General features: G+C 73.7%; 53 protein-coding genes (2 of these 53 only partly in view). 33 read left to right on the forward strand and 20 right to left on the reverse strand.

The features are described from left to right. A protein-coding gene (gene glmM, locus ACFYON_RS06915; protein WP_354870505.1) for a phosphoglucosamine mutase crosses the window boundary here: on the forward strand, positions 1-635 show its end. It extends 721 nt beyond the left edge of the window; 635 of the gene's 1,356 nt are visible here — the last part of the coding sequence; its start codon lies off the left edge, out of view; the stop codon is at positions 633-635. A 19-nt stretch (positions 636-654) separates the two neighbouring features. On the opposite strand, the gene ACFYON_RS06920 is transcribed toward glmM, so the two are convergent. Together ACFYON_RS06920 and ACFYON_RS06925 are read right to left on the reverse strand one after the other, a co-directional pair. Then, on the reverse strand, positions 655-1,401 hold the full coding sequence (locus ACFYON_RS06920) for an ABC transporter ATP-binding protein (protein ID WP_354870507.1): 747 nt from the start codon (positions 1,399-1,401) through the stop codon (positions 655-657). A gap of 2 nt (positions 1,402-1,403) precedes the next feature. Beyond that, positions 1,404-4,220 carry an ABC transporter permease gene (locus ACFYON_RS06925; protein ID WP_354870510.1) on the reverse strand — a complete coding sequence of 939 codons (2,817 nt, stop codon included), beginning with the start codon at positions 4,218-4,220 and terminating at the stop codon, positions 1,404-1,406. 95 nt (positions 4,221-4,315) lie between these two features. Between ACFYON_RS06925 and ACFYON_RS06930 the strand changes: the two genes are divergently transcribed. Beyond that, entirely contained in the window at positions 4,316-4,942 is a 627-nt protein-coding gene (locus ACFYON_RS06930) for a PadR family transcriptional regulator (protein WP_354870513.1), read from the forward strand. A 97-nt stretch (positions 4,943-5,039) separates the two neighbouring features. On the opposite strand, the gene ACFYON_RS06935 is transcribed toward ACFYON_RS06930, so the two are convergent. From ACFYON_RS06935 to ACFYON_RS06945, 3 genes are read right to left on the reverse strand one after another with little or no spacing between them, the layout of a single operon-like run. Further along, the gene (locus ACFYON_RS06935) at positions 5,040-5,555 is read right to left on the reverse strand and encodes a hypothetical protein (protein WP_354870516.1); all 516 of its coding nucleotides are present in this window, start codon (positions 5,553-5,555) and stop codon (positions 5,040-5,042) included. Continuing rightward, positions 5,552-6,739: a pyridoxal phosphate-dependent aminotransferase gene (locus ACFYON_RS06940; RefSeq protein ID WP_387320625.1), complete on the reverse strand. Its 1,188-nt coding sequence runs from the start codon at positions 6,737-6,739 to the stop codon at positions 5,552-5,554. Before ACFYON_RS06940 ends, ACFYON_RS06935 begins: the two co-directional genes overlap by 4 nt. Positions 6,740-6,788: 49 nt before the next feature. Next, the gene (locus ACFYON_RS06945; protein WP_355014809.1) at positions 6,789-7,799 is read right to left on the reverse strand and encodes an MmpS family transport accessory protein; all 1,011 of its coding nucleotides are present in this window, start codon (positions 7,797-7,799) and stop codon (positions 6,789-6,791) included. A gap of 274 nt (positions 7,800-8,073) precedes the next feature. On the opposite strand from ACFYON_RS06945, the gene glmS reads away from it, so the two are divergent. Next, positions 8,074-9,987: a glutamine--fructose-6-phosphate transaminase (isomerizing) gene (gene glmS, locus ACFYON_RS06950; RefSeq protein ID WP_354870524.1), complete on the forward strand. Its 1,914-nt coding sequence runs from the start codon at positions 8,074-8,076 to the stop codon at positions 9,985-9,987. Positions 9,988-10,104: 117 nt separating this feature from the next. Here the strand turns inward: glmS and ACFYON_RS06955 are convergent, their stop codons facing one another. After that, positions 10,105-11,718: an alpha/beta hydrolase gene (locus ACFYON_RS06955; protein ID WP_354870527.1), complete on the reverse strand. Its 1,614-nt coding sequence runs from the start codon at positions 11,716-11,718 to the stop codon at positions 10,105-10,107. Beyond that, the gene (locus tag ACFYON_RS06960; protein WP_354870529.1) at positions 11,715-12,017 is read right to left on the reverse strand and encodes a type VII secretion target; all 303 of its coding nucleotides are present in this window, start codon (positions 12,015-12,017) and stop codon (positions 11,715-11,717) included. Before ACFYON_RS06960 ends, ACFYON_RS06955 begins: the two co-directional genes overlap by 4 nt. A 216-nt stretch (positions 12,018-12,233) precedes the next feature. Between ACFYON_RS06960 and ACFYON_RS06965 the strand changes: the two genes are divergently transcribed. From ACFYON_RS06965 to tsaE, 4 genes are all read left to right on the forward strand, one after another. Then, positions 12,234-13,703: an NAD(P)H-hydrate dehydratase gene (locus tag ACFYON_RS06965; protein WP_354870532.1), complete on the forward strand. Its 1,470-nt coding sequence runs from the start codon at positions 12,234-12,236 to the stop codon at positions 13,701-13,703. An 83-nt stretch (positions 13,704-13,786) separates the two neighbouring features. Continuing rightward, positions 13,787-14,905, forward strand: a complete 1,119-nt coding sequence (alr, locus tag ACFYON_RS06970; protein WP_355094384.1) for an alanine racemase — start codon at positions 13,787-13,789, stop codon at positions 14,903-14,905. Beyond that, complete coding sequence (locus ACFYON_RS06975; protein WP_354870537.1) at positions 14,902-15,975, forward strand: alpha/beta hydrolase; 1,074 nt, start codon at positions 14,902-14,904, stop codon at positions 15,973-15,975. Before alr ends, ACFYON_RS06975 begins: the two co-directional genes overlap by 4 nt. Continuing rightward, positions 15,972-16,454 (forward strand): tRNA (adenosine(37)-N6)-threonylcarbamoyltransferase complex ATPase subunit type 1 TsaE, encoded by a 483-nt coding sequence (gene tsaE, locus ACFYON_RS06980; RefSeq protein ID WP_354870540.1) that lies wholly within the window; start codon positions 15,972-15,974, stop codon positions 16,452-16,454. The genes ACFYON_RS06975 and tsaE overlap by 4 nt, the downstream gene beginning before the upstream one ends. Here the strand turns inward: tsaE and ACFYON_RS06985 are convergent. Beyond that, positions 16,451-17,833, reverse strand: coding sequence for a lipase family protein (locus ACFYON_RS06985; protein ID WP_355094386.1), 1,383 nt, complete (start codon positions 17,831-17,833; stop codon positions 16,451-16,453). The genes tsaE and ACFYON_RS06985 overlap by 4 nt on opposite strands. A 179-nt stretch (positions 17,834-18,012) precedes the next feature. On the opposite strand from ACFYON_RS06985, the gene ung reads away from it, so the two are divergent. The 7 genes from ung (at position 18,013) to ACFYON_RS07020 (ending at position 24,929) form a co-directional block, all read left to right on the forward strand. Continuing rightward, entirely contained in the window at positions 18,013-18,711 is a 699-nt protein-coding gene (gene ung / locus ACFYON_RS06990; RefSeq protein ID WP_354870545.1) for a uracil-DNA glycosylase, read from the forward strand. 253 nt (positions 18,712-18,964) lie between these two features. Beyond that, positions 18,965-19,642, forward strand: a complete 678-nt coding sequence (gene tsaB, locus ACFYON_RS06995; RefSeq protein ID WP_354870548.1) for a tRNA (adenosine(37)-N6)-threonylcarbamoyltransferase complex dimerization subunit type 1 TsaB — start codon at positions 18,965-18,967, stop codon at positions 19,640-19,642. Further along, entirely contained in the window at positions 19,639-20,082 is a 444-nt protein-coding gene (rimI, locus tag ACFYON_RS07000) for a ribosomal protein S18-alanine N-acetyltransferase (RefSeq protein ID WP_354870551.1), read from the forward strand. Before tsaB ends, rimI begins: the two co-directional genes overlap by 4 nt. 5 nt (positions 20,083-20,087) lie before the next feature. Next, the gene (gene tsaD / locus ACFYON_RS07005; protein WP_354870554.1) at positions 20,088-21,134 is read left to right on the forward strand and encodes a tRNA (adenosine(37)-N6)-threonylcarbamoyltransferase complex transferase subunit TsaD; all 1,047 of its coding nucleotides are present in this window, start codon (positions 20,088-20,090) and stop codon (positions 21,132-21,134) included. 17 nt (positions 21,135-21,151) lie between these two features. Further along, positions 21,152-21,406, forward strand: coding sequence for a hypothetical protein (locus ACFYON_RS07010; protein WP_354870557.1), 255 nt, complete (start codon positions 21,152-21,154; stop codon positions 21,404-21,406). 71 nt (positions 21,407-21,477) lie between these two features. Next, positions 21,478-23,184 carry an ABC transporter ATP-binding protein gene (locus ACFYON_RS07015; RefSeq protein ID WP_354870560.1) on the forward strand — a complete coding sequence of 569 codons (1,707 nt, stop codon included), beginning with the start codon at positions 21,478-21,480 and terminating at the stop codon, positions 23,182-23,184. Beyond that, positions 23,181-24,929 carry an ABC transporter ATP-binding protein gene (locus tag ACFYON_RS07020; RefSeq protein ID WP_354870563.1) on the forward strand — a complete coding sequence of 583 codons (1,749 nt, stop codon included), beginning with the start codon at positions 23,181-23,183 and terminating at the stop codon, positions 24,927-24,929. The genes ACFYON_RS07015 and ACFYON_RS07020 overlap by 4 nt, the downstream gene beginning before the upstream one ends. Positions 24,930-25,002: 73 nt before the next feature. Here the strand turns inward: ACFYON_RS07020 and ACFYON_RS07025 are convergent, their stop codons facing one another. From ACFYON_RS07025 to ACFYON_RS07045, 5 genes are all read right to left on the reverse strand, one after another. Beyond that, positions 25,003-25,740, reverse strand: a complete 738-nt coding sequence (locus ACFYON_RS07025; protein ID WP_354870566.1) for a DUF4142 domain-containing protein — start codon at positions 25,738-25,740, stop codon at positions 25,003-25,005. 99 nt (positions 25,741-25,839) lie between these two features. After that, positions 25,840-27,015, reverse strand: a complete 1,176-nt coding sequence (locus ACFYON_RS07030; RefSeq protein WP_354870569.1) for an ROK family protein — start codon at positions 27,013-27,015, stop codon at positions 25,840-25,842. Positions 27,016-27,044: 29 nt separating this feature from the next. After that, positions 27,045-28,304, reverse strand: a complete 1,260-nt coding sequence (locus tag ACFYON_RS07035) for an ABC transporter permease (RefSeq protein ID WP_354870572.1) — start codon at positions 28,302-28,304, stop codon at positions 27,045-27,047. After that, positions 28,301-29,113: an ATP-binding cassette domain-containing protein gene (locus ACFYON_RS07040; RefSeq protein ID WP_354870575.1), complete on the reverse strand. Its 813-nt coding sequence runs from the start codon at positions 29,111-29,113 to the stop codon at positions 28,301-28,303. The genes ACFYON_RS07035 and ACFYON_RS07040 overlap by 4 nt, the downstream gene beginning before the upstream one ends. 104 nt (positions 29,114-29,217) lie before the next feature. Beyond that, positions 29,218-30,321 carry a sugar ABC transporter substrate-binding protein gene (locus ACFYON_RS07045; RefSeq protein WP_387320629.1) on the reverse strand — a complete coding sequence of 368 codons (1,104 nt, stop codon included), beginning with the start codon at positions 30,319-30,321 and terminating at the stop codon, positions 29,218-29,220. Positions 30,322-30,721: 400 nt separating this feature from the next. Here ACFYON_RS07045 and ACFYON_RS07050 point away from each other — a divergent pair, with 400 nt between their 5' ends. The 6 genes from ACFYON_RS07050 (at position 30,722) to ACFYON_RS07075 (ending at position 33,479) form a co-directional block, all read left to right on the forward strand. Further along, positions 30,722-31,279: a MauE/DoxX family redox-associated membrane protein gene (locus tag ACFYON_RS07050; protein ID WP_387320631.1), complete on the forward strand. Its 558-nt coding sequence runs from the start codon at positions 30,722-30,724 to the stop codon at positions 31,277-31,279. Then, positions 31,276-31,827, forward strand: coding sequence for a hypothetical protein (locus ACFYON_RS07055; protein ID WP_387320633.1), 552 nt, complete (start codon positions 31,276-31,278; stop codon positions 31,825-31,827). The genes ACFYON_RS07050 and ACFYON_RS07055 overlap by 4 nt, the downstream gene beginning before the upstream one ends. Before the next feature lie 7 nt (positions 31,828-31,834). Next, the gene (locus tag ACFYON_RS07060; RefSeq protein WP_387188772.1) at positions 31,835-32,134 is read left to right on the forward strand and encodes a hypothetical protein; all 300 of its coding nucleotides are present in this window, start codon (positions 31,835-31,837) and stop codon (positions 32,132-32,134) included. 77 nt (positions 32,135-32,211) lie between these two features. Beyond that, on the forward strand, positions 32,212-32,787 hold the full coding sequence (locus tag ACFYON_RS07065; RefSeq protein WP_387188771.1) for a hypothetical protein: 576 nt from the start codon (positions 32,212-32,214) through the stop codon (positions 32,785-32,787). Beyond that, positions 32,784-33,170 (forward strand): hypothetical protein, encoded by a 387-nt coding sequence (locus ACFYON_RS07070; RefSeq protein WP_262013044.1) that lies wholly within the window; start codon positions 32,784-32,786, stop codon positions 33,168-33,170. The genes ACFYON_RS07065 and ACFYON_RS07070 overlap by 4 nt, the downstream gene beginning before the upstream one ends. Positions 33,171-33,221: 51 nt before the next feature. Further along, positions 33,222-33,479, forward strand: a complete 258-nt coding sequence (locus ACFYON_RS07075; RefSeq protein WP_387188769.1) for a hypothetical protein — start codon at positions 33,222-33,224, stop codon at positions 33,477-33,479. 142 nt (positions 33,480-33,621) lie between these two features. Here ACFYON_RS07075 and ybaK read toward each other — a convergent pair whose 3' ends face one another. Beyond that, positions 33,622-34,101, reverse strand: a complete 480-nt coding sequence (gene ybaK, locus ACFYON_RS07080; protein WP_387188768.1) for a Cys-tRNA(Pro) deacylase — start codon at positions 34,099-34,101, stop codon at positions 33,622-33,624. 181 nt (positions 34,102-34,282) lie between these two features. After that, positions 34,283-35,506, reverse strand: coding sequence for a methyltransferase domain-containing protein (locus ACFYON_RS07085; RefSeq protein WP_387188767.1), 1,224 nt, complete (start codon positions 35,504-35,506; stop codon positions 34,283-34,285). A 254-nt stretch (positions 35,507-35,760) separates the two neighbouring features. Here ACFYON_RS07085 and groES point away from each other — a divergent pair, with 254 nt between their 5' ends. The 3 genes from groES to ACFYON_RS07100 all read left to right on the forward strand — a co-directional run bounded on the left by groES (position 35,761) and on the right by ACFYON_RS07100 (position 39,551). After that, positions 35,761-36,075 (forward strand): co-chaperone GroES, encoded by a 315-nt coding sequence (gene groES / locus ACFYON_RS07090; protein WP_018222648.1) that lies wholly within the window; start codon positions 35,761-35,763, stop codon positions 36,073-36,075. Between the two features lie 70 nt (positions 36,076-36,145). Then, entirely contained in the window at positions 36,146-37,789 is a 1,644-nt protein-coding gene (gene groL, locus ACFYON_RS07095; RefSeq protein WP_354870598.1) for a chaperonin GroEL, read from the forward strand. Positions 37,790-37,910: 121 nt separating this feature from the next. Then, positions 37,911-39,551 (forward strand): sulfite oxidase, encoded by a 1,641-nt coding sequence (locus ACFYON_RS07100; protein WP_387320637.1) that lies wholly within the window; start codon positions 37,911-37,913, stop codon positions 39,549-39,551. A gap of 145 nt (positions 39,552-39,696) precedes the next feature. Here ACFYON_RS07100 and ACFYON_RS07105 read toward each other — a convergent pair whose 3' ends face one another. Next, positions 39,697-40,080, reverse strand: a complete 384-nt coding sequence (locus ACFYON_RS07105) for a WhiB family transcriptional regulator (protein WP_354870604.1) — start codon at positions 40,078-40,080, stop codon at positions 39,697-39,699. A gap of 252 nt (positions 40,081-40,332) precedes the next feature. On the opposite strand from ACFYON_RS07105, the gene ACFYON_RS07110 reads away from it, so the two are divergent. Then, positions 40,333-41,151 (forward strand): response regulator transcription factor, encoded by an 819-nt coding sequence (locus ACFYON_RS07110; RefSeq protein WP_354870607.1) that lies wholly within the window; start codon positions 40,333-40,335, stop codon positions 41,149-41,151. 13 nt (positions 41,152-41,164) lie between these two features. Here ACFYON_RS07110 and ACFYON_RS07115 read toward each other — a convergent pair whose 3' ends face one another. Next, positions 41,165-41,569 (reverse strand): DUF5319 domain-containing protein, encoded by a 405-nt coding sequence (locus ACFYON_RS07115; RefSeq protein ID WP_354870610.1) that lies wholly within the window; start codon positions 41,567-41,569, stop codon positions 41,165-41,167. Positions 41,570-41,766: 197 nt separating this feature from the next. Between ACFYON_RS07115 and guaB the strand changes: the two genes are divergently transcribed. The 4 genes from guaB (at position 41,767) to ACFYON_RS07135 (ending at position 47,499) form a co-directional block, all read left to right on the forward strand. Continuing rightward, a complete protein-coding gene (gene guaB, locus ACFYON_RS07120) occupies positions 41,767-43,329 on the forward strand; it encodes an IMP dehydrogenase (protein WP_354870613.1) in 1,563 nt (520 codons plus the stop codon). Between the two features lie 31 nt (positions 43,330-43,360). Further along, complete coding sequence (locus tag ACFYON_RS07125) at positions 43,361-44,479, forward strand: GuaB3 family IMP dehydrogenase-related protein (RefSeq protein WP_354870616.1); 1,119 nt, start codon at positions 43,361-43,363, stop codon at positions 44,477-44,479. Positions 44,480-44,555: 76 nt separating this feature from the next. Then, positions 44,556-45,953, forward strand: a complete 1,398-nt coding sequence (locus tag ACFYON_RS07130; RefSeq protein WP_354870619.1) for a M1 family metallopeptidase — start codon at positions 44,556-44,558, stop codon at positions 45,951-45,953. A gap of 88 nt (positions 45,954-46,041) precedes the next feature. Continuing rightward, entirely contained in the window at positions 46,042-47,499 is a 1,458-nt protein-coding gene (locus ACFYON_RS07135) for a M1 family metallopeptidase (RefSeq protein ID WP_354870622.1), read from the forward strand. Between the two features lie 3 nt (positions 47,500-47,502). On the opposite strand, the gene ACFYON_RS07140 is transcribed toward ACFYON_RS07135, so the two are convergent. After that, positions 47,503-48,603 carry an LCP family protein gene (locus tag ACFYON_RS07140; protein WP_354870625.1) on the reverse strand — a complete coding sequence of 367 codons (1,101 nt, stop codon included), beginning with the start codon at positions 48,601-48,603 and terminating at the stop codon, positions 47,503-47,505. A 139-nt stretch (positions 48,604-48,742) separates the two neighbouring features. Between ACFYON_RS07140 and ACFYON_RS07145 the strand changes: the two genes are divergently transcribed. Further along, positions 48,743-50,425 carry a GMC family oxidoreductase gene (locus ACFYON_RS07145; RefSeq protein ID WP_354870628.1) on the forward strand — a complete coding sequence of 561 codons (1,683 nt, stop codon included), beginning with the start codon at positions 48,743-48,745 and terminating at the stop codon, positions 50,423-50,425. 80 nt (positions 50,426-50,505) lie between these two features. Further along, positions 50,506-52,062, forward strand: coding sequence for a glutamine-hydrolyzing GMP synthase (guaA, locus tag ACFYON_RS07150; protein ID WP_354870631.1), 1,557 nt, complete (start codon positions 50,506-50,508; stop codon positions 52,060-52,062). Positions 52,063-52,068: 6 nt separating this feature from the next. On the opposite strand, the gene ACFYON_RS07155 is transcribed toward guaA, so the two are convergent. Continuing rightward, complete coding sequence (locus ACFYON_RS07155) at positions 52,069-52,446, reverse strand: PspC domain-containing protein (protein ID WP_354870634.1); 378 nt, start codon at positions 52,444-52,446, stop codon at positions 52,069-52,071. Between the two features lie 144 nt (positions 52,447-52,590). Between ACFYON_RS07155 and ACFYON_RS07160 the strand changes: the two genes are divergently transcribed. The 3 genes from ACFYON_RS07160 (at position 52,591) to ACFYON_RS07170 (ending at position 55,839) form a co-directional block, all read left to right on the forward strand. Beyond that, entirely contained in the window at positions 52,591-53,538 is a 948-nt protein-coding gene (locus ACFYON_RS07160) for an NUDIX domain-containing protein (protein WP_354870637.1), read from the forward strand. A gap of 129 nt (positions 53,539-53,667) precedes the next feature. Beyond that, positions 53,668-54,579: an NUDIX domain-containing protein gene (locus tag ACFYON_RS07165; RefSeq protein WP_354870640.1), complete on the forward strand. Its 912-nt coding sequence runs from the start codon at positions 53,668-53,670 to the stop codon at positions 54,577-54,579. Positions 54,580-54,924: 345 nt separating this feature from the next. Then, entirely contained in the window at positions 54,925-55,839 is a 915-nt protein-coding gene (locus ACFYON_RS07170) for a CDP-alcohol phosphatidyltransferase family protein (protein ID WP_354870643.1), read from the forward strand. Between the two features lie 57 nt (positions 55,840-55,896). Here the strand turns inward: ACFYON_RS07170 and ACFYON_RS07175 are convergent, their stop codons facing one another. Next, a protein-coding gene (locus ACFYON_RS07175) for a phosphatidylserine decarboxylase (RefSeq protein ID WP_357711102.1) crosses the window boundary here: on the reverse strand, positions 55,897-56,152 show its final stretch. 992 nt of this gene lie beyond the right edge of the window; 256 of the gene's 1,248 nt are visible here — the last part of the coding sequence; its start codon lies off the right edge, out of view; its stop codon occupies positions 55,897-55,899.

The following is a 56,152-nucleotide window of genomic DNA, read 5'->3' on the forward strand; positions in this document are numbered from 1 at the left end:
CCCACGACGGCGACGCCGACCGCTGCGTCGCGGTCACCGCCGACGGGGACGAGGTCGACGGTGACCAGGTCATGGCGATCCTCGCGCTGGCCATGCGGGACGCCGGCGAGCTGACCCAGGACACCCTTGTGGCCACCGTGATGAGCAACCTCGGTCTCCGGCTGGCCATGTCCGAGCAGGGCATCCGGCTGGTCGAGACGAAGGTCGGCGACCGGTACGTGCTGGAGGAGCTGCGCGCCTCCGGCCTGGCGCTCGGCGGCGAGCAGAGCGGCCACATCGTGCTGCCCGCCTACGCCACCACCGGCGACGGCGTGCTGACCGGCCTGCACCTGATGGCACGGATGGCCGCCACCGGCACCTCGCTGGCCGAGTTGGCCGCCGTGATCACCAAGCTGCCCCAGGTGCTGATCAACGTGCCGGTCGGCGACCGTACCGTCGGCGCCGCCGCACCCGCGGTCCGGGCCGAGGTGGAGCGCGCCGAGGCGGAGCTGGGCGAGACCGGCCGGGTGCTGCTGCGCCCCTCCGGTACCGAGCCGCTGGTGCGGGTCATGGTCGAGGCGGCCACCGAGGACACCGCGCGCGAGGTCGCCGAGCGCATCGCCGAGCAGGTCCGCACCGCCAGCCCGGTCGCCTGACCGGGCGCGGAGCGCCGCTTCAGAGTCGCAGGCGGGAGGCCCGGTCGAACGTCTCGGCCGGGTCTTCGCCGTCGGTGAGGTCGATGTCCTCGACGAGCCGGCCGTCGCCGAGCCGGATCAGGCGGTCGCACCGGGCGGCGATGGCCCGCTCGTGCGTGGCCAGCAGGATCGTCATGCCGTGCCGCTCGCGCAGGTCGAGGAGCAGGTCCAGGATCTGCGCGCCGGTGGCGGAGTCCAGGTTGCCGGTGGGTTCGTCGGCAAGCAGCAGCCGTGGTCTGCCCATCAGCGCCCGGGCGATGGCGACCCGCTGCTGCTGACCGCCGGAGAGTTGCGCCGGCAGGGCCCGTTCCCGCCCCTGGAGGCCGACGGCCGCGAGCAGTTCCCGGGCGCGGGCGGCGTGGTCGGCCCGGCCCGGCAGCGGCAGCACCGGTGCGATCACGTTGTCGAGCACCGTCAGCGCCGGCAGCAGGTGGTACCGCTGGAACACGAACCCGACCCGCTGCCGGTAGCGGGCCAGCGCGCCCCGGCGCAGCGCGGTGACCTCCACGTCGTCGACGGTCAGGCTGCCCCGGTCGGCCCGCTCGATCGCGCCGATCAGGTGCAGAAGCGTCGACTTGCCCGAGCCGCTCGGCCCGGTCAGCGCCACCACCGAGCCGCCGGCGATCTCCAGGGAGACCTCGTCGACGGCGGTGAGCCGCGCGGTGCCGGTGCGGAACTCGCGGACCAGCCGGTCCGTGCGCACCGTGCTTCCGGAGGTCGGGTCCATTGTCACTCCTCTGCCAGTAGGCGTGCGGTGGGCAGGCGGTGCAGCAGCGCGGCGGGAACGAGCGCCGCGAGGCAGGTGACCGCCACCCCGGCCCCGGCCACCACAGCCGCGACGGTGACCAGGGCGGAGGGCACCTCACCCACCAGCCAGGCCGCTCCGCCGAGCCCGAGACCGGCCCCGGTGAGCGCGCCGATCCCACCGAGGAACAGGGCCTGGCAGCCGACGAGGCGGGCGAGGGCGCCGTCGGTCCAGCCGGTGGCGCGCAGCGTGGCCAACTCGGCGGCGCGATCCCGGATGTCCAGGTAGAGGACGTCGGCGACGGCGGCGGCACCCAGCAGCACGGTGGCCGCCGCGGCGAGGGTGTCGGCGCCGCGCACACTCAGCGACACGGTGTCGCCGAGCAGGCTGCCGACGACCGCGCCGCGGAAGGCGTAGGTGACCGCTGCGACCAGGGTGAGGGCGGCCACGCCGATGGCCAGCGCGGCGGCGCCCAGCAGGGTCCGCCCCGGGGTGCGGGCCAGGTTGACCAGGGCCATCCCGGCGACGGTCCGGGCCCGCCGGGCTCGGAAGACGCCGGCCACCTGGGGCCGCAGGGCCGCGACGGGGTGGGTGCGGGCGGCCCGCAGCGCCGGCGGCAGGCCCGCCGCCAGCGACAGCAGCAACGCCACCGGTACGGCGAGCAGCGCCTGCCGCCAGTCGACGCCAATGCCGAGGGCGCGGCCGAGGGGTGCCGCGAGACCGACGGCGAGGAGCCCGGCGACCAGGCCCAGAACGGCGACCTCACCGAGGACGAGCGCTCCGATGCGCCGGGCCGACCAGCCGAGACAGGCGAGGACGGCGAGCTCGGAACGGCGGTCCCGGACCGCCGCGGTGACCGCGTTGCCGAGGAACAGGGCGCAGACCACCAGCACCAGGGCGAACAGCACGGCGCTCTTGCGGTCGACCGCCCTGGTGATGACCGACGCGACACCGAGCGCCGACCAGTTCTCGGCCAGTCGCAGGCCGGGGCGGCCGAAGTCGCCCGCGGGCAGGTCGACTGTCTGCGGGGCGGGGGAGGAGCCGAGGGTGATGTCCACGTCGAGACCGGTGGCCACGGCGATCCGCTCGGCGGTCAGCCGGACCCGCTCGGCGGCGCGCTCGCTGTAGCCGTCCACGTCGTCCACCCGGACCCGGATCGCGCTGATCGGGGCGGCGCGTTGCGGGCTGTTGCCGGCCGCGAGCAGCCCGGGCAGGCTGGCCAGGTTGGTGAGCAGCAGTGGGGGCGCGGACAGGTAACCGGACGGGTTGCCGCTGGGCTCCAGCGGCCGTCCGCCGAGCGCGTCCCGGCTGCGCGCGTCCGCACCCTCGGCACGCGGCGGCTCGTACGTCTCCAGCGGCACCCTGCCCACGTCGCTGAAGCCGGTGAGCTTCTCCGGGTCGAACAGCCCGACGGCCTTCCACTGCCGGACGTCCTGTCTGCCGGTGCCGAGCCGCAACGAGGTCAACGGGCGGTGGCCGGTGTCCTCGCTGAGCCATGGGCGGGGCATGGTGACCAGGTCCCGCGAGCTGCCGTACACGGCGGGGTCGGCGGTGACCGGGCGGACCCGCAGGCTGCCGTCGGGCATCCGGTCGTACGTCGCCTGCCCCGGCTGCACGACGACCTGGAGCTGGCCGTGGCAGCAGGCGTCGGGTCCGAGCCCGGCGGCGAGCTGCGACCGGTACGCGCTCACCGCGTCGCGTTCCGCGCCGCCGGCCGCGGTGGACGGCAGACCGCGCAGCCGTTGTGCCAGTTCCCGTGGCGGGACGCCGGCGATGCTCGCGTCGAGCCGGGTGCGGGTGAACGTGGCCCGGACCGCGCCGTCGAGGAACGGCCGGCTGGTGGCGAGCACCGGCACGGTCCGGCTGGACAGCCCACCGCCCAACCTGGCCACCACGGTGGTCTCGGCGGCGGTGAGCGGCCGGCCGTCGACCACCGCGTCGTCCAGGCCCACCAGCTCCTGTTCGGCGGCCGGGTCGACGGCGGCGAGCAGGAACGGCACGGTGAGGCGCACGGTCACGGTCAGGCGGGACAGCGGCGCGAGCGCCTCGCCGGCGGTGGCGGGCGACCGCACGTCCGGCCGTTCGAAACGACCGCCGGGCAGCATCCGGAACGCCTCGACCTGCCAGATCCGCCGGTCGCTGAGGTCGTGCAGCAGTTCGCCCCGCAGGTCGCAGATGGGTGCGGTACGCCCACCGGGCAGCACCTCGCGGGGCAGCAGCCCGCAGTCGTTGGTGTCGTACGTCCGCCCGTCGGTGTACCGGACCGCGTCCGGGTAGTACTGGTCGCCGGTGACCGGGTAGGCCAGCGGGCGGGTGGTGACGTACACGTATGTCGGTTCGGCGGCGGCATGGCTGAGGCCGCGTTCGGCGAGGAACTCGCGGTCGATCCGGATGAGTTGCCGGTCGAGGGACGGATCCACCGTCGCGGTCACGTCCAGTGACATCGCGATGGAGGTGGTGGAGTAGCCGAGCATGGCGATCGGGGCCGCGACGTCGACTCCCTCGATGGCCCTGACCTGGTCGTACTGTGCGGTGGTGATTCCGCCGTAGGTGCCGGACAGGTAGTTGGGCCGGACGAGCCCGCGTTCGGACTCCAACGGGGTGCGGGTGCCCTTGGGCCGCACCAGGATGTCGTAGGCGGCGCGGGTCTGGCGTTCCACCGCGCCGGTGACGGCGAGGCGGGAGGTGGTCGTGGCGCCGGTGAGGACCACGAAGCCGGTGGTGGCCACCAGCACGCCGGCCAGCAGCGCGACCGACCGTCCGGCCCGGCCGCGAAGCTGACCCCAGATGAACCCGACCATCGCGCCTCCCCGTGTGCTGAGCACACTGTGCGCGATACATTGTGACAATGCAAGGCCCCGCCCGGGTGCCTGTCCGAACCGGATCGGAGACGACTGTGGCTATCCAGCACGCGGTCCTGGCCCTGCTGGCCCGGGGCCCCAGCCACGGCTACGAGCTGAAGGGCGCCTTCGAGGCGGCGGTCGGGCCGCAGTGGGGGCCGCTCAACATCGGGCACCTCTACCAGATCCTCGACCGTCTCTCCCGGGACGGACTGGTGGTGGCCGAGCGGCAGCCCCAGCCGGTCAAGCCCGACCGGGTGGTCTACGAGATCACCCTCGACGGCCGGGCCGAACTCGACCGCTGGCTGTCCGAGCCCAGCCCGCGCAGCGGCGGTTTCCGGGACGACTTCTTCCTCAAGGTGACCTCCGCCGCCCGCTCCGGCGCGGCAGAGACCGTCCGGCTCGTGCTGGCCAACCAACGCGGCCATCTCATGCGGGAGCTGCGCAACCTCGACGGATCGCGCCGGCACGCCGACGACCCCGTGGTCCGGCTGCTGCTCTCGGCCGCCATCCGGCACGTCGAGGCCGACCTGGCCTTCGTGGACGACGCGGAGGCGGCGCTGCTCGCCGACGACGGCGTCACCCTCGCCGGTCTCGCCGCGGCGGCGTCCAGCGGGAACGGCGTGCCTGGGCGGTCGGCCGCGGACCGGCCGGAACCCGGCGCCGCGCGGGCCGCGGGCTGAGCGACCGGCTCGACGCGCCCGCCGGCCCGGACGGTGGCATGGGAACGGCCGGCCGGTGCGTCGGTAGCCACGGCGGCAAGGTGGACAGGCGGCGCGATCAGGTCGTGCGTACCCGGCGCAGGAAGCGGGCGGCCAGGTCGGCCACCGCGTCGGCGTCCAGCTCCCGCGCCGGCCCCGCCACCGTCACTTCGGCCAGCGCCAGCCCGGACACGTCGGTGTCCCGCCAGCCGCCGACGAACCAGGCTCGCTCCTCCTCGGCCAGGGCGAGGTTGGCCGCGTCCAGCGCCGCCGCCGGATACGGCAGCCAGAACCGGAACTGGTGGGTGTGCGGCGGAGCCGGGTACACCCGGGCGCCGGGCAGGGCGGCCAGCGCCGCCGGCCACTGTTGGAACAGCGTGCCGCCGTAGCGGTGCCGCCAGGCCCGCGCATACCGCAACTCCAGCTCGGCCACGGGTCCGCCCTCGCCGTACAGGTCGGGCAGGTCGTCACCGGCCGTCGCGCCGAGCGCGGTGAGCTGCTCCCGTACCGATGCCGGGCGTACGCCCGAGAGCATCGTGTCGCTGCGGCGCTGGGCGGCGAGCCGTCGCAGCCGCGCGGTGTACCCGTCGCTCATCCGTCTTTCCGGACCCGCCGCAGCCGGGTCACCGCCTCGGCCAGCACCTCCGGCCGCTTGCAGAACGCGAACCGGATCAGGTGCCGGCCGGCCGCCACGTCGTCGTAGAACACCTGCGTCGGCACCGCCACCACGCCGCAGCGCTCCGGCAGCGCCCGGCAGAACTCCACCCCGTCCCGGCCGCCGAGCGGCGTGACGTCGGCGGTGACGAAGTAGGTCCCCTCCGGCGTGAGCACGCCGAACCCGGCGTCGGCGAGCCCGGCGACGAGCTGGTCCCGCCGACGTTGCATGTCGTCCCGGAACCCGGTGAAGTACGCGTCCGGCAGCCCGAGCGCCACCGCGACCGCGGGTTGCAGCGGCCCGGCGTTGACGAACGTCAGGAACTGCTTGACCCGCAGCACGGCGGCCACCAGCGGCGCCGGCCCGCTCACCCAGCCGACCTTCCAGCCGGTGCAGGAGAACGTCTTGCCGGCCGACGAGATGCGCAGCGTCCGCTCCCGCATGCCGGGCAGCGTGGCGAGCGGCACGTGCGGCTCGGCGGCGTCGGTGAAGACCAGGTGCTCGTAGACCTCGTCGGTGACCGCGTACACGTCGTGTTCCCGGCACAGCTCGGCGACCGTTGTCAGCTCGTCGGCGGTGAAGACCTTGCCGGTCGGGTTGTGCGGCGAGTTCAGCAGCACCAGCCGGGTACGAGGCCCGAACGCGGCGCGCAGCGCGTCCGGGTCGAAGGTGTACCGGCCGTCGGCACCGGGACGCAGCGTCACCGGGCGGCGCACCGCACCGGCGAGCGCGATCGAGGCGGCGTACGAGTCGTAGTACGGCTCGAAGCAGATCACCTCGTCGCCCGGCTCGCAGAGCGCGAGGATGCTCGCCGCGACCGCCTCGGTGGCGCCGGCCGTCACCACGATCTCGCCGTCCGGGTCGTACTCCAGGCCCCAGAACCGCCGCTGGTGGTCGGCAACGGCGGCGCGCAGCGCGGGGATCCCCGGGCCGGGCGGGTATTGGTTGTGGCCGGTACGCAGCGCCTCGGCGGCGGCGGCGAGCATCTCCGGCGGGCCGTCGGTGTCCGGGAAGCCCTGCCCCAGGTTGACCGCGCCGGTACGCACGGCCAGCGCGGACATCTCGGCGAACACGGTGGTGCCGAACGGCCGCATCCGGGCCACGAGCGGATCGGTGGTTGTCACGGCGCCCACCCTACGACCCGCCGCCGACGGCTCACGGGATGAAGACGGCTCACGGGATGAAGCAGTCCACGCCGTACCGGCCCGAGTGACTGACGACCACCTGGCCGTCAATGGTGATCTGGCAGGTCACGTTGCCCGAGCCGATCGAGGTGGCGACGAGCCGCACCTGGTCGCGGTTGTTGGTGGTGAACTTCAGCCGCCAGGGCATGGCCACGTTGTCGGGCTGGAGGAACTTGGCGTCGGCGTCGTGGAACAGCACCACCGCCTCACGGGCCGTGCCGGTGACCTCGTACAGCACTGTGAACCGGCCGGGACCGCCGGACGGTGTGGTCGCCGGCGTCGAGAACCGACGCTCCGGCGTGACGGCCCGCTCGCTGGACCGCACCGGCGTCGGGGCGTCGTAGCTCCCGCCCGGGGCTGTCCCGCCGTTGATGGGGCTGTTGATGTAGAACATCCAGATGCGGCCGACGGCGAGGATCGCCAGGACGGTGACGATGCCGAACGCCCAGCTACCGCCGCTGCGGCGGGTCGGCGGGGCGGGATGCGCGTACAGCGGCGGGAGGGAGCCGGGCACCCGGCCCGGCCGCGCCGACGAGCCGGGTACGCCCGAGGCGCCGGGCCGGAACGGCCAACCGGGTGCGCCCCGGACAACTGACGACTGCGGATTGCCGGAGCCCGCCGGGACGGCCGGACGCGACGGCTCGGCCGGTTTCGCCGGTTCCACCGCTTCCACCGGGGCGGCCGGTTTCGCTGCTTCGGCTGGCTTCGCCGGTTCCACCGGTCTGGCTGGTTTCGCCGGTTCGGCCGGTTTAGCTGGTTCGGCGGGGTCGGCGGGTTCGGCCACCGCGCCGCCCGGGGAGGTGGCGGGGTCGGTTCCGGGCGGGCTCTCCGGGCCCGGCTCCGGCCAGGGGGCCGGAGCCGGGGACGGCGACCAGGGCTCGGGCGGAGCCCAGGGTTGCGGAGCGGCCAGCGGGTCCGGCGGCGTCCACATGGAGGGCTGCGGGGCGGTCGGGTCGACCGGCCCGGCGGCCGGCTCGGGGGTGGGGGTCGTCTCGGACATCGGCTCAGCTCACAGGGGTAAGGCGCGGACGACTGCGGGACGGTGGGCCCGGGGGACGGGCACCCGGCCTCAATGTAGGCGGCGCGGGCCACGGTGCGGTCCCGGCCGACGGTCCGCGTGCCGCGTCCCGGACCGGTCCGGGAGGGTCCGAACGACCCGTATGGTGGCCTTGTCCGGCAATGGTCGTCCCGGCGTCCGGTTCGCTCAAATTCAGTGTTCGTTAACCCGCCTTCCGAGCACGCGCGATGAGCGAAACTCGGTTAGGCTGCGGACCATGTGTGGAATCGTGGGTTACGCCGGCGCCCGCCCGGCGCTCGGCATCGTGCTCGACGGACTGCGGCGGCTCGAATACCGCGGCTACGACTCGGCCGGTGTCGCCGTGGTCTGCGAGGACGAGCTGCTGATCGAGAAGAAGGCCGGCAAGCTCGCGAACCTGGAGAAGGTCCTCTCCGAGCGGGCGGCGGACAACCCCGAGGACTGCGCCGCCAGCCCGATCGGCATCGGCGACGGCACCACCGGCATCGGCCACACCCGCTGGGCCACGCACGGCGGCCCGACCGACCGCAACGCCCACCCGCACCTCTCCCCGGACGGCCGGGTCGCGGTGATCCACAACGGCATCATCGAGAACTTCGCGAAGCTCCGCGCCGAGCTGGAGGACGAGGGTGTCGAGTTCGCCAGCGACACCGACACCGAATGCGCCGCGCACCTGATCGCCCGCGCGCTGGCCGACCTGCGCGCGGTCGGTGAGACCGACAGCCCGCAGCTCCTCACCGCCGCCATGCGCGTGGTCTGCGGGCGCCTGGAGGGCGCGTTCACGCTGCTCGCCGTCGACGCCGGCATCCCCGGCGCGGTGGTCGGCGCCCGGCGCAACTCGCCGCTGGTGGTCGGCCGGGGCGACGGCGAGAACTACCTGGCCAGCGACGTCGCCGCGTTCATCGAGCACACCCGGGACGCGGTCGAGCTGGGGCAGGACCAGATCGTCCTGATCACGCCGGACAGCATCGACATCACCGACTTCGCCGGTCAGCCGGCGAGCGGCACGGACTTCCACATCGACTGGGACTCGTCAGCCGCCGAGAAGGGCGGCTACGACTGGTTCATGCTCAAGGAGATCGAGGAGCAGCCGCAGGCCATCGCCGACACGCTGCTGGGCCGGCTCACCGAGACCGGCGAGATCGCCCTCGACGAGGTCCGCCTCAGCGAGCAGGACCTGCGCGACGTCGACAAGATCTTCATCGTCGCCTGCGGCACCTCCTACCATGCCGGCCTGGTCGCCAAGTACGCCATCGAGCACTGGACCCGCATCCCCTGCGAGGTGGAGCTGGCCAGCGAGTTTCGCTACCGCGACCCGGTGCTGGACCGGTCCACGCTGATCGTGGTGATCTCGCAGTCCGGCGAGACGATGGACACGCTGATGGCGCTGCGCCACGCCAAGGAGCAGAAGGCCCGCGTGCTGGCGATCTGCAACACCAACGGCTCGACCATCCCGCGCGAGTCCGACGCGGTGCTCTACACCCACGGCGGGCCGGAGATCGCTGTCGCCTCCACCAAGGCGTTCCTCACCCAGGTCGTCGCCTGCTACCTGATCGGCCTGCACCTGGCCCAGGTGCGCGGCATCAAGTTCGCCGACGAGGTGGGCGCTGTGGTGGCCCAGCTCCAGGAGATGCCGGGCAAGCTGCGGGAGCTGCTGGACCGCATCGAGCCGGTCCGCGAGCTGGGCCGCGAGCTGAAGTCCGAGCCGACGGTGTTGTTCATCGGCCGGCACGTGGGCTACCCGGTGGCGCTGGAGGGCGCGCTGAAGCTGAAGGAGTTGGCGTACATGCACGCCGAGGGCTTCGCCGCCGGCGAGCTGAAGCACGGCCCGATCTCGCTGATCGACAAGGGCACCCCGGTGATCTGCATCGTGCCCTCCCCGGTCGGCCGGGGCATGCTGCACGACAAGGTCGTCTCCAACATCCAGGAGGTACGCGCCCGCGGCGCCCGCACCATCGTGATCGCCGAGGAGGGCGACCAGGCCGTGGTCCGCTACGCCGACCACCTGATCTACGTGCCGCGTACGCCGACGCTGCTGGCGCCGCTGGTGACCACCGTGCCGCTACAGGTGCTGGCCGCCGAGATCGCCGCCGCCCGCGGGCACGACGTCGACCAGCCCCGGAACCTGGCCAAGTCGGTCACCGTCGAGTAGCCCGGTCTCGTCCACGGTCCCTCCGCCCCTTCACCGGGCGGAGGGACCGCGCCGTTGCCGGCCTGCCTCGCGGGCGGTCGCCGGAAGGCTGCGGGCGGCTGCCGGAGGGGGCGCCGGTCACCGGCCCAGCACGATCCGGGCCATGCCGTCCAGCGCCGGGTTGTCCGGATCCCAGTAGCCGGTGTGGCCGTGCGGGGCGCTCGGGAAGCGCCGGCCGCCGAAGCCCGGCGCGCTCGGGTCGGCGCCGAACCAGAGGCGCTCGCCGTGCCCGTCCAGCGCGGCGAGCGCCGGACCGAGCGGCGTACCCGCCAGGAGCGCGCGGCGGGCCAGCTCGTCCGGCGGGCGCGCCAGCCGGATCACGTCGTCCGGCGCGGTCGACGACCAGACCTGGCCGGCGGGCATCCGCAGGTCGGCGGCGTGGTCCACGCCGACTCCCGGGGAGCCCACGAAGACCAGGGCGTCAGCGCTCAACCCGTGGTCGCGGGCGGCGGCGCCGACCACGAGCGAGCCGTAGCTGTGCCCGAGAACCGTCTGCCGGGCCGGCGGGCCCTCGTGCGCGGCCCGCAACCCCTCCTGGAACCGGTGCAGCGCCGGACCGGCCTCCTCGGCCTGCCGGGTGCCGGCCGCGTCGGTGAGGAAGTCCGGCGCGTCGTAGTCCAGCCAGAGCACCGCCGCCACCTCGTCGCCCGGCCCGAGCGCCGCGCACCGCCGCAGCACCCGGGCCGCCCGGCCCAGCTCGGCCGGGGCGTCGGCGAGATCCGAGGTCATGCCCGGGACGTAGGTGAGCACCGAGGCGGCGCGGTCCGGGTTCCCGAGCGCCACCACCGCGCGGCCGTCGCCGGCCGGGTCCAGCCCCAGCAGGTACGCCCGGGGCGTCCCGCCCGACGCCAGCCGCTCGCCGAGCCCGTCCAGCCCGCGTAACGCCGCCTCGACACCGGCCAGCCGGACCCGCCGGGACGCCTCCAACGGGCCGGCCGGAAGCGGGCGCAGCAGCGCGAGCCGCCGGACGCGCAGCTGCTCCCGCCGCTGGCCGAGCAGCAGCCGGTTGGCCTGGTCCCGCGCGGCGGCCGGCAACCCGTCGAGGCGGCCGATTCGATCCGGTTCCCGCCCCACCAGCCAGCGCCGCTCGGCCGCGCTCAGCGCCGCCCACCAGCGGCTCACCTCGGCCGGCCCGGCACCGGGGCCCGGCCGCCACGCGGACGGGACGCTGACCCAGCCGGTCACCGCCGCGGTGGTCAGTTCCGCCAGCCGGACGGCCGCCTCCCGGTCGGCGGCCCCGGCGAGCGTGAGCGCGCCCCGGATCCCGGCCCGCGCGTCGACCACCGCCGGCCCGGCCCGCGCCACCGGCCGGGCCGGATCGGGCCGGACCGCTCCGGTGCGGTCCACGAGCAGGCCACCGGACTCGGCGCGGGCCACCTCGGCGCCGAGCCGGGCCTTCGCCGCGCCCAGGCGCGCGCCGAACTCGGCGAGCACCTGGTCGACCTCGAACAACGCCGGCAGCACGTCGGTGAGCTCGGTGCGCAGGTCCCCGATCCGCCGTTGTGCCGCCGTCGAGGCCGTACCCGACCACCCGGGGCGGAGCGTGCCGATCCGGGTGGCCAGCGCGTCGGCGCGCCGCCGTACCGGCCCGGCGAGTCCCCGCCATGCCGTCGCGGCGGTGAGCCAGGAGGCCGGGTCGGCCCGCCAGAGCTGCGCGTAACCGGCCGGCACGTCGGCGGCGCCGCCGTTCACCGGAGCACCCCGGCGAGCCGACGGGCGGCGCGCTCGTCCGCCGCCTCGTAGCCGTCCGCCCCGCGACGCAACGCCTCGGCGGTGTCGGCCACCCGGGTGCCGAGCGCGCCGGACCAGCGCCGCACCGCCGCCTCCAGGTCGGCCAGCGCCGTCCCGGAGCGCCAGCCGTCCGGCGCCGCCACCAGCAACGACTCCGGCGCCGCACCCGGCCCGCTGGCCAGTCGGTACGCGTCGTCGGCCAGCTCGCGCGCCACCGTGCGCAGCAGCCCCGGGTCGACGTCGAACGGTTTCTCCACCACGTGCCCTCCCTCGCCCGGCACCACCGGCCGGCCCCGGACACCGGGAGGCTAGGCGGCACTGGACAGCGTCCGCCGACCCCTGTGGACAACGTTCCGGGTTATCCACAGGGGCGCTCCGTCAGCCGGTCCGGGCCGCGTACCGCCGGTAGGCTGAGGCCGTGATCGGGGGAGCCGCGGGCGGAAGCTGAGCCGGCGCGACGAACGGGGTGGGGTGGCATGAGACGGGTGTGGCGGGTCGCCGACGTTCGCGCGGCGGAAGCGGGCCTGATGGCCACCCTCCCGCCCGGCACGCTGATGCAGCGGGCCGCGGCCGGGCTGGCCCGCCGCTGCGCGTTGTCGCTCGGCGACCGGGGTGGCGTCTACGGAGCCCGGGTGCTGCTGCTCGTCGGGTCCGGCGACAACGGCGGTGACGCCCTCTACGCGGGCGCGCACCTGGCCCGCCGGGGCGCGGCGGTGACCGCGCTGCTCCTCACGCCGGGCCGGGCGCACGCCGAGGGCCTGACCGCCCTGCGCGCCGCCGGGGGGCGGGTGGCCGACCGGCCACCCGCGGTGGTCGACCTGGTGCTCGACGGCATCGTGGGCATCGGCGGCACCGGCGGGCTGCGGGAGACGGCAGAGCAGCTGGCCGCGAGCCTGACCGGGCAGCGTGGGCGCGACGGCACGCCCGCCACGGTGGTCGCTGTCGACGTGCCGAGCGGCGTCGCCGTCGACACTGGCCACGTCCCGCTCACCGACTCGGGGCGGCCCCGCGCGGTGCGCGCCGACGTGACCGTCGCCTTCGGCGCGCTCAAGCCGGCCCTGGTCGTCGGTCCGGCCGCCGAGCTGGCCGGAGAGGTCGAGCTGGTCGACATCGGGCTGACGCCCTGGCTGCGTGGCACTCCGGCGCTCCAGGTGATCGAGCGGACGGACGTGGCCGACTGGTGGCCGGCGCTCGGCGCGTCCTCGGAGAAGTACTCCCGGGGCGTCGTCGGCGTGGCCACCGGCTCGGCCACCTACCCGGGCGCGGCGGTGCTCTCGGTCGCCGGTGCGCTCGCCGGTCCCACCGGCCTGGTCCGCTACGCCGGGAGCGCCAAGGGCGAGGTGCTGCACCAGCACCCGTCGGTGATCGCCACCGGCCGGGTCGCCGATGCCGGCCGGGTGCAGGCGTGGGTCTGCGGCTCCGGGCTCGGCACCGGCGAGGAGTCCGCGGCCGAACTGCGCGCGGTGCTGGCCGCGCCGGTGCCGGTGGTGCTCGACGCGGACGCCCTGACGCTGCTGGTGGACGGCAAGCTGGCCGACCGGCTGCGCGGCCGGGACGCGCCGATAGTGGTGACGCCGCACGACCGGGAGTTCGCCCGGCTCTGCGGCGAGATGCCGGGGGAGGACCGGGTCGCCGCCGCGCTGCGGCTGGCCGCCTGGATGAACGCGGTGGTGCTGCTCAAGGGGGACCGCACGGTCATCGGCACGCCCGACGGCCGCGCGTACGTGAATCCGACCGGCACCCCGGCACTGGCCACCGGAGGCACCGGTGACGTGCTGGCCGGGCTGCTCGGCTCGCTGCTCGCCGCCGGGCTGGCGCCGGAGCGGGCCGCCGCCGCGGCGGCGTACCTGCACGGGCTGGCCGGCCGGGAGGCGGCGCGCGGCGGTCCGGTGACCGCGCCCGACGTGGCCGCCGCGTTGCGTCCGGTACTGGCCCGGCTGGGCTGATCCGGGCGGCGACGTCAGGTAGCGAGGGCGCCGCCCATCCGGCTCGCCGCTCTGATGATCATTGACGGAAGTAGGCTGAGGACATGTGGCAGTCGGAGGTGCGCGTCGACCTGGACGCGATCCGGGAGAACGTGACCCGGCTCAAGGCCGGCACCAGCGCCGAGCTGATGGCGGTGGTCAAGGGTGACGGGTACGGCCACGGCATGGTGCCGGCCGCCCGCGCGGCGCTCGACGCGGGCGCGGACCAACTGGGCGTCTGCACGCTCGACGAGGCGCTGCGCCTGCGCGAGGCGGGCATCACCGCGCCGGTGCTGGCCTGGCTGCTCGACCCCGGTCTGCCGTTGCACGACGGGATCACCGTCGGGGTCGACCTCGGCTGCGCCAGCCTCGCCCAGCTCGACGAGATGGTCGAGGCGAGCCGCCGGGCGGGCCGCGCGGCCCGGCTGCATCTCAAGATCGACACCGGGTTGGCCCGGGGCGGCGCCACCGTCGCGGACTGGCCGACGCTGCTGGAGGCCGCCGCGAAGGCCCAGGCCGAAGGCCTGGTCGAGGTGGTCGGCGTGTGGAGCCACTTCGTGTACGCGGACTCGCCCGGCCACCCCACCACCAGCCGCCAGCTCGCCGTCTTCCAGGAAGGGCTGGAGATGGTGGCCCGCGCCGGTCTGCGTCCGCGCTACCGGCACCTGGCCAACTCGGCCGCCACGCTCACCCGGCCGGACACCCATTTCGACCTGGTCCGCCCCGGCATCGCCGTCTACGGCCTGTCGCCGGTCGCGGGCGAGCAGTTCGGTCTGCGTCCCGCCATGACCGCCCGCGCCCGGGTGATGCTCACCAAACGCGTAGCGGCCGGCACCGGTGTCTCCTACGGGCACACCTACCTCACCGAGCAGGAGACCAACCTCGCTGTGGTGCCGCTCGGCTATGCCGACGGGGTGCCCCGGCACGCCTCCAACACCGGCCCGGTGCAGCTCGCCGGCAAGCGCCGGGCCATCTCCGGCCGGGTCTGCATGGACCAGTTCGTGGTCGACTGCGGCGACGACGAGGTGGCCGCGGGCGACGTGGCGACGCTGTTCGGCAGCGGCGCGGACGGCGAGCCCACCGCCGACGACTGGGCCGAGGCGGTCGGCACGATCAATTACGAGATCGTGACCCGCTTCGGTGGCGTGCGGGTGCCCCGGGTCTACGACGGCGAGCGCGCGTGAACGTCCGGTTGCCGCGTCCGCGTACCGCCGCCGGGAAGGTGGCCGGCCTGGTCGGCGTGGCCGCCGCCGGGCTCGCCGCGGGCGTGGTCGGCGAGCGGGTGCTGGTCCGCCGGCTCAAGAACGACCCGGCCGACCGGTACGCCGGCGAGGTCTTCGGCGAGCAGCGCCACGACGAGGCGTACCGGCTGGAGATGCCGGACGGCACCGACATCCACGTGGAGGTGGTCGAGCCGACCCGACCGGTCGCCGGGCACCCGACGGTGGTGCTGGTGCACGGGTTCTGCCTGGACATGGGCACGTTCCACTTCCAGCGCAAGCGGCTCGCCGAGCGCGGCGACTACCGGGTGGTCGCGTACGACCAGCCGGGGCACGGCCGCTCCGGCCGGCTGGAGAGCGGGGAGTACGACCTGACCGCGCTGGGTCGCACGCTGCGCCGGGTGCTCGACGAGGTGGCCCCGGACGGCCCGCTGGTGCTGGTCGGGCATTCGATGGGCGGCATGACGATCATGGCGCTGGCCGAGCTGTACCCGGAGCTGTTCGGTGACCGCGTGGTCGGCACCGTGCTGATGGCCACCTCGGGCGGCCTGGCGGCGGAGGCCAAGCTGGTGGCGCCCGCGCTGCTCGGGCGCGTCGGCTCGCCGGTGCTCTACATGATGAGTAACGCCACCCGGTACGGCGGCACGGTGATCGATCGGGCCCGCCGGTCGACGGCGAACGTGGCCTGGCTGCTCACCCGCAAGTACGGCTTCGGCACCTCGAAGCCGAGCCCGGCCCTGGTGTCGTACGTCGAGATGATGAACTCGCGCACCTCGGCCGACACCGTCACCCGCTACCTGCGCACGATCGTCACCCACTCCCGGTTCCCCGCGCTGGCCGCGCTGGCCGGCGCGCCGGTGCTGGTGATCGTGGGGGACAAGGACATGATCACGCCGGTGACGCACTCCGAGGAGCTCGTCCGCCGGCTGCCGCACGCCGAGTTCGTGAAGATCCACGACAGCGGGCACGTGGTGATGTTGGAGCACGCAGACGAGGTGAACACGGCGCTGGAGAGGTTCCTGGATTCGCTATGACGGTGATCGTGGAGCTGAAGACAGTCGACGACACCCACGAGTTCGGGCGGCGGCTGGCCGGTGTGCTGCGCGCCGGCGACCTGTTGCTGCTCAGCGGGCCGCTCGGGGCCGGCAAGACCGCGCTGACCCAGGGCATCGGCGCCGGCCTGGGCGTACGCGGGGACATCACCTCGCCCACCTTCGTCATCGCCCGGGTGCACCGGCCCGACCCGGCGCGGGGCGGCCGGGTGACGCTCGTGCACGCCGACGCGTACCGCCTGGGCGAGGCCGCCGACCCGCGGGCGGAGATCGACGACCTCGACCTGGACGCCTCGGTGGACGAGGCGGTCACCGTGGTGGAGTGGGGCGAGGGGATGGTCGAGCAGTTGACCGACGCGCACCTGCGGGTCCGCATCGACCGGCGGGACGACGACACCCGGGCGGTCACGCTGGAGCCGGTCGGCGGCGACTGGGCCGCCCGGGTCGCCGAACTGTCCTAGGGCTGGAGTGGCATCGTCCAGCAGTTGGAGTAGGCAGTGCGACCGGCGAGCCGGTCGGTCAGCCAGGCCACCGCGTCACCCTGGTCGGTGATGAGCGGCGCCAGGTGATTGGTGAGGAGCTTGTCCCCGAGGTTGGGCAGGCTGACGGCCTGGTAGGTCACGTTGGCGCCCTTGCGGCACCAGTCGACAGCCAGTTGGCGGGCCTGCCGGTGCGGCACGATGTCGTCCTGGACGCCGGTGGCCACGCGTACCGGGCCGGCCGGCTTGAGCGTGCCGATGCGCTGCCGGTCGAGCACGGCGCTCGCCTCGGGGGAGGCGGCGATGACGGCGGTGAGGGACCGGCCGCCGGTGATCCATCTGCTGCTCCTGGTGAACGCGTACCGCAGGATCGCGTCACCGACGCACATGGTCGAGGTGTCCGTGCGCGCCGCCCGGCCGGCGTCGTTGACGTTCGCCTCGATGACGTCCCGCACCGCCGGGTCGGACTGGGCGAATCCGTTGAGCGACCAGCCCAGCGCTCCCGCCAGCGCGCTGCCGTCGATGCCGCCGAGGACGGCGGTCAGGTCGGCCGGCGGCGCACCGACGTAGGTGCCGGCCAGCGGCACGTCGGGTGCGTACGTGGGCTGGAGTTCGGCTGCCGCGGCGCTGGCGCCGCCGCCCTGGCTGTAGCCGTACAGGCCGACCCGGGACTGGGCGGTGACCGACGCGCCCGGCACGGCGCGGGCGGCGCGGGCCGCGTCGAGCAGGGCCCGCCCCTCGTCGAGCCGGTTGACGTAGGTGTGCAGCCGGTCGGTCGCGCCCAGACCGACGTAGTCGGTGACCACGACGGCGGCGCCGGTGGCGAGCAGGCGGTAGACGGCCAGCGCCTCGTAGCCGACGGACAGGGTGTCGCCGGTGAGCGTGAGCGGGTGTTGCAGGGCGAACGAGGGCGCGCACTGGTCGCCCTGCCCCATGGTGCCGGAGGCGAGGGCCACCAGCGGACGCGGCCCGGTGCCCCGCCACTGCGTCCACGGTTCGATGTAGGCGCCGGTCACGCCGACGGCCTGGCCGTTGGAGTCGGTGGACCGGTACATCAGCCGGGTGGCCGTGCCGGGCATCGGGCGGCCGTCGAGCCCGGGGATGCTCAGGCCGAGCGGCAGCGGCTCGGTGCGGATCAGCGTGCCGTTGGCGGCGGGCAGGTCGGCGGGCGGTTGGTAGAAGGCGGGGATCGTCACGCCTCGGGAGACCACCGGCGTGGTTCCGGCTGCGGCTGCGGCTGCGCCGGATCCGGCCAGGTAGGTGGCTGCCGCCGCGGCGACGGCCAGCATCCGGAGGCCGATCGCGCGGCGGGGGGAGAGGGCAGCGGAGGGCGTGCGGGGACGAGTGTTTCTCCTGCTCACGGGCACTCCTAGCGAGCATCGATGGTGGTGGATGCAAGCTAGCAGTGGTGGTGTGGCGCAAGTAACTTGCCAGTAGGTTACGCTCCGGTAACTTTTCCCGCCAGTGCCCGGACCGCCGCCGCCCGGGAGTGTCGGTCGAGGCTGGTATGAAGAGGGCGACCGACTAGGAGAGGTTGCCGATGCCCGACGCCCCCACCCTGGACCTGCCGGCCCTGCTGCCGGAGGACTGGCGTGCCGTGCTCACCCCCCACCTCGATCCGGCCCGCACCGCGGCGCTGGCCGAGTTCGTCGCCCGGGAGTACGCGACAGCCACTGTCTTCCCGCCGCTGGAGGACCTGTTCTCCGCCTACCGGCTGTGCGGGCCGGGCGACACCCGGGTGCTGATCCTCGGGCAGGACCCGTACCACAAGGCGGGCCAGGCGCACGGGCTGAGCTTCAGCGTGCGCGAGGGGGTGGCCGTCCCGCCGTCGCTGCGCAACGTCTTCAAGGAACTGGGCGAGGACCTGGGCGTGCCGAAGCCGCGCAGCGGCAACCTCGACGGCTGGGCCGCGCAGGGCGTCCTGCTGCTCAACTCGGTGCTGACCGTCCGGCAGGCCACGCCCGGCTCGCACGCCAACAAGGGCTGGGAGGAGTTCACCGACGCCACCATCCGGGCGCTCGACGGGCTCGACCAGCGCGTGGTCTTCCTGCTCTGGGGCGGCTACGCCCGCAAGAAGGCGGCGTTGGTGACCAACCCGCGGCACGTCGTGCTGGAGGCCGGGCACCCGAGCCCGATGAACCCGCGCGGCTTCCTCGGCAGCCGCCCGTTCAGCGCGGCCAACAAGGCGCTGGCCGACGCGGGGCTGCCCACCGTCGACTGGGAGCGTTCAGCCGGCTGACCCGTCCGGCGCCTCGCCGCCGCCACCGGTGAGGCGCCGGCGGTGCTCGCCCAGCGGCTCGACCTCGATCCGTGGTCGCCGTCCGAGCGCGGCGAACAGGCGTTCCGCGGTGGTCAGGCTCGGCAGCCGGTCCCCGCGTTCGATCCGGGCGCTACGTCCAGCCAGAGCGACCGGGACGGCCAGCGTACTGTGACCGGGCGAGCGGCGAGGGCGTGCCGGAGGCGGGCGGAGCGGACGGCTAGGCTGGCTTACCGTGCTCGTACTCGTGGTGGACTCCTCGACGCCCGCGGTGACCGCGGCGCTGGCCGAGGTCTCGGCGGACGGCGTCGCGCTCCGCGCGTCCCGGTGCACGGTCGACGCCCGCGCCCACGGCGAGCTGCTCGCGCCGCAGGTCGACGCCGTGCTGGCGGACGTCGGCGCCCGGCCCGCCGACCTGGCCGCGATCGTCGCCGGCCTCGGTCCCGGCCCGTTCACCGGGCTGCGGGTCGGGCTGGTCACCGCCGCCACGATGGGTCAGGTGCTCGGCGTGCCCACGTACGGCGTCTGCTCGCTGGACGGGCTCGGCCACCCGGCGGCCGCCGGCGAGCCGGTGCTGGCCGCGAGCGACGCGCGGCGCCGGGAGATCTACTGGGCCGTCTACGACGGCGCCGGCCGGCGCGTGGCCGGGCCGGAGGTGACGGCCCCGGCGGTGGTCGCGGACCGGGCGCGCGACCTGGCGGTCACCGTCGCGGTCGGCGACGGCGCGCACCGGTACGCCGACGTGCTGGGGCTGCCGGTACGCGACGAGCCGCGCTATCCGGACCCGCTGGCGCTGGTCCGTCTCGCCGGGCCACGGATCCGCGCGGGCGCGCCCGGTGAGACGCTCACCCCGCTCTACCTGCGCCGTCCGGACGCGGTCGCGGCCACCGGCCACAAGCCGGTACTGCCGTGAGGCTGGGCCGGTTCCGCTGGTGGCACATCGACGAGGTGCTGCCCATCGAGGCCGACCTGTTCGGCGCCGAGCAGTGGTCGGCGGGGATGTTCTGGAACGAGCTGGCCAACGGGCACTACTACCTGGTCGCCACCGACGACGACGGCACCGTGCTCGGCTACGCCGGGCTGGCCGTGGCCCCGCCCGACGAGGCCTGGGTGCAGAACGTCGCGGTCCGCCGGGACGCGCACCGCCGGGGGATCGGCCGGCTGCTGCTGGAGGCACTGCTCGCCGAGGCGGCCCGGCGCGGCGTCCGCAGCACGCTGCTGGAGGTCGCCGCCGACAACGCGCCCGCGCAACGGCTCTACGCCACCTACGGCTTCGAGCCGATCGGCGTACGGCGCGGCTACTACCAACCGAGCAACACCGACGCGCTGGTCATGCAGCGCAACGAGGACTGACGCGCATGGCTGACGAACCCCTGGTCCTCGGCATCGAGACCTCCTGCGACGAGACCGGCGTGGGCATCGTGCGCGGGCACACGCTGCTCGCCGACGCGCTCGCCTCCAGCGTCGAGGAGCACGCCCGGTTCGGCGGCGTGGTGCCCGAGGTGGCCAGCCGCGCCCACCTGGAGGCCATCGTGCCGACAATGGACCGGGCGTTGCGCGAGGCCGGAGTCACCATCGCCGACATCGACGCGATCGCGGTGACCTCCGGGCCGGGACTGGCCGGCGCGCTGCTCGTCGGGGTCGCCGCCGCCAAGGGCTACGCGGTGGCGGCGGAGAAGCCGGTGTACGGGGTGAACCACCTCGCCGCGCACGTGGCGGTGGACACGCTCGAACACGGCCCGCTGCCCGAGCCCGCGATCGCGCTGCTGGTCTCCGGCGGCCACTCCTCGCTGCTGCGCGTCGACGACCTGGCCCGTGACGTCGTACCGCTCGGCGCCACCATCGACGACGCGGCCGGGGAGGCGTTCGACAAGGTGGCCCGGCTGCTCGGGCTGCCGTTCCCCGGCGGACCGTACATCGACCGCGAGGCGCGCGCCGGTGACCCGGCGGCGATCGCCTTCCCGCGCGGGCTGACCGCGGCGAAGGACCTGGCCCGGCACCGGTACGACTTCTCCTTCTCCGGCCTGAAGACGGCGGTGGCCCGCTGGGTGGAGGCGCGGCAGCGGGCCGGTGAGGCGGTGCCCGTCGCCGACGTGGCCGCGTCCTTCCAGGAGGCGGTCTGCGACGTGCTGGTCGGCAAGGCGATCGACGCCTGCCGCAGCAGCGGCATCGACACGCTGGTCATCGGCGGGGGGGTGGCGGCCAACTCCCGGCTGCGGGCGATGGCCGAGCAGCGGGCCGGCAGGCACGGCATCCGGGTGCGTACGCCCCGGCCGAAGCTCTGCACGGACAACGGCGCGATGGTGGCCGCGCTCGGCTCCCACCTGGTCGCGGCGGGTGTCGCGCCGAGCCGGCTGGACCTGCCGGCCGACTCGGCGATGCCGCTGACAGTGGTCAGCGTGTGAGCGGGGAGGGGACCGACATGATCGTCCGGATGTGGGAGGCGAAAGCCGAGTCGTACGGCTTCGCCGACCTGATCACCTGGGTCTGCGACACCGCGCTGCCCGAGTTCGAGCACGACCCGATGCACGTCTCCAGCGAGGTCTTCTCCTCCACCGACCATCGGCTGGTGGTCATCTCCAAGTGGCGGAACAACCCCCGGGAGCTGCCCGAACCGCCGGCCCGGCTGATCGCCCGCCCGCCGCACAGCTGGGACTTCACCCAGGTCGACCGCTGACGCGAGGGTCGTCGGGACGGCCGGAAACTGGTTGGCGTCCGGGGCGCCCCGGCACCTAGCGTCGGTGGGTCATGCGCTTCTCACCGGCCGGCGATCCCGGCACCCCCGACGCGCGGTCGGCCACCCGGTATCTCGTGTGGCTCGCCGGGCGGCACCCCGTCTTCTTCGGCGCGGGTCTCGCGCTCGGCGTGATCTGGATGCTGGCCCAGGCGCTGGTGCCGGCCGTGCTCGGCCGCGCCGTGGAGGCCGGCCTGGCCCAACGCGATCCGGACGCGCTGCTGCGCTGGAGTCTGGTCCTGCTCGGGCTGGGCCTGGTGCAGGCCGTCGCCGGGATCCTGCGCCACCGCTGCGCGGTGCACAACTGGCTCGGCGCCGCCTACCGCACGGTGCAGGTCACTGTGGACGCCACCAACCGGCTCGGTGCCGCGCTGCCCCGCCGGGTCGCGGCCGGTGAGGTGGTGAGCATCGGCACCGCCGACATCGAGCACATCGGCGGCGCCGTCGACATCACCGCCCGCGGCGCCGGGGCGGTGGTCGGCATCGTCACCGTCGCGGTGATCCTGCTCAGCGCCTCCCAGCCGCTCGGCCTCGTGGTGGTCCTCGGGGTGCCGCTGCTGATGGCGTTGGTCGCCCTGCTGATCCGCCCGCTGCACCGGCAGCAGGCCGCGTACCGGGACTCGACCGGCCGGCTCACCGCGCGGGCCGCGGACATCGTCTCCGGCCTGCGTGTGCTGCGCGGCGTCGGCGGCGAGCCGGTGCTCTCCGAGCGCTACCGGCAACGGTCGCAGGCGTTGCGCGCGGACGGGCTGCGGGTGGCCCGGGTCGAGTCGCTGTTGCAGGCCGCGCAGATCCTGCTGCCCGGCGTCTTCGTGGTGCTGGTGACCTGGCTGGGCGCCCGGTTCGCGCTGCGCGGCGAGATCAGCGCCGGCGAGTTGGTCTCGTTCTACGGCTACACCGCGTTCCTGGTCAGCCCGCTGCGCAACCTCACCGAGGCGGCCGACAAGCTGACCCGGGGACATGTGGCGGCCCGCCGGGTGGTCCGGTTGCTGCGGCTCGCGCCGGAGTTCACCGACCCGGCCACCCCGGTGCCGGTGCCGGCCGGGCCGGGCGAGCTGGCGGACGTACGGTCCGGGCTGGTGCTGCGACCGGGCCGGCTCACCGCGCTGGCCGCCGCCACCCCGCAGGACGCCACCGAGATCGCCGACCGCCTCGGCCGGTACGCCGACGGGGACGTCACGCTGCACGGCGTACCGCTGCGGGCGGTGGCGTTGGCGACGGTGCGGGAGCGGATCCTGGTGGCCGACAACGACGCGCAGCTGTTCAGCGGCGTGCTGCGCACGGAGCTGGACCCGCACGACCGGGCCGAGCCCGGCGTGGTGGAGGCGGCGCTGGCCGCGGCGAGCGCGACCGACATCGTCGAGGCGCTGCCCGGCGGCCTGGACGGCGAGGTCGCCGAACGCGGCCGGGAGTTCTCCGGCGGGCAGCGGCAACGGCTGCGGCTGGCCCGCGCGCTCGTCGCCGACCCGGAGACGTTGATCCTGGTCGAGCCGACCAGCGCGGTGGACGCGCACACCGAGGCGCGCATCGCCGAACGGCTCGGCGCGGCCCGCCACGGCCGCACCACGCTCGTCTGCACCACGAGCCCGCTGGTGCTCGGTCACGCCGACCACGTCGTCTTCGTGGAGGACGGCAAGGTCGTCGCCGAGGGCCGGCACGAGGACCTGCTCGCCACCGAGCCGCGCTACGCCGCCACGGTGAGCCGGGAGGAGGATCGATGAGCAACGCGCTGCCCGTCGCCGACGGCGCCCAGGTCCGCCGGTACGCGCGGGAGCTGATCCGCCGTCACCCGCGCGGCCTGGCCGCCGTGCTCGGCCTGCACGCTCTCGCCGCGGGCGCCGGACTCGTCACTCCGCGCCTGCTCGGTGACCTGGTGGAGGGGATCTCCCAGGGCATCGCCGCGACGACGGTGGACCGGGTCGTGGCGGCCATCGCCGCGTTCGTGGTGGTGCAGGCGGTGCTGGTCCGCTTCGCGCACCTGGCCTCGGCCCGGCTCGGTGAGCGGGTGCTCGCCGAGCTGCGGGAGGAGTTCGTCGACCGGGTGCTCGCGCTGCCGCTCGCCACTGTGGAGCGGGCCGGCACCGGAGACCTGCTCACCCGCACCTCGCGGGACGTCGCCGCGCTGTCCCGCACGGTCCGGTTCGCCGGGCCGGAGACGCTCATCGCGGCGCTCACCGTGCTGCTGATCCTCGGCGCGCTGGTGCTGACCGGCCCGCTGCTGGCGCTGCCCAGCCTGCTGTCGGTGCCGGTGCTGTGGGCCGGCACGCGCTGGTACCTGCGCCGCGCGCCGCAGGGCTACCTTCGGGAGAACGCCGCCTACTCGGACATCACCGACGGGATCAGCGAGACGGTCGAGGGGGCGCGGACCACCGAGGCGCTGGGTCAGGCGGCCCGCCGCCGGGCTCGCGGCGACGCGGACATCCGCCGGTCGTACGCCGCCGAGCGCTACACGCTCTACCTGCGGACCGTGTTCTGGCCGGTGGCCGAGTTCGGCTACCTGGTGCCGATGGTCGCGACCCTGCTCATCGGCGGCTGGTTCCACCTGAAGGGCTGGGCCAGCCTCGGCCAGGTCACCGCCGCCACGCTCTACGCCCAGCAGCTCACCGACCCGATCGAGCGGCTGCTCGGTTGGCTGGACGAGTTCCAGGTCGGCGGCGCGTCGCTGGCCCGGCTGCTCGGGGTGGCCGCCGAGCCGGACGAGCGCTCGCCGGCACCCGCCGCGCCGGCCCGGACCGCCGGTGCGGGCCGGCTCGCCGCGTACGACGTCCGGTACGCGTACCGCCCGGGTCACGACGTGCTGCACGGCGTGACGCTGGAGCCCCGGCCAGGGGAGCGACTGGCGATGGTCGGCCCGTCCGGTGCGGGCAAGTCGACGCTGGGCCGGCTGCTGGCGGGCGTGCACGCGCCGAGCGCCGGCACGGTGACAGTGGACGGCCGCCCGCTCGCCGGCATGTCCCTGGCCGAACTGCGTACCCATGTCGCGCTGGTCAGCCAGGAGCACCACGTGTTCATCGGCACGCTCGCCGACAACGTGGCGATGGTCCGGCCGGACGCCGATCCGGCGCGGGTACGCGCGGCGCTGGCCGCCGTCGACGCGCTGGACTGGGCGCTGGCCCTGCCGGACGGGCTGGACACGCCGGTCGGCGCGGGCGGCCACCCGCTCACCCCCGCGCAGGCGCAGCAGCTCGCGCTGGCCCGGCTGGTGCTCGCCGACCCGCACACGCTGGTGCTGGACGAGGCCACCTCGCTGATCGACCCGCGGGCGGCGCGGGCCCTGGAACGCTCGCTGTCGGCGGTGCTGCAGGGCCGCACCGTCATCGCCATCGCGCACCGGCTCTTCTCCGCGCACGACGCGGACCGCGTGGCGGTGGTCGCCGACGGCCGGATCACCGAGCTGGGATCACACGACGAACTGGTCGCGGCCGGTGGCTCGTACGCCGCGCTGTGGCGTTCCTGGCACGGCTGAAAGGCGCGACGGGCCCGGCTGAGGACACGCGACGGGCCCCGGCCGACGTGCCGGGGCCCGCTCGACGGCCGGGTCAGGAGCGGCGGGCCAGCCGCCAGGTCGCGTACCCGCCGGTGCCGAGCGCGATCAGGAACACCGCCCACACCACGCCGGTGCCGACCTGGAGCCCACCGCCGCTGCCCACGTTGGCCTGGGCGGCGGCGACGAGCGAGTCGCTCTGCGCGGGCGGCAGCGCGGCCGGGGGCAGCTGCTGCCAGCGGACCAGCCCGGTGCTCTCCAGCATGGTCATGTGGTCGTTGACGAACGTGTTGGCGTCCTCGGCCAGCTTGCGCACGATCGGGTCGCGGGTGCTGGCCCGGACCGCGCCGATCACCGGGAAGATCTTGCCGTGGGCGACCCGCAGCCGGGTGACGAAGATCTGGTCGAACCGGCTGCCGGTGGCGTTCTGCATCTCGGTCAGCCACCCCTTCTGCTCGGTCGTCGGATCGGTCGGCAGGGTGGCGCCGAGCTTGTTGGCCGCCTCGACCACCAGTCGGTCCAGCTCCGCGTGCTGCTTGGCGATCTCCGCGCCTACCTCGCGTACCCGGGCGGACTGGCCCTTCTCAGCCGCCATCTGCCCGGCCGGCATCTCCCACAACCCGGCCAGCCGTACGCCGTTGAGCAGCGTCATGTCGGCGGCGTTCATCTGCACGCCGGGGTTGGGCGCGGCCTGCGCCGTCCCGGGAACGACGCCGAGCCCCGCGCCCAGCGCGGCGAGCAGCAGTACCACCCGGTGCGCCAGCTTGCGGCGTGCGGATTCCAGCGATGCCATGGTTGCGGTGCCTCCTCGGTCCGGACCGGTACGCGGGGTGCCGTGGACGGCCGCGCAAGCCGGCGCCCGTCCGCACACTGGTACGGATCGGTGGGCCGATCAGTTCAGCGGGTCGGCGAGGAGTCGTTCGAACGCCAGCTCGGCGGCGCCGATCAGCGCCGCGTCGTCACCGAGCTTCGGGGTACGCAGCCGCACGTGTTCCAGGCACGCGGGCAGCCCGTTGGAGTTGAGCCGGCTGCGTACCTGCGCGGCGGAGGCCAGGTAGAGGTCGCGCATGGTGCCGCCGAAGATCACCATCTCCGGGTTGAAGATGTTCACCAGGTTCGCCACGCCGAAGCCGAGCCAGTCGCCGGCCTGCCGTACCGCGGTCTGGGCCCGGGCGTCGCCGCGGTCGGCGGCGTCGAAGAGGGCGAGCAGGGCGTCCCGGCCGCGCGCCTCGGACCTTCCGGCGGCGCGCAGCAGCCCGTGCTCGCCGATCTCGGTCTCCCAGCAGCCGCGCCGGCCGCAGTCGCAGCGCGCCCCGCCGCGGACCACCACCATGTGGCCGACCTCGCCGCCGTAGCCGCCGTGCCCCCGCAGCCGCCGGCCGCCGGCGATGATGCCCGCCCCCACGCCGACGTCGCCGTAGATGTAGATGACGTTGTCGCAGCCGACCGCCGCGCCGCGGGCGTGCTCGGCGTACGCGGCCACGTCGGCCACGTTGCCCACCGTGATCGGTACGTCTATCCCCAGCTCGACGGCGAGCGCCGCGCCGATCGGCTCGTCCACCCAGCCGGTGGTCGGGCTGAGCCGGACCAGCCCGTCCTCCCGGCGGACCATGCCGCACACCGCCACCCCGGCGCCCACGCAGACCGCGTCCGGCGGCACCGACTGGTGCATCTCCTTGACCGCGCCGGCGAGCAGCGGGGCGGCCTCCCCGGCGACCAGGCTGCGCGGCCGGTCCATCTCCCGGCGGTCGAGCACCTCACCGCCGAGCCCGACCCGGGCGGCCCGCAGCCGGTCCACCTCGACGCTGTACGCGTACGCGTAGACCCGCTCCGATTCGGGCCGGACGACGAGTGACGGTCGTCCGGCCCGGCCGGTCTCCTTCGGCGTCCCCTCGCTGACCAGACCGGCGCCGGCCAGGTCCGCGGTCAGCGCGCCGATGGTGCTGCGGTTGAGCCCCAGCGCGGTGGTCAGCTCCGCCCGGCTGGTGGCGCCGTGCACGTGCACGTAGCGGAGCAATGCGCCCAGGTTCTGCCGCCGGATCTCGTCCTGACTGGGACCTGCGCGCATTGCCACTGCCATTGTTTTCCGTACCCGGGTCAGCGGTTGCCGGTGGCGGCGGCCCGCCGACGCGACAGCGCGTCGATGGTCGCCGCGGCGAGCAGCACCACGCCGGTGACCACGTACTTGACGCCCGAGCTGTATCCCATCAGTCCCATACCGTTGTCGATGACCGCGACCACCGCGCCTCCGAGCACGGCGTCGAGGACCCGGCCCTTGCCGCCGAAGAGGCTGGTGCCGCCGATCACCGCCGCGCCGACGGCGTAGAGCAGTACGTTACTGCCCCCGGTGTTGGGGTCGACCGAGTTGCCCCTGCTGGCGGCCACGATGCCGCCGATGGCCGCCATCGAGGAGCAGATGACGAAGACGGAGATGCGAATCCGGTCGACGTTGATGCCGGCCCGGCGGGCCGCCTCGGCGTTGCCGCCGACCGCGTAGATGTGCCGCCCGTAGCTGGTGCGCTGGAGCACGAACGTCCAGACGATCAGCAGCACCGCGATGATCGGCACCACGATCGGCACGCCCTTGAGCGAGGTGATCAGTACGTTGCGGCTGCGCTCCAGGTTGAGCACGTAGACCGCGACGCCGAGGACCACGGCCAGGCCGCCGATCCGGGCGGCGACCACTGTGATCGGGTCGGTGAGCAGGCCACGGGAGGCCCGGTTGCGGTGCCGCAGCAACTGCACGGCCGCGTACCCGGCGACGGCCACCGCGGCCAGCGCCCAGCCCAGCGCCGGGGTGAGGTTGCGGTTGGCGATCGCGACGAGCACGTCGTCCCGGATCGCGATGTTGGCGCCCTCGTCCATCAGCGTGAGCACGACGCCCTGGAAGGCGAGGAACCCGGCGAGCGTGACCACGAAGGAGGGGATGCCGACCTTGGCGACCAGCAGGCCCAGCACGGTGCCGATGACCAGGCCGGTGCCGATCGCGGCGGCCACCGCCACGTACCAGGGGTAGCCGAGCACGGTGACCACGTTGGCCAGGATCGCGGCGCAGACGCCGCTGGCGAAGCCGGCGGAGAGGTCGATCTCGCCGAGCAGCAGCACGAAGACCAGGCCCATCGCGATGAGCGTGACAGCCGCGCCCTGGGTGAACAGGTTCGCCAGGTTGCCGGCGGTGAAGAACGACGGGCGGGCGATCGAGAAGCCGACCGCGAGCGCCACCAGCATGACCACGGCGGGCAGCGCGCCGATGTCGCCGCCGCGTACCCGGCGCCAGTAGTTGTTCACGTGGCTGCTCATGGTCGGTGTCGGCGCGACGCCGGCCGGGCCTTCCTTCTTCACGACGGTGGCGGTCATCGGACTGCTCCTGGAGTGGTGTCGGCGGGCGCGGCGCCGTTGCCGCCCGGCTCGCCGGCGAGGCCGATGCTGCCGGAGCGGCCGGCGGTGATCAGCTCGACCACCTGCGAGTGGGTGATGTCGGTGGTCTTCACCTGGGCGACCATCTGGCCGAGGTAGAGCGCGGCGATCCGGTCGGAGACGGCGAAGACGTCGTTCATGTTGTGCGAGATGAGCACCACTGCCAGGCCGTTGTCGGCCAGCCGGCGGACCAGCTCCAGCACCTGGGCGGTCTGCGCGACGCCGAGCGCGGCGGTCGGCTCGTCCAGGATGACCAGCCGGCTGTTCCAGAGCACGGCCTTGGCGATGGCGACGGTCTGCCGCTGGCCGCCGGAGAGGCTGGCCACGTGCTGGCGCAGCGACTTCACGGTACGCACGCTCAGGCCGGCGAGCGTCTCGGCGGCCATCTGCTCCATGGTCGGCTCGTCGAGCACGATGCCGCTGCGCTTCTCCCGGCCGAGGAACATGTTCTGCACGATGTCGAGGTTGTCGCAGAGCGCGAGGTCCTGGTAGACGACCTCGATGCCGAGCGCGGCGGCGTCGCGAGGGCTGTTGATGGTCACCGGCCTGCCGTCGAAGAGGAACTCGCCGGAGTCGGTGGGATGGATGCCGCTGATGCACTTGACCAGGGTCGACTTGCCGGCGCCGTTGTCGCCGACGAGCGCGGTCACCTCGCCGGGATGCGCGGCGAAGGCCACGTCGCGCAGCACCTGGACGGGACCGAAGCTCTTGTCGATCCCGCGTAGCTCCAGCAGGGGGGTTGCGGACACGGGGTTCTCCTTTGGGCGGAGGGAGGTCTCGGATCCCGTCCGGCGCGGGCGCCGCCCGGCACGGAGTTCTCCCGTGCCGGGCGGCGCCGCCTGAGGCGGGTGGGTCAGCTCACGCCGGCGTCGGTGCAGAGCTTGGTGAAGGCACCGGTGCAGAGCTCTTCCTTGGTGATGTAGCCGTCGGCCACCACGTCCTTGACGGACTCCTTGAAGATGGCCTTGGGCTCCAGCAGCACGGCCGGCACGTCCCGGTTGCCCTCCGGGTCCTTAACCGTCTGGCCGGTGTCCTTCTTCTCACCCTTGGCGAGCGCGATGGCCAGCTCGGCGGCGGCGTCCGCCTCCTTCTTGACCGCCTTGTAGACGGTCATGCACTGGTCACCGGCGAGGATGTTCTGCAGGCCCTCCTTGGTGGCGTCCTGACCGGTCACCGGGACCTTGCCGTTCAGCTTGTTCTTCTTCAGCACCGAGATGGCCGCGTTGCCCAGGCCGTCGTTGGCGGCCAGCACGCCGTCGATCTTGCCGCCGGCCTTGGTCATCTGCTGCTCGAAGATCGTGGCGGCCTGCGCGTTGTCCCAGGCGGGTACCGGGTCGTCGGCGACCTTGGTGTACTCCTTCGAGTCGAACTTCGGCTTGAGCACCGAGTCGTACCCGTTCTTGAACAGGGTGGCGTTGTTGTCGGTCGGCGAGCCGTTGAGGTACGAGATCGACGGGTTCTTGACGCCCTTGTCGGTCAGGCACTTGCTCAGGCCCTCGCCCTGGAGCTTGCCGACCGCCTCGTTGTCGAAGCTGACGTAGTACTGGGCGGAACCGCCCAGGGTCAGCCGGTCGTAGTCGATGGTCGCGACGCCCTGCGACTTGGCCTTGTCGAGCACGGCCTTGCCGGTGCCGGAGTCCAGGTTGACGATCATCAGGACGTTGACGCCGCTGGTGATCATCTGGTCGGCGATGGTCTGGAACGCGGTCTTGTCGTTCTGCGCGTTCTGGATGTCGGACTCGACGCCGGCCGCGTCGAACGCCGCCTTGAGGTACTTGCGGTCCGCGCCCTCCCAACGGGCGGAGGACTTGCTGTCCGGCAGGATCACGCCGATCTTCGGCTTCTTGGCGTTGGAGCCGCCGGCCTCGTCGGACGAACCGCCGTTGTCACCACAGGCGGCCATGGTGCCGGTCGCGAGAAGACCGACGGCCGCGAAGGTGAGGAAGCCCTTGCGCATGTGCAGGGTCCTTTCGGAGGTGGGGGAGTGGTGATGTTTTGTTGTGTCCGGCAACGTATTCCCCGCTCTCCATGCATCGCAAGACTGTCGAGGTCAGAAGTTTGTTGGCGGCGGTAACAATTCCGCAACGTCGGCGACACGCCCGCCCTGTGGGGGCGGCTCCTCGCGGATTCCGGCGCCGCGTGACGGGTGGCGTGGCGGGCGGGGGCGCGGCGCCAGGGTCGGGCCGGAGCGCCACATTCCGTGACAGTCTCTTGACGCGCTGCGAAAGTTCCACGAAGATCCCGTTATACATCGACAGGCGTTCACGTTCTCCTCCGTATGGGAGCGCTGTCGACGCGGCTCACGGGGGTGTCTTCATGCGTGTCGAATCCTGCTCCGCACATGACAGGTCGCGCCGGTGAGCGCCGCCGAGCTCCTCGCCACCATGTCGATCTGCCTGGTCTCGGCGGTCCTCGTCTGCTCCGGCCTCGGCAAGCTGGCCGCGCCCAGGCACGCCCGCCAGCTCTTCATGGCGCTCCTGCCGGTGCGCCGCGGCACGGCCCTCTCGCTGGTGCGGGCGGTCGCGGTCGTCGAGGCCGTCGTCGGTGCGGCCCTGCTCGTGCCGGCCGGCCGCCCGGCCGCCGCCGCGGCGACCGCCGGCCTGGGGGCCGGCTTCGCGGCGGCCGGTCTCGCGGGTCGACAGCGCGGGACGACGTTGCCCTGCGGATGCTTCGGTCGGCCCGAGGGTCGTCCGCTGGGTGTGCGGAACGTCCTGATCGGGCTCGCGCTCGTGGGCTTCGGCGCCGCGCTCCTGCTCACCTCGCCGGCGGCCCTCCCGGCCGACCGGATGGCCGTCGTGGCCGCGAGTCTCGTCGCGGGCATGGCCCTGCTGTTGTGGCGCGGCATGGTCGTCGACCTGGTCCGGCCCCGGACGCGCCCGGCCGGCGCGGAGCTGTCTAAGGAGATCGCTGGATGAGTTACCTCTTCGGGTTCGGGTTGCTGGTGGTCGCGGGCGCCGTGGTGGTGCTCTTCGCGATGCTGGGCGAGCTGTACGCGCGCTCCGGCGGCATGGAGGGCGCGGGCGCGCCCGGCGGCGGCAGCGGCACCGTCCGGTTGCTCGACGGAGCCCGCGTCGGGTCGCAGCCGGAGCGCTGGCCCGCCGGTCTGGCGGAGGTCGCCACGGCGGACCTGCGGGTGGTGCTGGTGTTCAGCACCTCCTGCAACAGCTGCGAGAAGGCGGCCGGCGAGGTCGGCGACCTGGCCGACACGCGTGACTTCGCGGTCCTGATCTCGACGATCGACCAGGAGCGCGGCGAGGACTTCATGAGCCGACACGAATTGGCGGGACTTCCGCACCACATCGACGTGGGCGGTGAATGGGTGGCGGAAGAGCTGGGCGTGATGACCAGCCCGTCGGCGCTGGTCTTCCGGCACGGGCGCCTGGTTTCGGCATTGTTGTTCACCGATATGGCGGCGCTCAGCGCCGCCGTCTTCCCGGTCAAGGAGGCTGTGGGGAATGAATGAGGAAAAAATGACGGCGACAGGCCGTCGCGGGGGTAGCCGGCGAGGCTTCCTCGCGAAGATCGGCGTCGCCGGCCTGGTGGCGTCGGGAGCGGTCTTCGCCCGCTCGACGCCGGCGATGGCTGGCAACTACCAGTGCTGCAACCTCGTCTACGTCCCACCGAACATCTCGTACTCGACGTGCAGCTCGGCCAAGTACAAGTACATCTGGTACTGCTCGGTCAACGCCTACCTGCACTGCAACTGCTGCGAGAAGAAGACCAGCTCGGGCAGCATCACCGGATCCGCCGCCCACTGCCAGTACAACTGAGCCCGCCGATGGTCGTCTGGCTCGTCGTCGGCATCGCGGGAGCGGTGCTGCAGATTCTCAGTCCTTGAGGCCTCTCCATGGCTGGGGTCGCCAGCCCAATGTTGAGGCGGAACGTATCTGAAGGACTTCGATTCCTGGCGGGCCTCGCGGTCGGCGGACTCGTCGCCGGAATGGTGCTCGCCGTTCCGGTCTACCTGATCGGATCGGCGGTCGGGGAACTGGTCCCCGAGACATGGCGGGTCGTGGCCCTCGTCGCGCTCGCGGTGCTGTTCGGCGTCCTGGATCTGCTCGACCGGACGCCGCACATCTGGCGACAGGTGCCGCAGCGACTGGTCCGGAGCCTGCCGGCCGGCACGCTCGGGGTGGTCTGGGGGATCGACCTGGGTCTGCTCTTCACCACGCAGAAGACCACGTCGCTGATCTGGTTGGCCACGGCGGGCGTCGTGCTTGTCGCACCCGGATCCGCGCCGTTGGTGCTGGTTGTCACGGCCCTCACCGTGACCCTCCTGGTCACTCTCTGGAGCCTGACCAGGAAGGCCGCCGAGATCGAGGAAAGGAGTGACCGGCTATGGGTGAGTCGGGTTCGACGGGTCTCCGGAGCGGCGATGCTGCTGCTGGCGGCAGCCCTCGCCGTGACAGTCGTTTCCCCGTGACCCCCACTCTGGAACCCGACACGACCCAGGGTCAGGTGGTGATCACCAGGTTCCACTGCGGTGATCTGGTGCGCGTGCTGGTCGTCCTGCTGCTGCATCTGCGGGTGAAGCGGGACGTCCGTCGCCATGCCGAGGGCTTCCTCGGCATCAGGCTGCTCGTGCGGTGGCGGGAGCGGACGGTGTGGAGCATCTCGCTCTGGCGGGATCTCGACAGCGTCTACTCGATGGGCGGGGTGTCCAGGCACGTCGCCGCGTCGAGGGTGCCCGCGAAGCTCGGCGTCACCACCAGTTGCGACATCTTCTGCCACGTCGGTGAGTGGACCCGGGTCATGTTCGGCGGCGGCAGGTGTCCGTCCCGGCCCGGCGGACGCTCCGGAGATTGATGTCCGAACACATCTGAACAACAGGTTCTGCTAATCGGGAGGAGTCCCAGAATGCCTTTGCCAACCGACCGCGGCGTCGTGGTCATCGACGTCGAGGACGACGGTACGCGCACCGTGCGCATCTGTGCGGAGGTCGTCAACGGCGCACCCGTCGACGTCTTCGCGGAACACCACGGCGCCGTGCACGTCCGCGTGCACAACGACGTCCCGATGTTCACCCAGGGGCGGCGTAGCGTCTCCAAGCGGATCGCCGAGGTCTACGACGACAACGGCACGATCAACGTCGGCCGGGTCCGCGGCGCAGCCTGATCCGTCAATCGGCGCGGGGGACGGGCCGGTCGTGCCGGAGGCCGGTCCTCCGCGCGTTTCCGTTCTCGGTGTTCCCCGTCCCGCCGACGGGCGGACAGCGGGGCGGCCCGCGCACCCGACAGCGGGGCGGCCTGCGCGTCCGTCACCGGGTGGACAGCGGAGCGACCTGCGCGTCCGTCAACGCCAACAGGTCGGTCGGGGCCAGCTCGACCTGGAGCCCGCGCCGGCCCGCCGAGACGTAGACGGTGGGATGGGCGAGCGCCGACGAGTCCAGCACCGTGGGCAGCCGCCGGCGCTGGCCGAGCGGGCTGATCCCGCCGCGCACGTAGCCGGTGGCCCGCTCGGCCACCGCCCGGTCGGCCATGGCCGACCGCTTACCGCCGACGGCCGCGGCGAGGGCCTTGAGGTCCAGTTCGCCGGTGACCGGCACGACCGCCACGGTCAGCGCGCCGTCGACCTCGGCGACCAGCGATTTGAACACCCGCTCCGGCGGCACTCCCAGCGCCGCCGCGACCAGCGCGCCGTAGTTCGGCGCGTCCGGGGAGACGTCGTACGGATGGGTGCTGTGCGCGATCCTCCGCTTCACCAGCAGCGCCGTCGCCGGAGTGCCCTGTCCCGCCATGACCGTCACGCTAACCGGGCGCGGCGCGGGTGGGCGAGTCGGAAACACCCGCGCCCCGAGGCGCGGGACGGCCGGCGCGTCGGGTGCGGGCAGGGCCGCACCACCTCGTCGGACGGCAGCCCGGCCGGTCGGCGCCTGCCCGACGGTCCGGTCGGTGCCTGCCCGACGGGCCTATCGGCGCCTACCCGACGGGCCGGCAGACCAGCACCGTCGGCGCGCCGGCCACCCGGGTCAGCACCAGGCTGGCCCCCGCGTCGCCGGCCAGCCGCAGGTCGCGGCGCAGCTTCTCCGGCTCCAGCGCCGACCCGCGCTTGAGGATCTCCACCCGGCCGACCCGGCGCTCACGCAGCAGGGCACGCAGTCGCTTCAGCGAGAACTGCAGCACGTCGGTGATCTCCAGGCAGCGGCCGAACGGGGTGGTGCGGGCCTCGTCGGCGTACAGGTAGGCGATCGACGGGTCGGCCAGCGTGGCGTCGAGGGTGGTGGCCAGTTCGGCGACCAGGTGCGCGCGTACGACTGCCGGGTCCGGGTCGTACAGGAACCGCCGGACCGGTCCCACCGCCGCCTCGGCCGCTCCGGTGCCGGTGAGGTGATAGGAGGGGACCCTTTTACTACCGGAGGCGTTAACAAGGGGCCCTTCCTTCTGGCGCAGCAGTGTGGCGCGGCGGGGGACCTCGGCCAGTTCGCCGCACCAGAGCGCGGCCTCGACCAGGTCGCCGTCCACGCTCACCCACTCCGCCTCGGCGCCGGCCGGGATCAGCGCGTGGTCCAGCCCGGGCGCCACCTTCACCACGGTGCGCGGCACGCGTGCGGCCAGGGCGGTGACGAAGTCCCACGGCGGCGAGTAGGCGTTCGGGTCGAAGACGCGCCGCCCGGTGCCGGCCCGCCGCCGCGCCGGATCGCAGAACACCGCGTCCACCCCGGTCACGTCGAACGCCGTGGCGTCGCCGCACTCCACCGTCACCAGATCCGCGAGCCCGGCCGCCTCGGCGTTCACGGCGGCCATCGCGGCGGTCACCGGGTCGGCCTCCACCGCGTACACCCGGATGCCGGCGCGGCCGGCGGCGAGCGCGTCGGCCCCCAGACCGCATCCCAGGTCCGCGAGCGTGGTCACGCCCGCGGCGCGCAGCCGTGCGGCCCGCCGGTCGGCGACGGCGCGACGGGTGGCCTGCTCCAGCCCCGCCCGGGTGAGGAACATCCCGGCCGCCGCGGCGCCGAACTTGCCTGCTGCCCGGCGGCGCAGCTCCGCCTGGGTGAGCGCGGCGGCGGCGAGGTCCCCGGGCATCCCGGCCGAGCGCAGCGCGGCCGCCGCCGCCAGCGGGTCGCCGCCGGCCACCCGCCCGGCCGCGGCGAGCGCCGCCGACCCCTCGGGGGTACGCAGCGCGGCGAGCTGGTCGAGGTCCACGCGCCCATTCTCCCGGCCCGGTTCGCGGGCGACACGGAGGGCGACGTGCTGGCACTCTCCTTGACGGAGTGCTAGCCGAGGAATAACCTGCGATTAGCACTCTCACCCTGAGGGTGCCAACGCCCGAGCCTCGTGCCCGGGGGTTGAGCGCCAGGCGGACCGGCACCCGCGACGACGGCCCCGCCCGGTGGCATGTAGCAGATTGACGCTGGTCGGCGTGCCGACCGGCAACGACACCAAGTACCCGGGAGGGTATGCCCGTGACTACTGCGACCAAGGTTGCGATCAAGCCGCTCGAGGACCGCATCGTGGTCCAGGCGAACGAGGCCGAGACCACCACCGCCTCGGGCATCGTGATCCCCGACACCGCGAAGGAGAAGCCGCAGGAGGGCACCGTCCTCGCTGTCGGCCCGGGCCGGATCGACGACAAGGGCAACCGCGTGCCGATCGACGTGAAGGTCGGCGACACCGTCCTCTACTCGAAGTACGGCGGCACCGAGGTCAAGTACGCCGGCGAGGAGTACCTGGTGCTCTCCGCCCGCGACGTCCTCGCGGTCATCGAGAAGTAAGCAACCGATCAGTGTCGTTGCCCCGGTCCGGCTCGCCGGGCCGGGGCAACGTCGCTTCGAAGGGATACTGATGGCGAAGATCCTCAGCTTCTCGGACGACGCCCGGCACCTGCTCGAGCACGGTGTCAACGCCCTCGCAGACGTGGTCAAGGTCACCCTCGGCCCGCGCGGGCGCAACGTCGTCCTGGACAAGAAGTTCGGTGCGCCCACGATCACCAACGACGGCGTGACCATCGCCAAGGAGATCGAGCTCACCAACCCGTACGAGAACCTCGGCGCGCAGCTGGTCAAGGAGGTGGCGACCAAGACCAACGACGTCGCCGGCGACGGGACCACCACCGCGACCGTGCTGGCCCAGGCCATGGTCCGCGAGGGCCTGCGCAACGTGACCGCCGGCACCAACCCGACCGGCCTGAAGCGGGGCATCGACGCGGCGGCCGCCAAGGTCTCCGAGGCGCTGCTCGGCAAGGCCGTCGAGGTCTCCGGCAAGGAGTCGATCGCGCACGTCGCCACCGTCTCCGCGCAGGACGCCGCCATCGGTGAGCTGATCGCCGAGGCGATGGAGAAGGTCGGCCGCGACGGCGTCATCACCGTCGAGGAGGGCTCCGCGCTCACCACCGAGCTGGAGGTGACCGAGGGTCTCCAGTTCGACAAGGGCTTCATCTCGCCGAACTTCGTCACCGACCTGGAGGCGCAGGAGGCGGTCCTGGAGGACCCGTACATCCTGATCACCACGCAGAAGATCTCGGCGATCGAGGAGCTGCTGCCGCTGCTGGAGAAGGTCCTCCAGAACAACAAGCCGCTGCTCATCGTCGCCGAGGACGTCGAGGGCCAGGCCCTGTCGACGCTCGTGGTCAACGCGCTGCGCAAGACCGTCAAGGTCTGCGCGGTCAAGGCCCCCGGCTTCGGCGACCGCCGCAAGGCGATGCTCCAGGACATGGCGATCCTGACCGGCGCCGAGCTGGTCGCCCCGGAGCTGGGCTACAAGCTCGACCAGGTCGGCCTGGAGGTGCTCGGCAGCGCCCGGCGCGTCGTGGTCGACAAGGAGAACACCACTGTGGTCGACGGTGGCGGGCAGGCCGCCGAGGTCGCCGACCGGGTCGCCCAGATCCGCAAGGAGATCGAGGCCTCCGACTCCGAGTGGGACCGGGAGAAGCTGGCCGAGCGGCTGGCGAAGCTCTCCGGCGGCATCGCCGTGATCAAGGTCGGCGCGGCCACCGAGGTCGAGATGAAGGAGCGCAAGCACCGCATCGAGGACGCGATCGCCGCGACCAAGGCCGCGGTCGAGGAGGGCACGGTTCCGGGTGGCGGCGCCGCCCTGGCCCAGATCCTGCCGGTGCTCGACGACGACCTGGGCTTCACCGGCGAGGAGAAGGTCGGCGTCTCGATCGTGCGCAAGGCGCTCGTCGAGCCGCTGCGCTGGATCGCGCAGAACGCCGGCCACGACGGCTATGTCGTGGTGCAGAAGGTCATCGCCCAGGAGTGGGGCCACGGCCTCGACGCCGCCACCGGTGAGTACGTCGACCTGGCCAAGGCCGGCATCATCGACCCGGTGAAGGTGACCCGCAACGCGGTCAGCAACGCCGCCTCGATCGCCGGCCTGCTGCTCACCACCGAGAGCCTGGTCGTGGAGAAGCCGGCCGAGCCGGAGCCGGCCGCCGGTGGGCACGGCCACTCGCACGGTCACGGCCACCAGCACGGCCCGGGCTTCTGACCCGAGTACGGCCCGACGTCAGGGCACACCGCCGACCCGGTGGTGTGCCCTGACGCGTATCTCCTTACGGAACGCTGACGGAGTTGGCAGCCGTACCGGCGGGTCGATCAGACTGGATGCCGTGAGCACTCTCTCCCGCCGCCGGGCGGCGCTGGCCGGTGTCGTCGCCGCGGTGGTGGCCCTCGGCGCCGCCGAACCCGTGGCGGTCCTGACCGGCCCTCGGTCCGCTCCGCTCGTCGCCGTCGGCGGACTCGTCGTCGACCTGGTGCCCGAGCCGCTCAAGCAGTTCGCCATCGACGTCTTCGGCACGTACGACAAGATCGCCCTGCTGGTCGGGACGGCGCTGCTGCTCGTCGCGTTCGGGGCGCTGCTCGGCCTGGCGGCGGCCCGGCGGCTGGTGCTCGGCCTGGCCGGCGTCGCCGCGTTCGCCGTGCTCGGCGTCGCCGCCGCCCTGACCCGGGCCGGCGCGAACGTGTTCGACGCGCTGCCCTCGCTGCTCGGCGGCGGACTCGGCGCGCTGACGCTGTGGGCGTTCGTGGCCGGCCCGCTGGGTGCCGGCCGGGCACGCCGGAAGCCGGCCGGGCGCGACGCGGCCGACGCCGCGGACCGGCCCGTGCCGCCTCCGGCGGTCGCCGCGCTCGCCCGCGAGGGGGAGACCCCCGGCGGCTGGGAGCCGGTCCGGCACGACGACGACGCGGAGTCGCGGCGGCGGTTCCTGCGCGGTGCGGGGCTGCTCACCGGCGCGGCGGCGGTGGCCGGGCTGGGCGGGCACTGGCTGGCCGGCCGGCGCGGCGTGTCGGCGGCCCGGGAGGCGGTGACACTGCCCGCCCCGGCCGCGCCCGCCCCGCGGGTGCCGGCCGGAGCGGACCTGTCGTTGTCCAAGCTCGCGCCGTACGTCACGCCGAACCGCGAGTTCTACCGGATCGACACGGCGCTCGTGGTGCCGCAGGTCGACCCGGCCACCTGGCGGCTGCGCATCCACGGGCGGGTGCGCAACCCGATCGAGCTGAGCTTCGACGACCTGCTGGCCCGGTCGATGGTGGAGCGGTACGTGACGCTCGCCTGCGTCTCCAACGAGGTGGGTGGCGACCTGATCGGTAACGCGCGCTGGCTCGGCGTACCGATGAAGGAACTGCTCGACGAGGCCGGCCCGGAGGACGGCGCGGACCAGGTGGTGGGCCGCGCGGTGGACGGCTGGACCTGCGGCACGCCCACCTCGGTGCTGCGCGACGGGCGGGACGCGCTGCTCGCGGTCGGCATGAACGGCGAGCCGCTGCCGATCGAGCACGGCTTCCCGGTGCGGATGGTGGTGCCGGGCCTCTACGGGTACGTCTCGGCCTGCAAGTGGGTGACCGAGTTGGAGCTGACCAGCTTCGCCGACTTCGACGCGTACTGGGTGCCGCGCGGCTGGTCCGCGCAGGGCCCGATCAAGACGCAGTCCCGGATCGACACGCCCCGGCCCCGCAGCCGCCCGGGCGCCGGCCCGGTGACCGTGGCCGGTGTGGCCTGGGCGCAGCACCGAGGCATCGACCGCGTCGAGGTACGCGTCGACGGCGGCCCCTGGCAGGAGGCGACGCTGGCGCCGGCGGTGTCGGCGGACACCTGGGTGCAGTGGTCATGGCGGTGGGACGCGACGCCGGGGGAGCACACACTCCAGGTACGGGCGACGGACACGACCGGCGAGACCCAACCGGAGCAGCCCGCCCCGGTGGCCCCGGACGGCGCGACCGGCTGGCACACCGTCAAGGTCACCGTCGCCTGACCCGCCTCCGCCGCCGGGCGGCAGCGGGGCCGGCCGGCGGCGGCGCGCGACGAGGGCGACAGCGCGACCACGAGGTGCCGGCGCCACAACGAGACGACGCCGCGCCCCGGGGTCCGGGGCGCGGCGTCGGAGATCGTGAAGCGGGTCAGGCGACCTTGCGCTGGTCCGGCACGGCGGTGTTGTGCGGCCGGCCGAGGCGCGCCTCCAGCCGGGGGATGTCCACCTTGCTCTGGCGGCGGTCGGCCAGGTCCTCCCAGCCGAGCGCGATCAGCCGCAGCCGCTCGGACTCGCTGAACCCGCCCCAGACGCCGTACGGCTCGCGGACGGAGAGCGCGTGGGCGGCGCATTCGGCGCGTACCGGGCAGGCACGGCAGACCGACTTGGCGCCCATCTCGCGGCGCATCCGGGAGGAGCCACGCTCGCCGTCCGGGTGGAAGAACTGCGCGCTGTCGCGGCCACGGCAGGCCCCGAGCCGCTGCCAGTCCCAGAGCTCGTCGATCGGTCCAGGCAGCCTACGTACGTTCGACATCAGCACCCCTCCTCCCGCGCGGCACCGCGGAGAATGTTCGTGGCCAGCTACCGGGCGGCGGTCCGCGCGGGATGCCGGTTCCGGATGAACCCCTCGGTACCCGAGCGGTCCGCGCCTCACACATCTGTGATCGAAAAGCTCGGACACGCGGCGGCATATGCCCCATCTGTCGGAAAAGTTCGGATGATTGCCCGGAACCCCCTCCCGACCCCGCCTCCGCATGGTCTGCTCTGAGTCGGAGAGGAGACCACTGTGCGTAGTGTTCTTGTGTGCGTTCGGACACCATTGGCGGCCCAGCATCTGACCTCCGCGGCGGCGCGGCTCGGGCTGTCCGGCGTCGTCCGGACGGCCGTCTCCGACCCGGAGGTGATGTTGCGGCTCGCCGAGCGTCCGGTGGACGTGGTGCTCGCCGACACCGCGCTGACCCGCCCGGACAGCGCCGGGTTCGTCCGGCGGGTGCTCGCTCGCGCCCCGCAGGCGGCGGTGCTGCTGCTCGGCGTCGAGGAGTCGGAGTCGGCGGCGGCCACCATCAGCGCCGGAGCGCGCGGCCTGATCCAGAACGCCGACCACGACCTGACCAGCGCGGTGGCCAAGGCGCTGCTGCTGCTCTCCGCCCCCGGCCGGAGCAACCGGCACCGGGTGGCGGACACCGCCCGGGACGCGGCGGCGGTGGGCGGGCCGACCCGGTCGGCGGCGCCGGGGCGTACCCCGGGTGGGCCCGGCTGGCCGGCGACGGGGCCGGTGGATGCCGCGGGCCTGCCCACCGTGGTGCCGGTGCAGCGGGGCGAGGACCCGGACGACCCGGCGGCGGCCGACGGCGCGGAGGCGTCCCGGCCGGGCGCGGCCCAGCGGCCTGGGCGGACGCCGCGCAGCGCGATCGGGCTGACCGAGCGGGAGCTTCAGGTGCTGCTCGGCATGGCCGAGGGCAAGAGCAACGCGGAGATCGGGCGGGAGCTGTTCGTCTCCGAGGACACGGTCAAGACGCACGCCCGGCGGCTGTTCCGCAAGCTCGGCGCGCGCGACCGGGCGCACGCCGTGGCGGCCGGCTTCCGGGCCGGCCTGGTCGCCTGACCCGGACGGGGAGTCACTCCGGCGCGGAGTCGTCGGTGCCCTCGGTGAGCGTGTCGTGCACGCCGTCGGCGTAGCCCCGGGCGTAGTCCCAGCTCACGTAGTGGTCCGGATCCGGGTCGTAGGCCGGCTCGTGCACCCGGGGACGCCCCGAGTTGAGCAGGTGGCGCAGGTTGCCGCGGAGCAGGTCCCAGTCGAAGTAGTGCGGCTCGCGGCAGTCCTCGCACTCGATCACCAGGCCACGCACGCCGATCGGCTGGAGCAACGCCTGGTAGATCTCCAGATCGGCGAGATCCTCCAGCACGTCCTGGCGCTCGACCTCGGTCAGCGGGTCGAGCGCGTCGTCGTCGCCGAGATCGTGCAGGCCGGCAGCCGGATCGGCCGGGTCGCCGTTGAACGGGTCGATGGGCTCGTCTTGCACCCCCTCACCGTAGACCCCGAGCCGCCGGAAAGCCCGCCCCCGCCCGTGCTGTGGCCCGGCCTACCCCTGGGCCCGCCGCTGCCCGGACCGGGACGGGCAAGTGGGTACGATGAGGCGACGCGCCGTCACCCGGCGCCTGCCGGTGCCCCCGCGCGCCGCCTCGCTGCAGCCCGTTCGACCAGCTCAGGGGAGCAATCGTGGAGAATTCGCCCAGCACCGAGATCCCGGCCGGCGCCGACGGCGGGGAGTTGGGTGGCCATCTGCCCGAGCTGCCGGCCGGTTCGGCCCGGGTGGTGCCGCTCGGGCTGACCTTCGACGACGTGCTGCTCCAGCCGGGCGAGTCGGACGTCGTGCCCAGCCGGGTCAACACCCGCACCCGCCTCACCCGCGACATCGAGTTGACCGTGCCGCTGCTGTCCAGCGCGATGGACACGGTCACCGAGGCGCGGATGGCCATCGCCATGGCCCGCCAGGGTGGCATCGGCGTGCTGCACCGCAACCTCTCGGTCGAGGACCAGGCGCTCCAGGTCGACCTGGTGAAGCGCTCCGAGTCCGGCATGATCACCAACCCGGTGACCGCCAGCCCGGACGACACGCTGCGCGAGGTCGACGCGCTCTGCGGGCGCTACCGCATCTCCGGCGTCCCGGTCGTGGACGGGCAGGGGCAGTTGGTCGGCATCGTCACCAACCGCGACATGCGGTTCGTCTCCGACCCGGCCACGCCGGTCCGCGAGATCATGACCCGCACCCCGCTGATCACCGCCCCGGTCGGGGTGAGCAAGGACGACGCGCTCGGCCTGCTGCGCCAGCACAAGATCGAGAAGCTGCCGATCGTGGACGCGGGCGGCAAGCTGCGCGGCCTGATCACGGTCAAGGACTTCACCAAGAGCGAGCAGTACCCGAACGCCACCAAGGACGACGCGGGCCGGCTCCGGGTCGCCGCCGCGGTCGGCGTGGGTGAGGACGGCTACAAGCGGGCCCGCGCGCTCGTCGACGCCGGGGTGGACGTCGTCATCGTGGACACCGCGCACGGTCACCAGCGGGCCGTGCTGGAGATGGTGGCCCGGCTCAAGCGGGACGTCACCATCGACATCGTGGGTGGCAACATCGCCACCTACGCGGGCGCGAAGGCGCTCGTCGAGGCCGGCGCGGACGGCGTGAAGGTGGGCGTCGGCCCGGGCGCCATCTGCACCACCCGGATCGTCGCCGGGGTGGGCGTACCGCAGATCACCGCGATCATGGAGGCGGCCCGCGCCGCCCGCCCGGCCGGCGTGCCGGTGATCGGCGACGGCGGCATCCAGTACTCGGGCGACATCGCCAAGGCGATCGTCGCCGGCGCCGACACGGTGATGCTCGGCAGCCTGCTGGCCGGCTGCGAGGAGAGCCCCGGCGAGCTGATCTTCATCAACGGCAAGCAGTACAAGGCGTACCGGGGGATGGGCTCGCTCGGCGCGATGCAGTCGCGCGGCCAGGCCAAGTCCTACTCCAAGGACCGCTACTTCCAGCAGGACGTGCTCGCCGAGGACAAGCTGGTCCCGGAGGGCGTCGAGGGTCAGGTGCCCTACCGGGGGCCGCTGTCCGCTGTCGCCCACCAGCTCATCGGCGGGCTGCGCGCCGCGATGGGGTACGTGGGCGCGGAGAGCATCCCGGAGATGCACCGGCGTGGCCAGCTCATCCGGATCACCGCGGCGGGGCTCAAGGAGAGCCACCCGCACGACATCCAGATGACCGTCGAGGCGCCCAACTACCACTCCCGCTGACCCACCACCCCCCAACCACCTGGAGTCCCTCATGCGTGACGTGGTCGAGATCGGGCTGGGCAAGACCGCGCAGCGCGGTTATCACCTGGACGACATCGCCATCGTGCCGAGCCGCCGCACCCGGGACGTCGACGACGTCTCCACCGCGTGGCAGCTCGACGCGTACCAGTTCGGCATCCCGTGCGTCGCGCACCCCTCGGACGCGACCATGAGCCCCGCCTCGGCGGTCCGGCTCGGCCAGCTCGGCGGCCTCGGCGTCCTGAACGTCGAGGGCCTCTGGACCCGGTACGAGAACCCGGCGAAGATCCTGGAGGAGCTGGCCGGTCTCGACGAGGACGCGCGGGCGACCAAGCGCCTCCAGGAGGTCTACGCCGAGCCGATCCGCCCCGACCTGATCGCCGAGCGGGTGCGTGAGCTGCGCGAGGGCGGCAGCACGGTGGCGGTGCGGGTCTCGCCGCAGCACACCCTGGCGCTGGCCCCGGTGATCCTCGACGCCGGGGTGGACATCCTGGTCATCCAGGGCACGCTCGTCTCGGCGGAGCACGTCTCCACCACCGACGAGCCGCTGAACCTCAAGGAGTTCATCGCCGACCTGGACCTGCCGGTCGTCGTCGGCGGCTGCACCGACTACAAGACCGCGCTGCACCTCATGCGTACGGGCGCGGCCGGCGTGATCGTCGGCATCGGTGGCGACGACTGGTCGACCACCGAGTCGGTGCTCGGCATCCGGGTGCCGATGGCCACCGCGATCGCCGACGCCGCCGCGGCCCGCCGCGACTACCTGGACGAGACCGGCGGCCGGTACGTGCACCTGATCGCCGACGGCGACATGCAGACCTCCGGTGACATCGCCAAGGCGCTCGGCTGCGGCGCGGACGCGGTGATGCTCGGCGAGCCGCTGTCGCTCTGCGAGGAGGCCCCGGCCGGCGGCGCCTGGTGGCACTCCGCGGCCAGCCACCCGTCGCTGCCCCGGGGCGCGTTCGAGGTGGCCGGCGAGCCGCTCGGCTCGATGGAGAGGCTGCTGTTCGGTCCGGCCGACGAGCCGGACGGCCAGCTCAACCTCTTCGGCGGCCTGCGCCGCGCGATGGCCAAGTGCGGCTACCGCGACCTGAAGGAGTTCCAGAAGGTCGGGCTGGTCCTCGACCGCTGAGCACCACGCGGCGGCGCGGGCGGTGGCGCGGACCTGTTCCGGCCCGGCCCGCGCCGTCCGCGTCTAGGCTCGCCGGGTGAGACGCGGGCGGGTCTGGGCGGCGGGGCTGGTGGCGGCGGCGCTCGCGCTGAGCGGGTGCACGGGCGGCGGCGACGACAACGGGTTCCGGCCCGGCGCGGCGGACGCCGGTGACCCGTACGTGCCGGGAGCCGGCAACGGCGGCTACGACGTGGGCCACTACGCGCTCGACGTGCGCTACGACCCGGCCGGGGACCGGCTCACCGGCACCGCCACGCTGACCGTCACCGCCACCCGGGCGCTGTCCCGGTTCCAGCTCGACCTGGCCGGGCTCGACGTCGAGCGGGTGCGGGTGGACGGCGAGGCGGCGAAGCACCGCCACGACGACGCCGAGCTGATCGTCACCCCGGCGCGCGGGCTGCCGTCGGGGAAGCGGTTCACCGTCGAGGTGACGTACGGCGGGGTGCCGCAGCCGCTGCCGAACGCCGAACTCGGCGACGGCGGCTTCCACGCCACACCGGACGGCGCGATCGCGCTCGGCCAGCCGGAGTCGGCGAGCACCTGGTATCCGGTGAACGACCACCCGTCGGACAAGGCCACCTACGACCTCGCGGTCACCGTGCCGGACGGCCTCGCCGCGCTGTCGAACGGCGCGCCGGCGGGCCGGACGACGAGCGGCGGCTGGACCACCTGGCGCTGGTCGGAGAGCGCTCCGATGGCCAGCTACCTGAGCACGGTGGTGATCGGTGACTACCGGGTCAGCAGCGGCACGCACGCCGGCAAGCCGATGGTCACCGCCGTCGCCGCGAGCCTGCCCGCGGACGGGCCGGCCGCCGCGTCGGTGGCCCGCACCGGTGAGGTCGCCGACTTCCTGGCCGAGCGCTTCGGGCCGTACCCGTTCGAGGCGTACGGCGGTGTGGTGGTCGCCGACGAACGCATCAGGTACGCGCTGGAGACGCAGAGCCGGCCGGTCTACGGGCCGGCGTTCTTCCGGGGCGACCGGCCGAACACCGAGGTGGTCGCGCACGAGCTGGCGCACCAGTGGTTCGGCGACAGCGTCTCGGTGGCCCGGTGGAGCGACATCTGGCTGAACGAGGGCTTCGCCACGTACGCCGAATGGCTCTGGGCCGAGCACGACGGCGGGCGGACCGTGGCGCAGACCGTCGTCGAACGCTACGCGGCCACCGACTGGTCCGAGCCGACTGTCGACCCGGGCCGGGCCGGGATGTTCGGCGACGCGGTCTACCAGCGCGGCGCGCTCGCCGTGCACGCGCTGCGCCGCGCGGTGGGCGACGAGGCGTTCCACCGCGTGCTGCGCGGCTGGCTGGCGCAGCACCGCGACGGCAACGTCACCACTGCCGACTTCGTCGGGTACGCCGAACGCACGTCCGGACGGCCGTTGCGGGCGCTGCTCGACGCCTGGCTGGTCGGTGGCACGCCGCCGGGACTGCCGTGACGAACGCGTGACCGCCGCTGGGTAGGCTGCCGCGGTCGGAGCGGCCCGTGGGCGGGGCCGCCGAACGGGCCCGGGAGGGATCGAGGCGATGACGCGGCGCGGCGCACGACGACGGCTCGGGTTGCTGGTCTGCGGCACGGTGCTGGTGGCCGGCTGCGGTTCGGCCGAGCCGGACCCGGGTCCCGCGAGCCCGGCCGGCCCCGCGCCCGCGACCTCGCGCAGCTTCGCGCCGGGCGGGGCCGGCGCAGGCGATCCGTACTTCCCGAGCTACGGCAACGGCGGGTACGACGTCGCGCACTACACGGTGAAGGTGCGTTACGACCCGGAGACGGACAAGCTCGGCGGCACCACCACGCTGCGGGCCACCGCCACCGCCGACCTGTCCGCGTTCAATCTGGACCTGGCCGGGCTGACCGTCCGGTCGGTGACAGTGGACGGCGCCGCCGCCCGGCACAGCCGTACCGAGGACGAGCTGGTGGTCACCCCGGCCGTCGGACTGACCTCCGGCAACGGTTTCACCGCCGAGATCCGGTACGACGGCCGGCCGGAGGCGCTGCGTACCGAGTCGCTCGGCGAGGGCGGCTGGCTGCACACCGCCGACGGGGCGATCGCGCTCGGGCAGCCGGAGTCGGCGAGCACCTGGTTCCCGGTCAACGACCACCCGTCGGACAAGGCCACCTACGACATGGAGATCACCGTCCCGAAGGGACTGACGGCGATCTCCAACGGCGTGCCGAAGGGGAAGACGACAAGCGGTGACTGGACCACCTGGAAGTGGTCGGAGACCGCGCCGACGGCCAGCTACCTGACCATGGTGGCGATCGGGAAGTTCCGGATCACCACCGCACGGCACAAGGGACGGCCGGTCTACAGCGCGGTCACCACCCAGGTGGCGCAGGGCGCGCCGGACCGGTCCGTCGCGCGCACCGTCGAGGTCGCCGACTACCTGGAGAGCGTCTTCGGGCCGTACCCGTTCGACGCGTACGGCGGCGTGGTGATCGCCGACGAGCGGATCCGGTACGCGCTGGAGACGCAGAGCCGGCCGGTCTACTCGGCGAGCTTCTTCCAGCGGGGCGACAACACCGGCGTGGTCGCGCACGAACTGGCCCACCAGTGGTACGGCAACAGCGTGTCGATCCAGCGCTGGCAGGACATCTGGCTCAACGAGGGGCTCGCCACGTACGCCGAGTGGCTGTGGGCCGAGCACGACGGCTCGACCACCGTGCAGCGCACGTTCGAGCAGAAGTACGCGAACGCCGGCGGGCAGGTGTGGCGTACGCCGCCGGGCAAGCCGGGCGTGGCGGACCTGTTCAGCCGCTCGGTGTACGACCGGGGCGGGATGACTGCGCACGCGCTGCGGGTGGCGGTGGGCGACGTCGCGTTCTTCGCCATCCTGCGCACCTGGGCGGCGGAGCGGAAGAACGGCAACGCCACCACTGCCGACTTCACGGCGCTGGCCGAGCGGATCTCCGGCAAGAAGCTGGCGAAGGTCTTCGACCCGTGGCTGTACGGCACCGAGCGTCCGCCCGCCCCGAAGCCGCTGTAGGGGTCAGTTCTTCACGCGCAGCGACGGGTGGGCGGCCAGGAAAGCGTCGGCCCGCCCGCCGCGCAGCGCGGTGAGGAAGTCGCGGCCGAGCGGCTTGAGCTGCTCACCCCGGTACGCGCCGCCGCTGCCCACCCCGGCGCCGGGCAGGACGACGAGCGTGAGCCGGTCCGCCGGCAGGCCACCCAGGGCGTACGCGAAGTCGATCAGCTTCCGGCCGCCACCGGCGTACACCAGGGTCCGGCCCAGCGCGGCCACCACCTGCTCGACCCGCTGCGGGTCGCGGGCCGCGCCCTGGTCGAGGATCTTGCGGGCCAGCGCGCGGAGCAGTTGCTGCTGGTGCCGCTGCCGGGTGTAGTCGCCGCCCGCGGTGTAGCGCTGCCGCGCGTAGTCCAGCGCCTGCCAGCCGGTGAGGTGCCGGGTGCCCTTCTCGTAGACCATCTGCGGCCCGGTGTACCCGCCGCCGGTCAGGATCCGCATGGTGCCGTCGGGGCGGCGGTGGCGGGAGGCGACCTGCTGGTCGACGTAGAGGTCCACGCCGCCGAGCGTGTCCACCAGCCTGTCGAAGCCGCCGAACGTGATCACCGCCCCGGCGTCGATGCGCAGGCCGGTGTAGCGGGAGACGGTGGCGCGCAGCAACTCGTACCCCTGGGCGGTGCTGGGGTTGCCCTTGTCGCCCGGCACCCGGCTGCCGTAGCTCATCGCGTGGGTGAGCTTGGTCCGGCCGCCCGGGTAGCGGGCCTTCGGGTAGGCGGGGATGTCCACGACCAGGTCGCGGGGGAGCGAGAACAGGTACGCCCGGTCCAGCCCGGCCGGTACGTGCAGCAGCAGCACGGCGTCGGCGTGCGGCTCCCAGCCGGGGATGCTGACCCGGGTGTCCACGCCGACGAGCAGCAGGTTGAGCGGGCCCTTCAGGTCGGCCCCGGGCGGCGGCGTCGGGCTGGCGGTGGTCGGGGCGGGCGTGGGTGAGGCCGGGGCCGGGGTGGTCGGGCCGGCGACCGGTGCGGCGGGCCGGTTCGCCACGAGCCGGGTGGTCACCACCGCTCCGGTGGCCACCAGCAGCGCCGCCACCAGTGCGGCCAGGCCCAGCAGGCGTCGTCTCGTCACGTCCGTTCCTCCCCGTGGATTCGACGCGCCAGGTGGGCCCACGGGTTGCAACGGCGGGAATCCCGGCGGTCGAGCGCTCTGCATGATGTGCGAAAAAGCCTCGTTGGCGCTATAGCTACCGGTCGGTAATGATGCGTCCATGCGCTACGACGTGGTCGTCATCGGTTCCGGGTTCGGCGGCAGCGTCACCGCGCTGCGGCTGGCCGAGAAGGGTTACTCGGTAGGGGTCCTGGAGGCCGGGCGGCGCTTCGCCGACGACGAGTTCCCGCGTACCTCCTGGCGGGCGCGGCGGTTCCTCTGGGCGCCCCGGCTCGGCTGCTTCGGGCTCCAGCGGATCACGCTGCTGCGCTCGGCCGACCGCAAGGCCGGCGGCGGTGTGCTGGTGCTCTCCGGCGCCGGGGTCGGCGGTGGGTCGCTCGTCTACGCGAACACGCTCTACGAGCCGCTGGACGCGTTCTACACCGACCCGCAGTGGCGGGACATCACCGACTGGCGCGACGAGCTGGCCCGCCACTACGACCAGGCGAAGCGGATGCTCGGCGTCACCACGTACCCGATCGACACGCGTGCGGACCGGGCCGTGCGCGCGGTGGCCGAGCGGATGGGGGTGGCGCACACCTACCACCCGACGCCGGTCGGCGTGCACATCGGCCGCCCCGGCGAGCGGGTGGCGGACCCGTACTTCGGTGGGGCCGGGCCCGACCGCACGGGCTGCAGCCACTGCGGGTCGTGCATGACCGGCTGCCGGCACGGCGCCAAGAACACGCTGGTGAAGAACTACCTCTGGCTGGCCGAACGGCTCGGCGTGCGGGTGCACCCGCTGACCACTGTCACCGCCGTCCACCCGGACCCGGCCGGCGGCTACGCGGTGCACATCGAGCGCACCGGCGCCTGGCTGCGCAAGCGGCGCGAGGTGATCCACGCCGACCAGGTGGTCTTCGCGGCCGGCGCGCTCGGCACCCAGCGGCTGCTGCACAAGATGAAGGCGACCGGCACGCTGCCGGCGCTCTCGCCCCGGCTGGGCGAGCTGACCCGGACCAACTCCGAGGCCATCCTCGGCGCCTCGGTGGCGCCCGGCGCGGCCCGCCGGCGCGGCCTCGACTTCACCGAGGGGGTGGCGATCACCAGTTCCTTCCACCCCGACCCGCAGACCCACATCGAGCCGGTCCGCTACGGCAAGGGCTCCAACGCGATGGGCCTGCTCCAGTCGCTGCTCGTCGACGGCGGTCCCCACCGGGTCCGGCGCTGGCTGGGCAGCATCGTCCGGCAGCCCACGGTGGCGGCACGGATGCTGTCGGTACGCCGCTGGTCCGAGCGCACCGTCATCGCGCTCGTCATGCAGTCGGTCGACAACTCGCTGACCACCCGCTACCGCAGGGGCCGGCTGGTCTCCGGCCCCGGCCACGGCGATCCCAACCCGACCTGGATCCCGGCCGGCAACACGGCAGCCCGGCTGCTCGCCGAGGAGATCGGCGGCACCCCCGGCGGTGCGGTGACCGAGCCGTTCAACATCCCGGTCACCGCGCACATCCTCGGCGGTGCGGTGATCGGCGCCACCCCGGACGAGGGGGTCGTCGACCCGTGGCACCGGGTGTACGGCCACCCGGGGCTGCACGTGGTGGACGGCGCGGCGGTCTCGGCGAACCTCGGCGTCAACCCGTCGCTGACGATCACCGCGCAGGCCGAGCGCGCCATGTCGTACTGGCCGAACAAGGGCGAGGTGGACCCGCGTCCGGCGCTCGGGTCGGCGTACACCCGGGTCGCGCCGGTCGCGCCGCAGCGGCCCGCCGTCCCCGCGCACGCCCCCGCCGCCCTGCGCTGAGCGCGCTGCCGCCAGGTTCATCCCGCCACACCGCCGGGGCGCGTCCGCGCGGCCGGTGACTGTCGGTAGGCTTTGCGCACATGAGCACGCCTCGCCCCGTCCTCGTGGTGGACTTCGGAGCCCAGTACGCCCAGCTCATCGCGCGCCGTGTCCGCGAGGCGAAGGTCTACTCGGAGATCGTCCCGCATTCCATGCCGGTGTCCGAGATGCTGGCGAAGAACCCCGCCGCGATCATCCTGTCCGGCGGCCCGGCCAGCGTCTACGCCCCGGACGCGCCGCAGATCGACGCCGGGATGTTCGACGCCGGCGTACCGGTCTTCGGCATCTGCTACGGCTTCCAGGCCATGGCCCAGGCGCTCGGCGGCACCGTCGCCCGCACCGGCAACCGCGAGTACGGCGGCACCCCGCTGCGCCCGCGCCTGACCGAGCCCGGGGTGCTGCTGCGTGACCTGCCGGCCGACCTGCCGGTTTGGATGAGCCACGGAGACTGCGTCACCGAGGCCCCGGACGGCTTCACCGTCACCGCCGAGTCGGCGGGCGCCCCGGTCGCCGCGTTCGAGGACGTGGCCGGCCGCCGGGCCGGCGTGCAGTTCCACCCCGAGGTCGGGCACACCGCGCACGGCCAGGAGATGCTGACCCGCTTCCTGTACGACATCGCCGGCATCGAACCGACGTGGACGCCGTCGAACATCATCGACGAGCAGGTCGCCCGGATCCGGGAGCAGATCGGCGACAAGGAGGTCATCTGCGGCCTCTCCGGCGGCGTCGACTCGGCGGTCGCCGCGGCGCTCGTGCACCGCGCCGTGGGCGATCAGCTCACCTGCGTGTTCGTGGACCACGGGCTGCTGCGCGCCGGTGAGGCCGAGCAGGTCGAGAAGGACTACGTGGCGGCCACCGGCATCAAGCTCAAGGTGGTGGACGCCCGGGAGCGGTTCCTCGGCGCGCTCGCCGGGGTGACCGACCCGGAGCAGAAGCGCAAGATCATCGGCCGGGAGTTCATCCGGGTCTTCGAGGCCGCCGCCCGGGAGATCGCCGCGCACGGCGACGTGGAATACCTGGTGCAGGGCACGCTCTACCCGGACGTGGTGGAGTCCGGCGGCGGCACCGGCACCGCCAACATCAAGAGCCACCACAACGTCGGCGGCCTGCCCGAGGACCTGAAGTTCTCACTGGTGGAGCCGCTGCGCACGCTGTTCAAGGACGAGGTCCGCACGATCGGCCTGGAGCTGGGCCTGCCCGAGGCGATGGTGTGGCGGCACCCGTTCCCGGGGCCGGGGCTGGCCATCCGGATCATCGGCGCGGTCGACGAGGAGCGCCTCGCCGTGCTCCGCAAGGCCGACCTGATCGCCCGGCAGGAGCTGACCGCGGCCGGTCTGGACCGGGGCGTCTGGCAGTTCCCGGTGGTGCTGCTGGCCGACGTCCGCAGCGTCGGGGTGCAGGGCGACGGCCGCACCTACGGTCACCCGGTGGTGCTGCGCCCCGTCTCCAGCGAGGACGCGATGACCGCCGACTGGTCACGGCTGCCCTACGACGTGGTGGCCCGGATCTCCACCCGGATCACCAACGAGGTCGCCGAGGTCAACCGCGTGGTCCTGGACGTGACGAGCAAGCCGCCGGGCACCATCGAGTGGGAGTGACGCGGCTCAGGCCGCGGGCGGCGCTCCGGCGTCCGGCGGCGTCTGCGGTCCGGCCTCGGGGCGCGGCGTCCGCGGCGTGACCTGCGTGGTCGGCGGGACCGGTCCGGCCGGCGGGACCGGTGGCCAGCCCGGCGCGGTGCCCGGCGGGTGCGGCCAGGCGGGGGCGCCGGCCGGCTCCTCGGGCATCAGGAACCACATGATCGGGTACGCGAGCGCGGCCAGCCCGCCGGTGAGCACGGTGGCGGTCGCGAAGATCACCCGGATCAGCGTGGGGTCGGCGGCGAAGTAGCGGCCGAGGCCGCTCGCCACCCCGGCGATCATGCGGTCGCTGACCGGCCGGCGGAGCTGCTTGTACGGGGCCTGGGAGGGGTTCGGGAAGGTCATGTGTCAACGGTCGCGCGCGTCCCGGCGGGCGACCTCGGTGACCGCCCCGACGCCTACCCTGAACCGTCCCTGAGGCGCCAGCCGAGAGTCAGGAATCTGACTCTTTTCGATCGCGGTAACCCACTCCGGGGAGAATTTGCTCCCGTGACCACCTCGCTGGAGCCGCTGCGCAGGATCGCGGCATACGCAGTTTCTGCTGATTCACACGGCCGAGTGTTGCTGGTCCGCGCATCGGAGCGCTCCGGCACCCCCGGCACCTGGTCGCTTCCCGGAGGCGCGGTCGACCACGGTGAGGACCCCAAACACACTGTCGTACGCGAGACCGCTGCCGAAACCGGGCTCTCGGTGGCTGTGGCCGGCCTCCAGGACGTGCTCGCCGACATGCGGGCGCTGCCCGAGCGGCACATCACGATCCACACCGACCGGCTGCTCTACACCGTCTCGGTACGCGGCGGGACGCTCACCGAGCGGGTCGACCGCCCGACCGACCTGGCCCGCTGGTTCACCCTCGACGAGGCCCGGGATCTGCCGCTGCGGTCGTTCACCGCGCGCGCCCTGGGCCTGCCCACCTCCACCGACGACATCGTGCCGGAGGAGGTGCCCGAGTTCCCCTCGTTCTACGCCGTACCCGGCCCGGACGGGCTGCACCGGGCGCAGCGCTTCGCCGCGTACGCGGTGGTGACCGACCCGGAGGAGCGCGTGCTGCTGACCCGGGTGTCCGACGGCTACCCGGGCGCCGGCTGCTGGCACCTGCCCGGCGGCGGCACCGACTACGGCGAGCAGCCGGGCGCGGCCCTGATCCGGGAACTCGTCGAGGAGACCGGCCAGACCGGCCGCCTGGTCGAGCTGCTCGGCGTGGCCAGCCACCGGGACGCCGCCTCGCTCGGCCCGGAGGGCTACCCGATCGACTGGCACGGCGTACGCGCGTTCTACCGGGTGGTCGTCGACCAGCCCGCGCCACCCACGGTGGCCGACATCGGCGGCTCCACCTGCGAGGCCCGCTGGTTCCGCCTCGAGGAACTGGGCGCCCTCCCCACCGACCGTCTCACCGAGGTGACAGCCGAAGCAGTCCAGGCCGCCCACCTCCTCTGACCGCGCCGCCCTCACCCACCCGGCGATCATGAAGTTGACGGCGCGAAACGGCCCCCTCGGTGCCGCTAACCTCATGATCGACGGGGCGGGTGCGGGGAGTGCGCGGGGGCGCGGGCGGGGGAGGGTGCTGTGGAGCAGCGGCGGCGGGTCGGGGCCTACGGGGTGCTGCGGGACTCCGAGGGGCGGGTGTTGCTGGCGCGCGGCTCGGCGCGGTGCCCGTGCCCGGGGGTGTGGCAGGTGCCCGGCGGCGGCGTCGAGCACGCGGAGCACCCGGCCCACACCGTCGTACGCGAGTTCGCCGAGGAAACCGGCCTGACCGTCGCGCCCGGCGTGATCCGGGCCGCTGTGGCCGACGTGACCACGTTCCGCGCCGAGCGCGTCGCCATGCACACGGATCGGCTGATCTTCGAGGTCGAGGCGCGGGGCGGGCGGGTGCGGCCCGAGCCGGCCGGTGGCACCGACGAGGTGGGCTGGTTCACGCCCGAGGAGGCCGCCGCCCGCCCGCTGATGCCGTTCACCGCCGAGCTGCTCGGCCTGCCGGTGTCGCCCCTGCCGGCCGACATGCCCCGAGGGCTGCCCGTCGACCCGGCCGGGCCGGCCGTCGACCGCCGGCAGCGCTTCGCCGCGTACGGGCTGGTCACCGACCCCGCCGACCGGGTACTGCTCACCATGATCGCCGACGGCTACCCCGGGGCGGGCTGCTGGCACCTGCCCGGTGGCGGCACTGACCACGGCGAGCAGCCGGCCGCCGGTCTGCTGCGCGAGCTGGTCGAGGAGGCCGGGCAACTGGGCCGGGTGGTCGACCTGATCGCTGTGGACAACCTGCACAACCCGGCCGCGCTCGGTCCCGAGGGTCGTCCGCTGGACTGGCACGGCGTCCGGGTGATCTACCGGGTACGCGTGGACGTGCCGACCGAGGCGGTGGTGACCGAGTCGGCAGGCGGATCGACGGCGCGGGCGGCCTGGTTCGCCCCGGAGCAGGTCACGACCCTGCGGATGACAGATGTGGCAGCCCGCGCCACCGTGCGGCGGGTGACCTGAATCGCTCGCCGAGCCGCCCTTGGTGACCTCCGGTACAGTCAGGAGGAAGGGTTGGCACCGAAAACGGGCGATGAAGCCCGAGATGGGAATGGTTGAGCGGTTCGCGCGGTTAGGGGAGATATAACTACCGTCGGCAGCTATCGCCAAGCCCTTGTCCCCTGTGCAATGGTGTACTCCGCAAATGGGCTGCCGGACCCGAAAGGTCCGGCACGAGACAGCCGGACACCCGCCCCGCCAAGGGCGGTCAGCCGATCCGGTGATGGAGGAAACGTGCCGAGAGCCCCATGGCGCCGGCGTCGTACGACTGACAGTCCGCGCCCCGCAGGGCGTCGCTGGGCGGGCCGGTTGCGCCGCAGCAGCACGTTCGCCCGCCAGGTGCTTCTGGTCCGAGTGGGCCGCCGGGACGGTACTGCCGTCTCGGGGACCGACCGGGTCACCCCCGACCACCGCTACGCCGATCGCCAGCGCCTCCGCTACGGCCGGCTCGACACCGAGATCGAGGCGGTACGCCCGGTCAGCCCGGCGCTCGCCCCGGCCGCCCCGGTCGACGACGAGGCCTCGGCGATGTCGATCCCGCTCCTGCCGGGTGAGCGCACCGCCGCCCGCCGGGCCAAGTTCGCACTCGTCAACGCGTGCACACTGAGCAGCCTCATGCTCGGTATGCTGGCCATCTTCCTGGCCATGCGCGGTGACGTGCAGATCGCCGCGATCTTCCTGATCGCCTGCGTCGCGTTCGACGGCCTCGACGGCGCGCTGGCCCGCAAGCTCGGCGTGGCCAGCCCGTTCGGCGCGCAGATGGATTCGCTCGCCGACATGTGCTCGTTCGGCCTGGCCGCGCCCGTCGTGGTCTACGCCTCGCTTGCCGGTTCGGCGCCCCCGGCGGCCGCCGCGGTCTCCTGCGCGCTCGTTGCCGCCTGCGCGGCGATCCGGCTCGCCCGGTTCAACGTCTCGCCGAAGGACGGCCGCTTCTTCTGCGGCGTGCCGACCACCATGGCGGCGGCCGTGCTGGCCCTGACCGTGGCCATCGGCGTGCCGGTCCCCGGCCTGGTCATGGTGGCTGGCGTGGCGCTGCTCGCCTTCGCCATGGTGTCCAGTTTCCCGTACGCCAAGCTCGCCCGGCTGCTGAAGCTGCCGCCGTGGCTCTGGCTGGCCCTGGTGGTGGGCGCGCTGGTCGACATCCGGCTCACGTTCGCCCTCGTGGTGGTGAGCTACCTGGTCAGCGGCCCGCTGCTCTGGCTGCATCAGCGCCGTACCGCCTGATCCGAGAACGACGCAAGGGGCGCCGCGAGAGCGGCGCCCCTTGCGCGTGTCCGGCGCTCAGCGCCAGCGGGCGATCACCGTGGCGCCGCCGACCACCTTGTCACCCGGACCGACGAGCGGGTCCGCGGCGTCGGCCGGCAGATAGACGTCGGTACGCGAGCCGAACCGGATCAGGCCGAAGCGCTCGCCCCGGGCCAGCAGCGAACCGACCGGCGCCCGCTGCACGATCCGGCGGGCGATCAGCCCGGTACGCTGCGCCACCACCACGGCGCCGTGGTCGGTGTCCAGCACCGTGTACGCCGCCACGTTGTGC

This window comes from Micromonospora sp. NPDC005686, from assembly GCF_042871665.1.
Lineage (GTDB): Bacteria > Actinomycetota > Actinomycetes > Mycobacteriales > Micromonosporaceae > Micromonospora.

Excerpts from the sequence above, each read along its gene's own strand:
- ACFYON_RS06920 (WP_354870507.1), bottom strand. The coding sequence starts at position 1,401 with ATGGACCCGACCTCCGGAAGCACGGTGCGCACGGACCGGCTGGTCCGC.
- ACFYON_RS06925 (WP_354870510.1), bottom strand. The coding sequence starts at position 4,220 with ATGGTCGGGTTCATCTGGGGTCAGCTTCGCGGCCGGGCCGGACGGTCG.
- ACFYON_RS06935 (WP_354870516.1), bottom strand. The coding sequence starts at position 5,555 with ATGAGCGACGGGTACACCGCGCGGCTGCGACGGCTCGCCGCCCAGCGC.
- ACFYON_RS06945 (WP_355014809.1), bottom strand. The coding sequence starts at position 7,799 with ATGTCCGAGACGACCCCCACCCCCGAGCCGGCCGCCGGGCCGGTCGAC.
- glmS (WP_354870524.1), top strand. The coding sequence starts at position 8,074 with ATGTGTGGAATCGTGGGTTACGCCGGCGCCCGCCCGGCGCTCGGCATC.
- ACFYON_RS06965 (WP_354870532.1), top strand. The coding sequence starts at position 12,234 with ATGAGACGGGTGTGGCGGGTCGCCGACGTTCGCGCGGCGGAAGCGGGC.
- alr (WP_355094384.1), top strand. The coding sequence starts at position 13,787 with ATGTGGCAGTCGGAGGTGCGCGTCGACCTGGACGCGATCCGGGAGAAC.
- tsaE (WP_354870540.1), top strand. The coding sequence starts at position 15,972 with ATGACGGTGATCGTGGAGCTGAAGACAGTCGACGACACCCACGAGTTC.
- ung (WP_354870545.1), top strand. The coding sequence starts at position 18,013 with ATGCCCGACGCCCCCACCCTGGACCTGCCGGCCCTGCTGCCGGAGGAC.
- tsaD (WP_354870554.1), top strand. The coding sequence starts at position 20,088 with ATGGCTGACGAACCCCTGGTCCTCGGCATCGAGACCTCCTGCGACGAG.
- ACFYON_RS07010 (WP_354870557.1), top strand. The coding sequence starts at position 21,152 with ATGATCGTCCGGATGTGGGAGGCGAAAGCCGAGTCGTACGGCTTCGCC.
- ACFYON_RS07015 (WP_354870560.1), top strand. The coding sequence starts at position 21,478 with ATGCGCTTCTCACCGGCCGGCGATCCCGGCACCCCCGACGCGCGGTCG.
- ACFYON_RS07020 (WP_354870563.1), top strand. The coding sequence starts at position 23,181 with ATGAGCAACGCGCTGCCCGTCGCCGACGGCGCCCAGGTCCGCCGGTAC.
- ACFYON_RS07025 (WP_354870566.1), bottom strand. The coding sequence starts at position 25,740 with ATGGCATCGCTGGAATCCGCACGCCGCAAGCTGGCGCACCGGGTGGTA.
- ACFYON_RS07030 (WP_354870569.1), bottom strand. The coding sequence starts at position 27,015 with ATGCGCGCAGGTCCCAGTCAGGACGAGATCCGGCGGCAGAACCTGGGC.
- ACFYON_RS07035 (WP_354870572.1), bottom strand. The coding sequence starts at position 28,304 with ATGACCGCCACCGTCGTGAAGAAGGAAGGCCCGGCCGGCGTCGCGCCG.
- ACFYON_RS07045 (WP_387320629.1), bottom strand. The coding sequence starts at position 30,321 with ATGCGCAAGGGCTTCCTCACCTTCGCGGCCGTCGGTCTTCTCGCGACC.
- ACFYON_RS07055 (WP_387320633.1), top strand. The coding sequence starts at position 31,276 with ATGAGTTACCTCTTCGGGTTCGGGTTGCTGGTGGTCGCGGGCGCCGTG.
- ACFYON_RS07060 (WP_387188772.1), top strand. The coding sequence starts at position 31,835 with ATGACGGCGACAGGCCGTCGCGGGGGTAGCCGGCGAGGCTTCCTCGCG.
- ACFYON_RS07065 (WP_387188771.1), top strand. The coding sequence starts at position 32,212 with ATGGCTGGGGTCGCCAGCCCAATGTTGAGGCGGAACGTATCTGAAGGA.
- ACFYON_RS07075 (WP_387188769.1), top strand. The coding sequence starts at position 33,222 with ATGCCTTTGCCAACCGACCGCGGCGTCGTGGTCATCGACGTCGAGGAC.
- ybaK (WP_387188768.1), bottom strand. The coding sequence starts at position 34,101 with ATGGCGGGACAGGGCACTCCGGCGACGGCGCTGCTGGTGAAGCGGAGG.
- groES (WP_018222648.1), top strand. The coding sequence starts at position 35,761 with ATGCCCGTGACTACTGCGACCAAGGTTGCGATCAAGCCGCTCGAGGAC.
- groL (WP_354870598.1), top strand. The coding sequence starts at position 36,146 with ATGGCGAAGATCCTCAGCTTCTCGGACGACGCCCGGCACCTGCTCGAG.
- ACFYON_RS07105 (WP_354870604.1), bottom strand. The coding sequence starts at position 40,080 with ATGTCGAACGTACGTAGGCTGCCTGGACCGATCGACGAGCTCTGGGAC.
- ACFYON_RS07125 (WP_354870616.1), top strand. The coding sequence starts at position 43,361 with ATGCGTGACGTGGTCGAGATCGGGCTGGGCAAGACCGCGCAGCGCGGT.
- ACFYON_RS07135 (WP_354870622.1), top strand. The coding sequence starts at position 46,042 with ATGACGCGGCGCGGCGCACGACGACGGCTCGGGTTGCTGGTCTGCGGC.
- ACFYON_RS07145 (WP_354870628.1), top strand. The coding sequence starts at position 48,743 with ATGCGCTACGACGTGGTCGTCATCGGTTCCGGGTTCGGCGGCAGCGTC.
- guaA (WP_354870631.1), top strand. The coding sequence starts at position 50,506 with ATGAGCACGCCTCGCCCCGTCCTCGTGGTGGACTTCGGAGCCCAGTAC.
- ACFYON_RS07155 (WP_354870634.1), bottom strand. The coding sequence starts at position 52,446 with ATGACCTTCCCGAACCCCTCCCAGGCCCCGTACAAGCAGCTCCGCCGG.